This is a genomic window from Herbiconiux gentiana, from assembly GCF_024978135.1.
Taxonomy (GTDB): domain Bacteria; phylum Actinomycetota; class Actinomycetes; order Actinomycetales; family Microbacteriaceae; genus Herbiconiux; species Herbiconiux gentiana.
This window is the reverse complement of sequence record NZ_JANTEZ010000003.1, coordinates 397263-453363: the sequence shown is the minus strand read 5'-3', so window position 1 is coordinate 453363 and position 56101 is coordinate 397263. Positions and strand designations below refer to the sequence as shown.

General features: G+C 66.7%; 54 protein-coding genes and 2 tRNA genes (2 of these 56 only partly in view). 32 read left to right on the top strand and 24 right to left on the bottom strand.

The window, feature by feature from the left end:
• The 4 genes in view from NVV95_RS09250 to NVV95_RS09235 are tightly spaced (at most 27 nt apart) and all read left to right on the top strand, a layout consistent with a single transcriptional unit that may run on beyond the window.
• Positions 1-80 carry the end of a nitrobindin family protein gene (locus NVV95_RS09250; protein WP_259486248.1) on the top strand. 559 nt of this gene lie to the left of the window's left edge, so the window shows 80 of its 639 coding nt (coding positions 560-639); the start codon falls outside the window, past its left edge; the stop codon is at positions 78-80.
• Position 81: 1 nt separating this feature from the next.
• A complete protein-coding gene (gene ygfZ, locus NVV95_RS09245; RefSeq protein ID WP_259486247.1) occupies positions 82-1251 on the top strand; it encodes a CAF17-like 4Fe-4S cluster assembly/insertion protein YgfZ in 1170 nt (389 codons plus the stop codon).
• Positions 1251-2372, top strand: a complete 1122-nt coding sequence (locus NVV95_RS09240) for an FUSC family protein (protein ID WP_259486246.1) — start codon at positions 1251-1253, stop codon at positions 2370-2372. Before ygfZ ends, NVV95_RS09240 begins: the two co-directional genes overlap by 1 nt.
• A 27-nt stretch (positions 2373-2399) precedes the next feature.
• Positions 2400-2828 carry a hypothetical protein gene (locus tag NVV95_RS09235; RefSeq protein ID WP_259486245.1) on the top strand — a complete coding sequence of 143 codons (429 nt, stop codon included), beginning with the start codon at positions 2400-2402 and terminating at the stop codon, positions 2826-2828.
• Between the two features lie 5 nt (positions 2829-2833).
• Here the strand turns inward: NVV95_RS09235 and NVV95_RS09230 are convergent, their stop codons facing one another.
• On the bottom strand, positions 2834-3646 hold the full coding sequence (locus tag NVV95_RS09230; protein ID WP_259486244.1) for a class I SAM-dependent methyltransferase: 813 nt from the start codon (positions 3644-3646) through the stop codon (positions 2834-2836).
• A gap of 77 nt (positions 3647-3723) precedes the next feature.
• On the opposite strand from NVV95_RS09230, the gene NVV95_RS09225 reads away from it, so the two are divergent.
• Positions 3724-4476 carry a phosphoglyceromutase gene (locus tag NVV95_RS09225; protein WP_259486243.1) on the top strand — a complete coding sequence of 251 codons (753 nt, stop codon included), beginning with the start codon at positions 3724-3726 and terminating at the stop codon, positions 4474-4476.
• A gap of 78 nt (positions 4477-4554) precedes the next feature.
• On the opposite strand, the gene phoU is transcribed toward NVV95_RS09225, so the two are convergent.
• Positions 4555-5211, bottom strand: a complete 657-nt coding sequence (phoU, locus tag NVV95_RS09220; RefSeq protein WP_259486242.1) for a phosphate signaling complex protein PhoU — start codon at positions 5209-5211, stop codon at positions 4555-4557.
• A gap of 207 nt (positions 5212-5418) precedes the next feature.
• On the opposite strand from phoU, the gene NVV95_RS09215 reads away from it, so the two are divergent.
• Complete coding sequence (locus NVV95_RS09215; RefSeq protein WP_259486473.1) at positions 5419-6573, top strand: sensor histidine kinase; 1155 nt, start codon at positions 5419-5421, stop codon at positions 6571-6573.
• On the top strand, positions 6570-7250 hold the full coding sequence (locus NVV95_RS09210; protein WP_173183516.1) for a winged helix-turn-helix domain-containing protein: 681 nt from the start codon (positions 6570-6572) through the stop codon (positions 7248-7250). The genes NVV95_RS09215 and NVV95_RS09210 overlap by 4 nt, the downstream gene beginning before the upstream one ends.
• 11 nt (positions 7251-7261) lie before the next feature.
• Here NVV95_RS09210 and NVV95_RS09205 read toward each other — a convergent pair whose 3' ends face one another.
• Entirely contained in the window at positions 7262-7855 is a 594-nt protein-coding gene (locus NVV95_RS09205; RefSeq protein WP_259486241.1) for a hypothetical protein, read from the bottom strand.
• A 126-nt stretch (positions 7856-7981) separates the two neighbouring features.
• On the opposite strand from NVV95_RS09205, the gene NVV95_RS09200 reads away from it, so the two are divergent.
• From NVV95_RS09200 to rlmB, 4 genes are read left to right on the top strand one after another with little or no spacing between them, the layout of a single operon-like run.
• Positions 7982-8464, top strand: coding sequence for a CarD family transcriptional regulator (locus NVV95_RS09200; RefSeq protein ID WP_066040922.1), 483 nt, complete (start codon positions 7982-7984; stop codon positions 8462-8464).
• Between the two features lie 2 nt (positions 8465-8466).
• Positions 8467-9642, top strand: coding sequence for a 2-C-methyl-D-erythritol 4-phosphate cytidylyltransferase (gene ispD, locus NVV95_RS09195; protein ID WP_259486240.1), 1176 nt, complete (start codon positions 8467-8469; stop codon positions 9640-9642).
• A gap of 26 nt (positions 9643-9668) precedes the next feature.
• Positions 9669-11087, top strand: a complete 1419-nt coding sequence (gene cysS, locus NVV95_RS09190) for a cysteine--tRNA ligase (RefSeq protein ID WP_259486239.1) — start codon at positions 9669-9671, stop codon at positions 11085-11087.
• A complete protein-coding gene (rlmB, locus tag NVV95_RS09185; protein ID WP_259486238.1) occupies positions 11080-12111 on the top strand; it encodes a 23S rRNA (guanosine(2251)-2'-O)-methyltransferase RlmB in 1032 nt (343 codons plus the stop codon). The genes cysS and rlmB overlap by 8 nt, the downstream gene beginning before the upstream one ends.
• A 9-nt stretch (positions 12112-12120) precedes the next feature.
• Here rlmB and NVV95_RS09180 read toward each other — a convergent pair whose 3' ends face one another.
• Both NVV95_RS09180 and NVV95_RS09175 read right to left on the bottom strand, forming a co-directional pair.
• Positions 12121-13410 (bottom strand): DUF4032 domain-containing protein, encoded by a 1290-nt coding sequence (locus NVV95_RS09180; protein WP_259486237.1) that lies wholly within the window; start codon positions 13408-13410, stop codon positions 12121-12123.
• Positions 13411-13491: 81 nt separating this feature from the next.
• Positions 13492-14589 carry an ABC transporter ATP-binding protein gene (locus NVV95_RS09175; RefSeq protein WP_259486236.1) on the bottom strand — a complete coding sequence of 366 codons (1098 nt, stop codon included), beginning with the start codon at positions 14587-14589 and terminating at the stop codon, positions 13492-13494.
• Positions 14590-14805: 216 nt separating this feature from the next.
• Here NVV95_RS09175 and NVV95_RS09170 point away from each other — a divergent pair, with 216 nt between their 5' ends.
• Complete coding sequence (locus tag NVV95_RS09170; RefSeq protein ID WP_259486235.1) at positions 14806-15711, top strand: DsbA family protein; 906 nt, start codon at positions 14806-14808, stop codon at positions 15709-15711.
• Positions 15712-15750: 39 nt separating this feature from the next.
• Positions 15751-15826, top strand: a tRNA-Thr gene (locus NVV95_RS09165).
• Between the two features lie 68 nt (positions 15827-15894).
• On the opposite strand, the gene NVV95_RS09160 is transcribed toward NVV95_RS09165, so the two are convergent.
• Entirely contained in the window at positions 15895-16068 is a 174-nt protein-coding gene (locus NVV95_RS09160; RefSeq protein WP_259486234.1) for a hypothetical protein, read from the bottom strand.
• A 158-nt stretch (positions 16069-16226) separates the two neighbouring features.
• On the opposite strand from NVV95_RS09160, the gene NVV95_RS09155 reads away from it, so the two are divergent.
• The gene (locus NVV95_RS09155) at positions 16227-16442 is read left to right on the top strand and encodes a multidrug transporter (protein ID WP_259486233.1); all 216 of its coding nucleotides are present in this window, start codon (positions 16227-16229) and stop codon (positions 16440-16442) included.
• Positions 16443-16488: 46 nt separating this feature from the next.
• Here NVV95_RS09155 and NVV95_RS09150 read toward each other — a convergent pair whose 3' ends face one another.
• The 3 genes from NVV95_RS09150 to msrB all read right to left on the bottom strand — a co-directional run bounded on the left by NVV95_RS09150 (position 16489) and on the right by msrB (position 18761).
• Positions 16489-17691, bottom strand: coding sequence for an MFS transporter (locus NVV95_RS09150; protein WP_259486472.1), 1203 nt, complete (start codon positions 17689-17691; stop codon positions 16489-16491).
• A 114-nt stretch (positions 17692-17805) separates the two neighbouring features.
• The gene (locus NVV95_RS09145; protein WP_375163796.1) at positions 17806-18357 is read right to left on the bottom strand and encodes a nitroreductase family protein; all 552 of its coding nucleotides are present in this window, start codon (positions 18355-18357) and stop codon (positions 17806-17808) included.
• Between the two features lie 2 nt (positions 18358-18359).
• Positions 18360-18761: a peptide-methionine (R)-S-oxide reductase MsrB gene (msrB, locus tag NVV95_RS09140; RefSeq protein WP_259486232.1), complete on the bottom strand. Its 402-nt coding sequence runs from the start codon at positions 18759-18761 to the stop codon at positions 18360-18362.
• A 137-nt stretch (positions 18762-18898) separates the two neighbouring features.
• Between msrB and NVV95_RS09135 the strand changes: the two genes are divergently transcribed.
• From NVV95_RS09135 to groL, 4 genes are all read left to right on the top strand, one after another.
• A complete protein-coding gene (locus NVV95_RS09135) occupies positions 18899-19150 on the top strand; it encodes a DUF3263 domain-containing protein (RefSeq protein ID WP_173183527.1) in 252 nt (83 codons plus the stop codon).
• 14 nt (positions 19151-19164) lie between these two features.
• Complete coding sequence (locus tag NVV95_RS09130) at positions 19165-19773, top strand: LytR C-terminal domain-containing protein (protein ID WP_259486231.1); 609 nt, start codon at positions 19165-19167, stop codon at positions 19771-19773.
• Positions 19774-19967: 194 nt separating this feature from the next.
• Entirely contained in the window at positions 19968-20171 is a 204-nt protein-coding gene (locus tag NVV95_RS09125) for a cold-shock protein (protein ID WP_259486230.1), read from the top strand.
• A gap of 178 nt (positions 20172-20349) precedes the next feature.
• Positions 20350-21969, top strand: coding sequence for a chaperonin GroEL (gene groL, locus NVV95_RS09120; protein ID WP_259486229.1), 1620 nt, complete (start codon positions 20350-20352; stop codon positions 21967-21969).
• A gap of 187 nt (positions 21970-22156) precedes the next feature.
• On the opposite strand, the gene NVV95_RS09115 is transcribed toward groL, so the two are convergent.
• The 5 genes from NVV95_RS09115 to NVV95_RS09095 form a co-directional block, all read right to left on the bottom strand.
• On the bottom strand, positions 22157-24292 hold the full coding sequence (locus tag NVV95_RS09115) for a HAMP domain-containing sensor histidine kinase (protein ID WP_259486228.1): 2136 nt from the start codon (positions 24290-24292) through the stop codon (positions 22157-22159).
• 14 nt (positions 24293-24306) lie between these two features.
• Positions 24307-24996, bottom strand: coding sequence for a response regulator transcription factor (locus tag NVV95_RS09110; RefSeq protein ID WP_066040896.1), 690 nt, complete (start codon positions 24994-24996; stop codon positions 24307-24309).
• A 92-nt stretch (positions 24997-25088) separates the two neighbouring features.
• Positions 25089-26729, bottom strand: coding sequence for a DNA repair helicase XPB (locus NVV95_RS09105; RefSeq protein WP_259486227.1), 1641 nt, complete (start codon positions 26727-26729; stop codon positions 25089-25091).
• A gap of 48 nt (positions 26730-26777) precedes the next feature.
• Positions 26778-28673, bottom strand: a complete 1896-nt coding sequence (locus tag NVV95_RS18385; protein WP_269909041.1) for a helicase-associated domain-containing protein — start codon at positions 28671-28673, stop codon at positions 26778-26780.
• Complete coding sequence (locus NVV95_RS09095; RefSeq protein ID WP_259486226.1) at positions 28670-28933, bottom strand: hypothetical protein; 264 nt, start codon at positions 28931-28933, stop codon at positions 28670-28672. The genes NVV95_RS18385 and NVV95_RS09095 overlap by 4 nt, the downstream gene beginning before the upstream one ends.
• 78 nt (positions 28934-29011) lie before the next feature.
• Between NVV95_RS09095 and NVV95_RS09090 the strand changes: the two genes are divergently transcribed.
• Both NVV95_RS09090 and NVV95_RS09085 read left to right on the top strand, forming a co-directional pair.
• Positions 29012-29392, top strand: a complete 381-nt coding sequence (locus tag NVV95_RS09090) for a cold-shock protein (RefSeq protein ID WP_259486225.1) — start codon at positions 29012-29014, stop codon at positions 29390-29392.
• Entirely contained in the window at positions 29392-30246 is an 855-nt protein-coding gene (locus NVV95_RS09085) for a DUF3027 domain-containing protein (protein WP_259486224.1), read from the top strand. Before NVV95_RS09090 ends, NVV95_RS09085 begins: the two co-directional genes overlap by 1 nt.
• A gap of 85 nt (positions 30247-30331) precedes the next feature.
• Here NVV95_RS09085 and serC read toward each other — a convergent pair whose 3' ends face one another.
• Positions 30332-31450, bottom strand: coding sequence for a phosphoserine transaminase (gene serC / locus NVV95_RS09080; protein ID WP_259486223.1), 1119 nt, complete (start codon positions 31448-31450; stop codon positions 30332-30334).
• A gap of 96 nt (positions 31451-31546) precedes the next feature.
• Between serC and NVV95_RS09075 the strand changes: the two genes are divergently transcribed.
• The 3 genes from NVV95_RS09075 (at position 31547) to NVV95_RS09065 (ending at position 34322) form a co-directional block, all read left to right on the top strand.
• Positions 31547-32239: an iron-dependent transcriptional repressor DtxR gene (locus NVV95_RS09075; RefSeq protein WP_259486222.1), complete on the top strand. Its 693-nt coding sequence runs from the start codon at positions 31547-31549 to the stop codon at positions 32237-32239.
• A gap of 224 nt (positions 32240-32463) precedes the next feature.
• A complete protein-coding gene (locus NVV95_RS09070) occupies positions 32464-33462 on the top strand; it encodes a C40 family peptidase (RefSeq protein ID WP_259486221.1) in 999 nt (332 codons plus the stop codon).
• 362 nt (positions 33463-33824) lie between these two features.
• Positions 33825-34322, top strand: a complete 498-nt coding sequence (locus NVV95_RS09065) for an HNH endonuclease (RefSeq protein WP_259486220.1) — start codon at positions 33825-33827, stop codon at positions 34320-34322.
• Positions 34323-34461: 139 nt separating this feature from the next.
• On the opposite strand, the gene NVV95_RS09060 is transcribed toward NVV95_RS09065, so the two are convergent.
• Positions 34462-35439 (bottom strand): zinc-binding dehydrogenase, encoded by a 978-nt coding sequence (locus tag NVV95_RS09060; RefSeq protein WP_259486219.1) that lies wholly within the window; start codon positions 35437-35439, stop codon positions 34462-34464.
• A gap of 102 nt (positions 35440-35541) precedes the next feature.
• A complete protein-coding gene (locus tag NVV95_RS09055; RefSeq protein WP_259486218.1) occupies positions 35542-36132 on the bottom strand; it encodes a TetR/AcrR family transcriptional regulator in 591 nt (196 codons plus the stop codon).
• 76 nt (positions 36133-36208) lie between these two features.
• Between NVV95_RS09055 and NVV95_RS09050 the strand changes: the two genes are divergently transcribed.
• Positions 36209-36280, top strand: a tRNA-Arg gene (locus NVV95_RS09050).
• A 501-nt stretch (positions 36281-36781) separates the two neighbouring features.
• On the opposite strand, the gene NVV95_RS09045 is transcribed toward NVV95_RS09050, so the two are convergent.
• The 3 genes from NVV95_RS09045 to NVV95_RS09035 all read right to left on the bottom strand — a co-directional run bounded on the left by NVV95_RS09045 (position 36782) and on the right by NVV95_RS09035 (position 40757).
• A complete protein-coding gene (locus NVV95_RS09045; protein ID WP_259486217.1) occupies positions 36782-38047 on the bottom strand; it encodes a hypothetical protein in 1266 nt (421 codons plus the stop codon).
• Positions 38044-38760, bottom strand: a complete 717-nt coding sequence (locus tag NVV95_RS09040; protein ID WP_259486216.1) for a hypothetical protein — start codon at positions 38758-38760, stop codon at positions 38044-38046. Before NVV95_RS09040 ends, NVV95_RS09045 begins: the two co-directional genes overlap by 4 nt.
• Before the next feature lie 848 nt (positions 38761-39608).
• Entirely contained in the window at positions 39609-40757 is a 1149-nt protein-coding gene (locus tag NVV95_RS09035) for a site-specific integrase (RefSeq protein WP_259486215.1), read from the bottom strand.
• 847 nt (positions 40758-41604) lie between these two features.
• Between NVV95_RS09035 and drt3a the strand changes: the two genes are divergently transcribed.
• Together drt3a and drt3b are read left to right on the top strand one after the other, a co-directional pair.
• Complete coding sequence (gene drt3a, locus NVV95_RS09030) at positions 41605-42948, top strand: antiviral reverse transcriptase Drt3a (RefSeq protein WP_259486214.1); 1344 nt, start codon at positions 41605-41607, stop codon at positions 42946-42948.
• Between the two features lie 40 nt (positions 42949-42988).
• On the top strand, positions 42989-44986 hold the full coding sequence (gene drt3b, locus NVV95_RS09025; protein ID WP_259486213.1) for an antiviral reverse transcriptase Drt3b: 1998 nt from the start codon (positions 42989-42991) through the stop codon (positions 44984-44986).
• 369 nt (positions 44987-45355) lie between these two features.
• Here drt3b and NVV95_RS09020 read toward each other — a convergent pair whose 3' ends face one another.
• Positions 45356-46345, bottom strand: a complete 990-nt coding sequence (locus NVV95_RS09020; RefSeq protein WP_259486212.1) for a GTP pyrophosphokinase — start codon at positions 46343-46345, stop codon at positions 45356-45358.
• Entirely contained in the window at positions 46342-47349 is a 1008-nt protein-coding gene (locus NVV95_RS09015; RefSeq protein ID WP_259486211.1) for a nucleoid-associated protein, read from the bottom strand. Before NVV95_RS09015 ends, NVV95_RS09020 begins: the two co-directional genes overlap by 4 nt.
• A 752-nt stretch (positions 47350-48101) precedes the next feature.
• Between NVV95_RS09015 and NVV95_RS09010 the strand changes: the two genes are divergently transcribed.
• The 3 genes from NVV95_RS09010 to NVV95_RS09000 all read left to right on the top strand — a co-directional run bounded on the left by NVV95_RS09010 (position 48102) and on the right by NVV95_RS09000 (position 51508).
• Positions 48102-48602: a hypothetical protein gene (locus tag NVV95_RS09010; RefSeq protein WP_259486210.1), complete on the top strand. Its 501-nt coding sequence runs from the start codon at positions 48102-48104 to the stop codon at positions 48600-48602.
• 140 nt (positions 48603-48742) lie between these two features.
• The gene (locus NVV95_RS09005) at positions 48743-49723 is read left to right on the top strand and encodes a hypothetical protein (RefSeq protein ID WP_259486209.1); all 981 of its coding nucleotides are present in this window, start codon (positions 48743-48745) and stop codon (positions 49721-49723) included.
• An 81-nt stretch (positions 49724-49804) separates the two neighbouring features.
• Positions 49805-51508 carry a hypothetical protein gene (locus NVV95_RS09000; RefSeq protein ID WP_259486208.1) on the top strand — a complete coding sequence of 568 codons (1704 nt, stop codon included), beginning with the start codon at positions 49805-49807 and terminating at the stop codon, positions 51506-51508.
• 91 nt (positions 51509-51599) lie between these two features.
• Here NVV95_RS09000 and NVV95_RS08995 read toward each other — a convergent pair whose 3' ends face one another.
• The gene (locus tag NVV95_RS08995) at positions 51600-52571 is read right to left on the bottom strand and encodes an MBL fold metallo-hydrolase (RefSeq protein WP_259486207.1); all 972 of its coding nucleotides are present in this window, start codon (positions 52569-52571) and stop codon (positions 51600-51602) included.
• Complete coding sequence (locus NVV95_RS08990) at positions 52568-54244, bottom strand: FAD-binding dehydrogenase (RefSeq protein WP_259486206.1); 1677 nt, start codon at positions 54242-54244, stop codon at positions 52568-52570. The genes NVV95_RS08995 and NVV95_RS08990 overlap by 4 nt, the downstream gene beginning before the upstream one ends.
• 94 nt (positions 54245-54338) lie before the next feature.
• Here NVV95_RS08990 and NVV95_RS08985 point away from each other — a divergent pair, with 94 nt between their 5' ends.
• The 3 genes in view from NVV95_RS08985 to NVV95_RS08975 are tightly spaced (each overlapping or abutting the next) and all read left to right on the top strand, a layout consistent with a single transcriptional unit that may run on beyond the window.
• On the top strand, positions 54339-55178 hold the full coding sequence (locus tag NVV95_RS08985) for an SGNH/GDSL hydrolase family protein (protein WP_259486205.1): 840 nt from the start codon (positions 54339-54341) through the stop codon (positions 55176-55178).
• Entirely contained in the window at positions 55178-55834 is a 657-nt protein-coding gene (locus NVV95_RS08980; RefSeq protein ID WP_259486204.1) for a TetR/AcrR family transcriptional regulator, read from the top strand. The genes NVV95_RS08985 and NVV95_RS08980 overlap by 1 nt, the downstream gene beginning before the upstream one ends.
• On the top strand, positions 55831-56101 hold the 5' end (the start) of the coding sequence (locus NVV95_RS08975) for an ATP-binding cassette domain-containing protein (RefSeq protein ID WP_259486203.1). The gene runs 554 nt beyond the window's last position; 271 of the gene's 825 nt are visible here — the first part of the coding sequence; it begins with the start codon at positions 55831-55833; its stop codon lies off the right edge, out of view. The genes NVV95_RS08980 and NVV95_RS08975 overlap by 4 nt, the downstream gene beginning before the upstream one ends.

Here is a 56101-nt window from a genome sequence, read left to right as displayed (position 1 = left end):
TGCTCTGGGCGTGGGACATCGCGGCCCTCGGCCAAGACCTCCGCACCCACGCCTCGGCCCGGCTCGCGAAGGTCGACTGAGGTGGCGGGGCGCTCCGCCTTCCTCGACCTCCCCGGCGCCGTCGCCGGCACCGACCCCGATCCCGGGGTGCCGGCCCACTACGGCAACCCCGTCTCCGAGCAGCGGATGCTCGCCGCAGGCCGCGCGATCGTCGACCTCTCCTCGCGAGGTGTCATCTCGGTCGAGGGTCCCGACCGGTTGAGCTGGCTCGACTCCGTCACCAGCCAGAGCCTCAAGGGCCTCTCGCCCGCCTCCTCCGCCGAGACCCTGCTGCTCTCGGCCAACGGCCGCATCGAGCACGCCATCCGGCTGTTCGACGACGGCGTGACGGCGTGGCTGCTCGTCGACGCGGCCGAGACCGCGCCGCTCGAGGCGTGGCTTCAGCGCATGCGGTTCATGCTGCGGGTCGAGATCGCCGACCGCAGCGAGGAGTTCGCGACCGTCGGGCGCCTTGCTGCCCGGGCGGGCGATCCGGTGCCGCCGGCGCTCGCCGCCGTGGCCGCTGCGCCGTCGGGCGTCGTGCTCGACTGGGCCGACCCGTGGCCCGAGATCGTGGCCGGGGGAGTGCAGTACGCCTCGGTCGACGAGCACCCGGGGGCCACCTGGTTCTGGCACGAGACGCTCGTGCCGCGGGTGTCGCTGCCGGCGCTGGCCGACGCGGTGCGTCGCGGCGAGGTCGGCGCGGCGGGCGTGCTCGCGGCCGAGGCGCTGCGCATCGTCGCCTGGCGCCCGCGCCTGTCGACCGAGGTCGACGACCGCAGCATCCCGCACGAGCTCGACTGGATGCGCTCGGCCGTCCACCTCGCGAAGGGCTGCTACCGCGGTCAGGAGACGGTGGCGAAGGTGCACAACCTCGGCCACCCGCCCCGGCGCCTCGTGCAGCTGCAGCTCGACGGGTCCGACGCGGTGCTGCCGGCCGCGGGCGATCCGGTGCTGCTCGCGGCCGACGCCGCGCTGCCGGCCGACGCCGCCCCCGAACCGCTCGGGCTGGTCACCTCGGTGGGCAACCACCACGAGTGGGGCCCCGTCGCGCTCGCCGTGCTCCGTCGTCAGGCGCCCGAGGGGGAGCCCCTCGTCGTGCGCACCGAGGCCGGTGACGTGGCCGCCTCGGCCGACACGATCGTGGGGCCCGACGCCGGTGCCGCGGTCGGCCGGGTGCGGCTGCCGCGTCTGGGCGCCCGAACGCGGTAGTGACCGCGCCCGTCGCCCCGGCCGCCGACGACGGCCCGCTGCCGCTGCGCGCCCGCTGGGCCGCCCTGACCCGGGCCTCCACCGAGCGCACCGTGGCGAGCGGCCCCGCCCTGCTCCAGCTCGCCGTCGCGGTCACGATCGCCTACGCGCTGGCGCACTTCCTGCTCGAGCACCCCTACCCGATCGCCGCGGTGACCGTGACGCTGTCGAGCCTCGGGCTGGTGCTGGATGCGCGTCCCCGCCGGGTAGCCGAGACCGCCGTCGCGATGACCATCGGCATCGCGCTCAGCGAGGTGATCCTGCTGCTCGCCGGCCAGGGCCTCTGGCAGTTCGCGGTGACGGTGCTCGTGGCGCTCACCGTCACCCGCTTCCTGTCCCCGGTACCCGGGCTGCCGATCCTCGCCGCCGTGCAGGCCTCGCTGGTCTCGCTCATGCCGCTTCCGGCCGGTGGCCCGTTCACCCGCACGGCCGACGCCGTCCTGGGCGGCCTCGTCGCCCTGGCCTGCACGGCACTCATCCCGCGCGATCCGCGCCGGGCCGCCCGGCGCGAGGGCCAGAAGTTCTTCGCCGCCTTCACCGCCATCCTGTCGTCGCTCGTCACGGTGCTCCGCATCGGCGACCAGCACACCGCCGAGCTCGTGCTCAGCCGGGCCCGCGGCACCCAGGTGCTCGTGGAGCAGTGGCGCGGTTCGCTCGACTCCGCCGCCGCCATCGCCCGCATCTCACCGTTCCTCCGGCGGCACCGGGCCGAGCTGGCCGAGCAGCAGACAATGCAGCTGCACCTCGACCACGCGGCGCGCAACCTGCGCGTGATCAGCCGGCGGCTGAGCGTGATCGGCGACGGCCGCCAGCGCCCCGAGCTGGCCGAGCTGCTGGCGGGCATCCTGAGCGCCACCGCTCTTCTGGGCCAGAGCATCGACCGGCCCGAGCTGCGGCCGGTGGTGCGGCAGAGCCTCGTGCTCGTCGCCATCCGCCTCGACCCGCGAGAGCTGACGCCCGGTCAGCCGTTCGCCGAGGCGGCGCTCGTGCTGTCCATCCGGCCGCTGGTGCTCGATCTGCTGGCGGCGAGCGGCATGCCCCTCGAGGAGGCCAGGCGCACGCTGCCCGACATCACCACGTGAGGCCTGCGGATTCGATACCGTAGGGGCATGCAGATGCGAAAGCTCGTTCCCGCCGTTCTCGCCGCCACCGCCTTCGCGTTCGTGCTCACCGGGTGCACCGAGACCGGCCCCACCCAGAACTTCTCCGGCCTCCCCGACGAGGAGGAGATCGTGAACGAGTCGGAGGGCGGCGCCGACCAGGGCCTGCAGGCCTTCTGGCTGCAGGAGGGCTCGCAGATCGCGGTCGCCATCTCGGGCAGCTCCACGTGCCCGGTGGTCGGGTCGAAGATCGATGTCATCGAGCCCGAGAACGAGGGCAACGTGGTCGAGATCACCACCCGGCCCATCTCGAGCGGCCCCTGCACCATGGACTTCGTGCCGCACACCTCGGTGTTCTGGACGCCCGACACCGTCACCACGGCCGAGCCGCTGGTCGTGCGCGTGGGCGACCAGGAGGTCGAGCTCCCGATCAAGTAACGGACTCAGCGCAGCGGTGCGACGTCGGCCCAGTCGACCGTGAGCTCGCCCAGCCGTCGTCGCCGGGCCGGCGTGCGCACCGACCAGCCGGCGTCGGCCATCGCCCCGACGGTGGCGACCCAGCGCTGCACCGGTCCGTAGCTGCCGATCCCGGCGTTGTGCTGCCAGAACCGGTCGAGGTCGGCCAGGAAGCGGTGCACGTTCTCGCCCGGCACGTTGCGGTGGATCAGTGCCTTGGGCAGTCGCTCCGCGACGATCGACGGATGCTCGAGCCCGGCCAGCCGCAACGACACCGTGAAGCTCTCCGGCCCCTCGGGCGCGAGCGTCACCCAGCTCGCCACCCGGCCCACCTCGTTGCAGGTGCCCTCGACGAGGCGCCCATCGGGCTGCAGCCGGCCGAGCATCCGCTGCCAGGCATCGGGCACGGCGCTCTCATCGTACTGGCGCAGCACGTTGAACGCGCGGATCACCGCGGCGTCGCGACCGGACGGCAGCGGCACCTCGAAGCCCCCGACGGCGAACGACACGCGGGCGTCGCGGTCGAACGGGGTGCGGCCGTCGCGCACGTCCTTCAACTGGGCGGTCGCCGTCGCCACCCGCTCGGGAGCGATCTCGAAGCCGATCACCTCGACCTCGGGCCGCACACCGGCGAGCCGCGCCTGCAGCTCGAACGCCGTCACCCCGCTCGCCCCGTAGCCGAGGTCGACCACGAGCGGATCGGCGCTCCGGCGCAGCACCGGCAGCGTGCCGATGAAGCGGTCGACGCGACGCAGGCGGTTGGTGCCCGTCGTCCCGCGGGTGACGGCACCGATCGGCATGGGTCCATCCAAGCACGAGCGGATGCCCGTCCGGACCCCCTGGATGGGCGAGCGGGCCCCCTGGATAGGATGGAGCCATGCCAACAGAGCCCTACACCCTCATCCTGCTGCGCCACGGCAACAGCGACTGGAACCAGAAGAACCTGTTCACCGGCTGGGTCGACGTGAAGCTCAGCGAGCAGGGCGTCGCCGAGGCCAAGCGCGCCGGCGAGCTGCTCGCCGAGTCGGGGCTGCTGCCCGACGTGCTGTACACCTCGCGCCTGACCCGTGCGATCCAGACCGCCGACCTCGCGCTCGAGGTCGCCGACCGCCTCTGGGTCGACGTCAAGCGCTCGTGGCGCCTGAACGAGCGCCACTACGGCGCGCTGCAGGGCAAGGACAAGGCGCAGACGCTCGCCGAGTACGGCCCCGAGCAGTTCCAGACCTGGCGCCGCTCCTTCGACGTGCCGCCGCCGCCCATCGCCGACGACGACCAGTACTCGCAGGTCGGTGACCCGCGCTACGCCGACCTCGGTGACGCCGTGCCCCGCACCGAGTGCCTGAAAGATGTCATCGACCGCATGCTGCCCTACTGGGAGAGCGACATCCAGGGCGACCTCGCCCTCGGCAAGACGGTGCTCGTCACCGCGCACGGCAACTCGCTGCGCGCCCTGGTGAAGCACCTCGACGGCATCAGCGACGACGACATCGCCGAGCTGAACATCCCCACGGGCATCCCGCTCGTCTACCGCCTCGACGAGTCGTTCGTGCCCGTCGCCCCGGCCGAGTACCTCGACCCGGAGGCCGCCGCCGCGGGCGCCGCGGCCGTCGCCGCCCAGGGCAAGAAGTAGCCCCGCCCGGTTCGCCTGAACACGAAGAAGCCCCGGCCCGCTGACGCGGCCGGGGCTTCTTCGTGAACGGGAGGTGAATCAGGCGTTGTTGGAGCCGACCCACTCGCCCGTGGCGAGGTACTGCACCTTCTTGGCGATCGAGACCGCGTGGTCGGCGAAGCGCTCGTGGTACCGGCTGGCAAGGGTGACGTCGACGGTGTCGACCGCCTCGCCCTTCCAGTGCGCGCCGAGCACGGCGTCGAACACGCTCACGTGCAGCTCGTCGATCGCGTCGTCGTCGTTGCGCATCTCGTCGGCGAGGGCGATGTCCTCGGTCTTCAGCAGCACGGTGAGCTTCTTCGCGATCTCGACGTCGAGCCGGCCCATCTCGGCGAAGGTCTGGCGCAGGCTCTTCTTCACGACCTTGTCGGGGTAGCGGTAGCGCGCCAGCTGGGCGATGTGCTCGGCGATGTCGCCCATGCGCTCGAGCGAGGCGCTCACGCGCAGCGCGGTGACGACGATGCGCAGGTCGCGGGCAACCGGCTGCTGCAGGGCGAGGATGTTGATGGCCAGCTCGTCGAGGCTCGAGGCCAGCGCGTCGATCTTGGGGTCTTCGGCGATGACCTTCTCGGCCAGGGTGACGTTCGACTCGTTGAACGCGGCGGTGGCGTTCGTGATGGCGACCGTGACGAGCTCGGAGATCTCGACGAGACGATCCTGAACCTCGCGCAGCTCTTGCTGGAATACCTCACGCATGCGTGTGGTCCTTTCTTGGGTACGGCGGACACGTCGGACAGGGACCACGCGTGCGCGCGGCGCACCGCCGCGATCGGCAGGCGACGGCTCCATCCTCGCGGGGCCAGGTTAACGTCAGGTGCCGGTCAGTTGAACAGTCGCCGAAGCGACGCCCCTCTGGCCCTCGAGCCCAGTCTGGCCCCGATCGGACTCACTAGTGTAGTGAGCATGGAAACAGGCTGGTTGGTGCTGTTGTCCGTGGCACTCGGCCTGGTCGTCGGAGCAGGTTTCATGGCCCTCCTGCACGTCGCCGAGCGGCGCGGGAGCAATGCCGTCGCCGCGACCTCGAGCGCCGTCCCCGACGGGGTCGACCAGGTCATCGACGCGATCGAGTCGGCGGGCCTCGTGCTCGACCCCTCGAACAACGTGGTGAAAGCCTCGGCGGCCGCCTACACCTACGGTCTCGTGTCGAACCAGGTGCTCGTGCATCCGGAGATCGACGAACTCGTCGCCCGGGTGCGGCGCACGGGGGAGCCCGTCGACCAGGAGGTCACGCTCGCCCGCGGGCCGTTCGGCGAGGCGCTGATCCACCTCGACGTGCGGGTCGCCCGGCTCGGCAGCCGCTACGTGATGGTGCTCGCCGACGACCGCACCGACTCCTACCGGCTCGAGGAGACCCGCCGCGACTTCATCGCGAACATCAGCCACGAGCTGAAGACGCCGATCGGCGCCATCTCCCTGCTCGCCGAGGCGCTCGAGCCGGCCTCCGACGACCCCGAGCAGGTGCGCCGCTTCGCCCGGCGCATGGGTACCGAGGCCACGCGCCTCTCCCAGATCACCCGCGAGATCATCGAGCTCTCCCGGCTCCAGGCGACGGATGTGCTCAGCACCGCGAAGCGCCTCGACCTCGACGGCATCATCTCGACCGCGGTCGACCAGAACCACGTCGCTGCCGACGCCCGCGGCATGACCCTCGCGGTCGGCGGCAAGAAGCACGTGGCGGTCGACGGCGACGAGACACTGCTCACGCTGGCGATCAACAACCTCATCGCCAACGCCATCCAGTACTCGCCCGACGGCTCGCGCATCGGCATCGGCGTGCGGCTGGAGGAGGGGGTCGTCGAGCTCTCGATCACCGACCAGGGCATCGGCATCCCCGAGGACGACCTGCCCCGCGTCTTCGAGCGGTTCTTCCGGGTCGACCAGGCGCGCTCGCGCAACACGGGCGGCACCGGTCTCGGCCTCAGCATCGTCAAGCACGTGGTGCAGAACCACGGCGGCGACATCCGGGCCTGGTCGCAGATGGGCCAGGGCTCGACGTTCACCATCCGGCTGCCGGAGGCCTCGAACTCCGCAGCCGCCTTGCAAGGAGAGAAGCGATGACCCACATCCTGCTGGTCGAAGACGAAGCCGCGCTGAGCGAGCCGCTCAGCTACCTGCTGCGTCGCGAGGGCTACGGGGTGACCGTCGCCCCCGACGGCCCGAGCGCGCTCAGCGAGTTCGACCGCGGTGGGGTCGACATCATCCTGCTCGACCTGATGATCCCGGGCATCCCGGGCACCGAGGTGTGCCGGGAGATCCGCACCCGCTCGTCGGTGCCGATCATCATGCTGACCGCGAAGGACTCGGAGATCGACATCGTCGTGGGCCTCGAGCTCGGCGCCGACGACTACGTCACCAAGCCGTACTCGACGCGGGAGCTGCTGGCGCGCATCCGGGCCGTCATGCGGCGCCAGCTTGAGGTGCTCGACGCGGCGGAGCCGATGCTGAAGGCCGGCCCCGTGTCGATGGACGTCGAGCGCCACACCGTCGCGGTGGACGGCACCGAGGTGTCCATGCCGCTGAAGGAATTCGAGTTGCTCGAGCTGCTCCTCCGGAACGCCGGGCGCGTGCTCACCCGCGGGCAGCTGATCGACCGGGTCTGGGGCTCGGACTACTTCGGCGACACCAAGACGCTCGACGTGCACATCAAGCGCATCCGCTCGAAGATCGAGAAGACGCCGTCGGAGCCGACGCTGCTGGTGACGGTGCGCGGACTGGGCTACCGGTTCGAGGCCTGAGGCCCCGGGGGCTACTGGCCCTCGGTGCCCTCGGTGCCGGTCCCGGTGCCGGTGGCGTCGGGGGTCGGCACCACGGTGGGCGTCGGGAGGGCCACGGTGGGCGTCGGCGTCGGGGTCGCAGTGGGGGCGAGGCCGTCGTACTCGGGCAGCGAGGTGTTGAGCACCGGCACCATCAGCTGCACGCCCTCGGCGTCGCCGTACTGGAAGTAGACCGGGAACAGGCTGCCGGGCACGGAGACGTCGTCGAGCAGGATCTGCTCGGAGTCGGCGCCGCCGAAGCTCGTGATTGTTCCGATGTTGTCGGCGTCGCCCTCGAGCTCGACCTGCTGGGTGACGCGCTCACCGGTCGACCCGTTCTCGTACTGCACCGTGACGGACTGGGGCTGGTCGGTGTTGTTGACGAACGAGACCAGCAGGCTCGCGAGCTCGCCGGTCTCGCTGATCAGCGTGGCGTTGCGCACGTCGACATCGCCGATGGTGGTGTTGACGCCGTCGGTGACCTGCTTGATCTCACCGGTGACCTGGGGCGTGATGAAGGCGCACCCGGCCGTGCCGGTGACGACGAGTGCGGCCGTCAGAACGGATGCCGCGAACCGAGCTCTCACAAGACCCTCCAGAGGCGTAGACGCTTTGACTTCACCCTACAACGCGGCGACGGCGGGGGGTTGGTTAGGGCACCCTTAGTACATGCCCGCTGTGGTATCCTAGAGGTCACGGAAGGACATCCATACATGCTTTTTGAGGTCGGCGAGACTGTCGTTTACCCCCACCACGGAGCCGCAACGATCTCCGAGGTGAAGACCCGGGTCATCAAGGGCGAAGAGAAGATCTACCTGAAGCTCCGTGTCACGCAGGGCGATCTCACGATCGAGGTGCCCGCCGACAACGTCGACCTGGTCGGCGTTCGCGACGTCATCGGTCGCGAGGGTCTCGACAAGGTGTTCGAGGTGCTGCGCGCGCCGTTCACCGAAGAGCCCACCAACTGGTCGCGCCGGTACAAGGCCAACCTCGAGAAGCTCGCCTCCGGCGACGTGATCAAGGTCAGCGAGGTCGTGCGCGACCTGTGGCGCCGCGATCAGGATCGCGGCCTCTCGGCCGGCGAGAAGCGCATGCTCGCGAAGGCCCGTCAAATCCTCATCTCCGAGCTCGCGCTCGCCGAGAAGACCGACGAGGAGAAGGCGTCGCTCGTCCTCGACGAGGTCCTGGCCTCCTAGAGGTGCCGGGTCACTCCTCGGTCGCGGTCATCGTCGTCGCGGCCGGTTCCGGCACGCGCCTCGGTCTGAACCGGCCCAAGGCATTCGTCGAGATCGGCGGGCGCACCATCCTGTCGTGGTGCATCGAGCCCCTCCGGGCGCTGGCCGATCTCTCGCTGGCCGTGTTCGTGGTGCCCGAGGCGCTGGTGGAGCAGGCGACCGAGTCCCTCGAGCCGCTCGACCACCTGCCGGCGGTCGTGGTCGCGGGCGGCGCCACCCGGCAGCAGTCGGTGGCCGCCGGTCTCGCCGCGGTTCCCGAGGGCACCGACATCGTGCTCGTGCACGACGCGGCCCGCGCCTTCACCCCGGTCGAGGTGTTCGACCGGGTCATCGAGGCCGTGCGCGCCACCGGCCACGGGGTCATCCCCGGCTTGCCCGTCACCGACACCATCAAGGGTGTGGCCACCGACGGCACCGTGCGCGACACGGTCGACCGCTCCACCCTCACCGCGGTGCAGACCCCGCAGGGGTTCCCCTTCGATCAGTTGACCGAGGCCTACCGTCTGGCCGGCGGCGACTTCACCGACGACGCCGCCGTGCTGCGCGAGGCGGGGCATCCGGTGTCGGTGGTCGCCGGCGACAGCCGCTCGTTCAAAATCACCACCGTCGACGACCTCGACCGTGCTGACGACCTGCTGCGCCGCAGCCGCCCCACCATGCGCACGGGCGTGGGTGTCGACGCCCACGCCTTCTCGACCGACGAGGGCGAGGAGCTCTGGCTCGCCGGCCTGTTCTGGCCGGGGGAGCGCGGCCTGTCCGGTCACAGCGACGGCGACGTGGTCGCGCACGCCATCTGCGACGCCCTGCTCGGCGCGAGCGGGCTGGGCGACCTCGGCAGCCGCTTCGGCACCGCCGACCCCGAGCTCGCCGGAGCGCACGGCGAGGTCTTCCTGCGCCGCACCCGCGAGATCCTCGCGGCGCACGGGTACGGCGTCGGCAACGTCTCGGTGCAGCTGATCGGCAACCGCCCCCGGTTCTCGCCCCGCAAGGCCGAGGCCGACGCGCTGCTGACGGCGGTGCTCGGCGCCCCGGTCAGCGTCTCGGCGACCACCACCGACGGGCTGGGCGCCGTGGGGAGGGGCGAGGGGCTGACGGCCGTCGCGACGGCCCTCGTGCTGGGCGTCACACGCAGCTACTGAGCGGGGCGGCCCTCTAAACTGTGGGGGTGACCATCCGACTCTACGACTCGAAGGCCCACGCGCTCACCGACTTCTCGCCCATCGTTCCGGGCCGGGTCGGCATCTACGTGTGCGGTCCGACCGTGCAGTCGTCCCCGCACATCGGGCACCTGCGCTCGGCCCTGGTCTATGACCAGCTGCGGCGCTGGCTCGATCACAGCGGTTACGTGGTCACCTTCGTGCGCAACGTCACCGACATCGACGACAAGATCCTGATGAACGCCGCGGGCACGACCGAGGAGTGGTGGGCGCTGGCCTACCGCGTCGAGCTCGAGTTCACCGCGGCCTACTCGGCGATCGGCGTGCTGCCGCCCACCTACGAGCCGCGGGCCACCGCCTCCATCACCGAGATGCAGGCGATCATCTCGCGCCTGATCGCGAACGGTCATGCCTACGCCACCGACGACGACACGGGAGACGTCTACTTCGACACCGCGTCGTGGCCGTCGTACGGCGAGCTCACCCGGCAGAAGCTCGACGACATGGCCCCGGCGGGTGACTCCGACTCGCGCGGCAAGCGCGACGTGCGCGACTTCGCCCTCTGGAAGGGGCACAAGCAGGGTGAGCCGCAGTCGGCCTCCTGGCCGAGCCCCTGGGGCGCCGGCCGTCCGGGCTGGCACATCGAGTGCTCGGCGATGTCCACGAAGTATCTCGGTGCGCAGTTCGACATCCACGGCGGCGGCCTCGACCTGCGTTTTCCGCACCACGAGAACGAGCTCGCCCAGTCGCACGCCGCCGGCGACCCGTTCGCCAATCTCTGGATCCACAACGGCCTGGTGTCGGTGACGGGACAGAAGATGTCGAAGTCGCTCGGCAACTCGATCTTCGCGGCCGAGCTCATCGCCTCCGCCCGCCCGGTGGTGCTGCGCTACTATCTCGGCGCCGCCCACTACCGCTCCACCCTCGAGTACCACGAGGGTGCGCTGGAGGAGGCCGAGGCCGCGGTGTCGCGCATCGAGGGCTTCCTCGAGCGAGCCGAGCGCCGCCTCGAGGGCACTCGCTTCCAGGGCACCGCCGTGCTGGTCGTCCCCGACGAGTTCCGCGAGGCGATGGACGACGACCTCAGTGTGCCGCAGGCCCTGGCCGTCATCCACGAGACGGTGCGCCGCGGCAACGCCGCGCTCGACGACGAGGACTTCGCCGAGGCGGCCACGCTGCTCGGCCAGGTGCTCGCCATGACCGAGGTGCTCGGCATCAACCCCCTGGCCCCCGAGTGGGCCTCCCGAACCGACAGCGGGGCCGAGCGCGCGCTCGGCACGCTCGTGGAACGACTCGTCTCCGACCGGGAGACGGCACGCAAGAGCCGCGATTTCACCACCGCGGACCGCATCCGGGACGAACTCGGACAAGCGGGGATCTCGATAGAAGACACGCCCACGGGCGCGCACTGGAGTCTCGATGGCTAAATCAGGATCGGCACGCCCCTCGAGGGCCGGAGCCGTACGCAAGAGCAGCAAGGGCCGCGCCGTCGGCTCGGGCGGGCAGGGGCGCCAGGCGCTCGAGGGCAAGAAGCCCACGCCCAAGGCGGAGGACCGCCCGTACCACCCCGCCGGCAAGGCCAAGGCCGCCCGCGACCGTTTCGCCGCGGCCGGCGGCAAGGGTCGCCCCGGTGCGCGCTCGTCGAGCGAGCGGGGCCAGGATGCTCCGCGCACCGCGCCGGCCCGCCGCGTGAAGAAGGCCGACGACAGCGAGATGGTCACCGGCCGTAACTCGGTGGTCGAGGCGCTGCGCGCGCACATCCCCGCGACCGCCCTCTACGTGGCCTTCCGCGTCGAGGTCGACGAGCGCGTCAAGGAGGCGCTGTCGCTGGCGAACAAGCGCGGCATCCCCGTGATGGAGGTCATGCGCCCCGAGCTCGACCGGCTGTCCGGTCACGACGCGGTGCACCAGGGGCTCGCCCTCAAGGTGCCGCCGTACGAGTACGCGCACCCCGAGACCCTGCTCGACCAGGTCACGCGTCAGGGCAAGACGCCGCTGTTCGTGGCACTGGACGGCATCACCGATCCGCGCAACCTCGGGGCGATCATCCGCTCGACCGCCGCGTTCGGCGGCCAGGGCGTGATCGTGCCCCAGCGCCGCTCGGTGGGCGTCACGGCCTCGGCCTGGAAGACCTCGGCCGGCGCCGCCGCCCGCACCCCCGTGGCGATGGCGTCGAACCTCACCCAGACCCTCAAGGCGTTCAAGGCCGCCGGCGTGTTCGTGGTGGGCCTCGACGGCGGCGGCGACGTCGACCTGCCGGGCCTCGACTTCGCCTCGGGCCCGATCGTGATCGTCGTGGGCAACGAGGGCAAGGGGCTGTCGCGCCTGGTCACCGAGACCTGCGACGCCATCGTCTCGATCCCGATCTCCTCGGGCACCGAGTCGCTGAACGCGGGCATCGCGGCCTCGGTCACCCTCTACGAGATCGCGAGGCAGCGGGCGCTGAAGTAGCGCGGCTCGCTAGACCTTCAGGCGCCAGTCCTCGTCGTCGGAGGCGGCGTCCTGCACCTCGATGGCCATCGTGATCGCCCCGGTCGGGGGCTCGATCACGGTGGCCTCGTCGCGTCGGTGGCGCAGGATGTCCTCGACGTAGGAGGACAGGGCCTCGGCCAGCGGCACGTCGCGGTTCTGCGCCTGGCTCATGTACCAGCGGTGCTCGAGCAGCTGATGGAAGATCTCCGCCGGCTCCAGCTTGCCCTTGAGGTCGCGGGGGATGGCGCGGATGACCGGCTCGAACACCTTCGCCAGCCACTCGTGCGCGAGCATCTCCTCGTCGAACGCCTTGCGGCCGTACTTCGCCGTGTAGGAGTCGAGGTCGTTCAGCAGCCGCCTGGCCTGGTTCTCCTGGGCGTCGAGCCCGGTCAGGCGCAGCAGACGGCGCTGATGGTGCCCCGCATCCACCACCTTGGGCTGGATGCGCACCGTGGTGCCGCCCTCGGTGGTCTTGATCGCCAGCTCCTCGATGTCGAAGCCGAGGTCGTTCAGGCGGTCGACGCGCTCGTTGATGCGCCAGCGCTCGGAACTCGAGAACGACTCGGAACCCGTGAGCTCCTTCCAGAGCGAGCGGTAGGCGGCGACGATGCCGTTCGAGACCGTGATCGGGTCGAGCTCCTCGTCGATGCGGCCGCCGGCCTCGAGGTCCATCAGCTCGCCGGCGATGTTCACCCGGGCGATCTCGAGGTCGTTCTCGCGCTGGCCGTTCGAGAGCCCGTCGTAGAGCTGACCGGTCTCGGCGTCGACGAGGTAGGCGGCGAAGGCGCCGGCGTCGCGCCGGAACAAAGTGTTCGAGAGCGAGACGTCGCCCCAGAAGAAGCCGATCACGTGCAGGCGCACGAGCAGCACGGCGAGGGCGTCGACGAGGCGGGTGGCCGTGTCGGGGCGCAGCTGCTGCGAGAACAGGGCCCGGTAGGGCAGCGAGAACTTCAGGTGCCGGGTGACGAGGGCCGAGTTCAGCACGTCGCCGTCGTCGGTGCGTCGGTTGGTGACGACGGCAAGCGGGTCGACGCAGGGCACGTCGAGGCGCTGCAGGGTGCGCAGCATCTCGTACTCCCGCTTGGCCATCTCGTCGGTGGTCTCCTTGATGGCGATCACGTGGCCCGAGAGGTGCGCGAAGCGCACGAGGTGGCGGGAGATGCCCTTGGGCAGCGCGGCGATGTACTCGTCGGCCCAGTCGTCGAGCGGCAGCTGCCACGGCAGGTCGAGCAGCGCCGGGTCGGCGGTGGCCGAGGTGATGTTCAGGGAGGTCGTCATGGGGTCATCCGTCTCGTCGTGGGGAAACGACGCTGCCGTGGCCCCTGGGAGCCACGGCAGCGTCGTTCAGATGGGGGCAGGTCAGACGACGGCCTTGTTGCCCATGCGCTCGCCCGTCTCGAGGTCGAACAGGTGCACGTGGTTCGGAGCGGCGGTGAGGTACACCTTGTCGCCCACGAAGGGGTGCGAACGGCCGTCGACGCGGGTGACGATGTCGGTGCGCTTGCCCTCGATCTCGGAGTGGCCGTAGAGGTAGCCGTCGGCGCCGAGCTCCTCGATCAGGTCGACCGTGACCTCGAGGCCCTCGCCCGGGGTCGAGGAGAGCACGATGTCCTCGGGACGCACGCCGATGGTGGCGCTCGTGCCCGTGGTGCTCGCCAGGGTCTCGCGGTCGACCGGCACGACCGAAGTGCCGAACTTCACACCGTTCTCGGCCAGGTCGGCGTGGAACAGGTTCATGGCCGGCGAGCCGATGAAGCCGGCGACGAACACGTTGTTCGGCTTCTCGTACAGGTCGCGCGGGGTTCCGACCTGCTGGAGCAGGCCGTCCTTCAGCACGGCGATGCGATCGCCCATGGTGAGCGCCTCGGTCTGGTCGTGGGTGACGTAGACCGTGGTGACGCCGAGGCGACGCTGCAGCGACGCGATCTGGGTGCGGGTCTGCACGCGCAGCTTCGCGTCGAGGTTCGACAGCGGCTCGTCCATCAGGAACACCTGGGGCTGACGCACGATGGCGCGGCCCATGGCGACGCGCTGACGCTGACCACCCGAGAGGGCCTTGGGCTTGCGGCTCAGGTAGGGCTCCAGGTCGAGCAGCTTGGCGGCCTCGAGCACGCGGGCGGCCCGCTCGTCTTTTCCGACGCCGGCGATCTTGAGCGCGAAGCCCATGTTCTCGGCGACGGTCATGTGCGGGTAGAGCGCGTAGTTCTGGAAGACCATCGCGATGTCGCGGTCTTTCGGCGGGATGTCGGTGACGTCGCGGTCACCGATCAGGATGCGGCCCTCGTTGACCTCTTCGAGGCCGGCGAGCATGCGCAGCGACGTGGACTTGCCGCAGCCGGAGGGGCCGACGAGCACGAGGAACTCGCCGTCGGCGACCTGGAGGTCGAGCTTGTCGACCGAGGCGCGGGTGGCGCCGGGGTAGACGCGGGACGCCTTGTCGAAAGTGACAGATGCCATGTTCATTTCTCCTTCACCGGCAGGTACGTGCCGGACGATCCGTTGTGATGGATGGAACCGGGCCTTCGACGGTGAAGGTCCACCGGTCATTCTCGCACAGCTGTGGCGTTCAGCGACCCTGTGGCGAGTTCCCAGACTGGGTTCCTACTATCCTTGAGTGGTCGCCGGCCGTCCTGCCAGGCCGCACTCGCACACCATCACACGGAGTCAACACGCATGACCATCGACGGATCCGGAGATCGTCAGTCCAAGAACCAGCGACGTGAGGCCGCCCGGGAGAAGGCGAAGCAGCTCCGCGAGGAGCAGCGCAAGAAAGAGGTGCGCAACCGCGCCATCCTGATCTCCTCGCTCAGCGTGGTCGTCATCGCCATCATCGTCGGTGTCGCCCTGGTGATCGTGTCGACCATCCGCCCCGCCGGCCCCGGCCCGCAGAACATGGCGAGCGACGGCATCCAGATCACCACCGGCTTCGTCGCCGAGACCACCCCGGCCCTCGCCGCGGGCGAAGACCCCGTGCCCACCGTGAACGACCCGGCCTCCGGCACCGTCGACATCCGCGTCTACCTCGACTACATGTGCCCCTACTGCGGCCAGTTCGAAGCCACGAACAACACCCAGATGGGGGAGTGGATCCAGTCGGGCGCCGCCACCGTCGAGATCCACCCGCTGTCGATCCTCGACCGCTCCTCGCTCGGCACCAAGTACTCCACCCGCGCGGCCAACGCCGCCGCCTGCGTGGCGAACTACTCGCCCGACCAGTACTGGGACTACAACTCGCTGCTGTTCCAGAACCAGCCGGCCGAGAACACCGAGGGCCTCGACAACCAGAAGCTGAAAGACCTGGCCGGCGAGGCGAAGGTGAGCGCCCAGGGCGACATCGAGTCGTGCATCGACGACACCACCTTCCGCGGCTGGGTGGCCGACGCCACCTCCCGTGCGCTCGAGGGCCCGCTGCCCGACACCGACGAGGCGAAGGTCACCGGCACCCCGACGGTGCTCGTGAACGGCGAGAAGTACACCGGCTCGCTCACCGACCCCGACGCGTTCAGCGCCTTCGTGGTGCAGGTCTCGGGCGAGGCGTACTCCACCGCGACGCCGACCCCCGCGCCCACCGCGGGCTGATACCCGGCGCCTCGCTACACTGTGAGGTGTTCCACCCCAGCCGGCCTGGCGCAATTGGTAGCGCACCGCTCTTGTAAAGCGGGGGTTACGGGTTCGAGTCCCGTGGCCGGCCCCACGACATCCGCTCGTCCCAGCGGGTCGCTCGGCGAGTCGCTCGGCGGTTCGTGTCGCTGAGGTGACGGTTCAGCTGAGGAGGCGGTCGCCGTACATCGCCATGACGGCGAGGCCGACGGCGACGATTCCCATCACCACCACGAGCACGACCTTGCCGACGCGCAGCGCCTGATCGCGCTGCGGGTTCACGTAGTAGCGGCTGGAGTCGCGTCGCCTCCGGCGACGTCTCGTCGTCGAAGGCATGACGACAGGTTACGTCGCCTCAGCGACAGCCTGATTGCGGGCATGTGAACGGATGCTGTGAGATCTGGTACCGCGTTCGGGGGTCACGAGGGGCGTCGACGAGCGGATGCGCGGGCCGCCCCCGTGCGCGCATCCGCCCCCCGGGGTTGACTTGGCCCATGCGCGAACCCACCGACGCCGAGAAGCGTCACGACCAGCTCACCAGTGCCCCCGACGCGACGGAGGCCGACGCGGCCCCCCGGATCGACGTCTCGACGACGGCCGACGGCACCACCCGCATCGACGTGCGCGACGACGCCGAGGTGCGGCCGGGCGGCGACCCGGCCATCATCGACCCCGAGCACGCCGACCCCGAAGGCGCCGAGTCGGAGTAGGCCCACCAGCAGGCCGACCCCCAGCGGGCCGAGTCGGAGCAGCGCCTCAGCCCGCGCGGCGGACCCGGTCGACTGCGAACGACACCATCAGCGCCGCGAAGCCGAGCGCCGCCAGCCCCACCCCCACGTACGAGGGGGAGAGGTAGCCGAAGCCGGCCGCGATCGCCAGGCCGCCGAGGAACGCGCCCAGCGTGTTGCCGATGTTCAGCGCCGAATGGTTGAGCGCGGCGGCGATGGTCTGCGCGTTGTGCGACACGTCCATCAGGCGGGTCTGGATGGCAGGGGAGCACGACCCGGCGAAGGCGCCGACGAAGAAGATCGACACCAGCAGGCCGACCACGGTGTGCGCTGTCAGGGCGAAAGCGAGCACCGACAGGCCGGTGCCGAGGATCCCGATGACGAGCGAGCGCTTGACCGAGCGGTCGGTCAGCCAGCCGGCCAGCGCGTTGCCGATCGTCATGCCCACGCCGAACGCCACCAGCACCCAGGGCACGAAGCCGTCGCCCTGCCGGGTGACGTCGGTGACCACGGGGGCGACGTAGGTGTAGACCGCGAACACGCCGCCAAAGCCGATCGAGCCGACGGCGAGCGTCAGCCAGACCTGCAGGCGGGTGAAGGCCTTCAGCTCGTTGCGCATCGTGGCCGTGGGGTCGCCCGGGCGGAACGGCACCGTGACCGCGATCGCGACGAGAGTCACCGCGAAGATGACGCCCACCAGGAGGTAGGCGCTGCGCCAGCCGAAGTTCTGGCCGAGGAAGGTGCCGAACGGCACACCCACGACGTTCGCGAGGGTGAGACCGCCGAGCACGAAGGCGACACCCCTGGCGCGCTTGTCGGGCCCCATCAGCGAGGCGGCGACGAGCGAGGCGATGCCGAAGTAGGCGCCGTGCGGCAGGGCGCTGACGAAGCGGGCGGCGAGCACCAGCCCGAACGAGGGCAGGATCGCCGACAGCAGGTTGCCCACGACGAAGACGGTCACGAGCACGAGCAGCAGGCGCTTCCGCGGCCAGCGTGCGGCGGCCGCGGCGATGGTGGGGGCTCCGACCACGACCCCCAGCGCGTAGGCCGAGACGAGCAGGCCGGCGTTGGCGTTGGCGCCCGCCGCGTCGACGGCGTACTGCCCGGGCAGCAGGTCGGCCGCGATGTTCGGCAGCAGCCCCATCGTCACGAACTCGGTGACGCCGATGCCGAAGCCGCCGAGCGCGAGGGCGAGGATGGCGAGCCACCGCCGCGCCGCGGGCACGTCGATGAGCGCCGGCCCGGCGGGGAGGTCTTGAGCGGCGGAGCCACCTGCAAGATGAAGGGAGTCGTCGTTGACCGGAGCACGATCCAGATCGGTCACAGTGCTACCAGCCTACGGCCGTCAGAGCGTCGAGAGATGCTCCGAGACGCGGATGCGCCCCCTGCCCCGGGGCTTCCGCCCACGCGGCGGCACGCCACCCACATAGAGCCAGCCGAGCAGCTCCTCGTTCTTGCCCAGCTTGTGGGCCTTCTTGACGGCCTTGGACCGGGTGTGCTCGCCGGTGCGCCAGAACACGCCCCAGCCCTCGTCATCGAGCACGAGCGAGAGGTTGTGCGCCACGCCGGCGGCGACCGCCTCCTGCTCCCACTTCGGCACCTTGTGCTTCGGGGCGTACGACACGACGATCGCCAGCACGAGCGGCGCGCGGTGGGCCTTGGCCACGAACTTCGCGACGTCCTTCTCCTTGGCGCCGTCGGCGTCGGCGAGACCGCGGCCGAGACGGGTGATGCCGTCGGCGCGCAGTTCGATCACCCGCCACGGGCGCAGCCCGCTGTGGTCGGCGAGCTGGCCGGCCGCCTCGACGGCCGCCGCCACCTGCGCGGGGCTGGGTGCCGCATCCGTCACCTTCGACGACGAGCGCCGGGCGAGCATCGCCTCTCTGACGCCGGGCACGGCTACTCGGCCTCGTCGAAGGTGAGCGAGACGGAGTTCATGCAGTAGCGGTCGCCGGTCGGCGTCTGCGGGGCGTCGTCGAAGAGGTGGCCGAGGTGCGAGCCGCAGCGCGCGCAGCGCACCTCGGTGCGCACCATGCCGAGCGAGCGGTCCTCGATCAGCTCGACCGCGTCGGAGCCGGCCGGGTCGTAGAAGCTCGGCCAGCCGCAGTGCGAGTCGAATTTGGTCTCGCTGCGGAACAGCTCGGCCGAGCAGGCCTTGCAGCGGTAGACGCCCTCGCGGTGCTCGTCGAGCAGCTCGCCCGTCCAGGGGCGCTCGGTGGCGGCCTGCCGCAGCACGGCGAACTCGTCGGCCGAGAGCTCCTCGCGCCACTCGTCGTCGGACTTGGAAACCTGGTAGCTCATGATGCTCCTGTGTGACGGGATCGGGTGATCGGGGGCCGCGAACGATCATCGCAGGAATAGCTGCGTGCCGCGCGGCTATCGGCGGGCGTTGAGGTACCCGCCAATAGGATGTCCGGATCGGGACAGGAAGGCAGGGCATGGAGCTCAGCGAGCGCGACATCCGCATCCTCGTCTTCGAACGCAGCTGGTGGCGCCACGCCGGTGCCAAGGAGCAGGCCATCCGCAAGACCTTCGGCCTCTCCTCCGCCCGCTACTATCAACTTCTCGGTGCGCTGATCGACTCCCCGGCCGCTCTCGCGCACGACCCGATGCTCATCAAGAGGCTTCAGCGGGTTCGGGAGGCGCGTCTCGCTGCGCGTTCGGCCCGGCTGCTGTCGCGCGACGACTAGGACATAGCCGCCCCATGCCACGTTTCCCCGAGGACAGCTTCGACCGCCTGCCCGCCCCGACCGGGCGCGTGGGCGCGCACCGCGGCCCCGCGCCGCGCGGGCGGGGCTGGCGGGTGCTCGCCTGGGCGGCCCTCGCGACGGTGCTGCTCGTGGGGGCCGGCATCGGCTACCTCGCGATCATCGACAACAACAACCAGTTCACGGATGCCCTGGGTGGCGCCGGATCGTCGGCCGCCGCCACGACAGACCCGACGCCGACCCCCACCGTCGCCCCCGTCACCGATGGCACGAAGTCGGTCACGATCCTGAACGGCACCGAGATCGCAGGGCTCGCCACCCGCGTCGGCGACGCGGCGGTGGCCGGAGGCTGGAACGTCGGCTCGCGCGCGAACGCCAGCACCACCGACTTCGCCACCACCACCGTCTACTACGCCGACGCGGCGAACGAGGCGGCCGCGCTCGGTCTCGCGCAGCTGCTCGGCGGGGTGCCGATCGAGCTGAACACCTCCTTCCCGGGTGCCGACCTCACCGTCGTGCTCGGCACCGACTACGCCGGCCCGGGTCTCACCGACCCCGAGGCGCCGGTGGAGGAGGCGCCCGCCGAGGAAGCGCCCGCCGGGTAGCGCTCCGGGGGCGGTTCGCCGGGCATCCTGAGCCGGTGTGTTTCACGCAGGTTTCAGCCGTGTTGAGTTGCTGTCACGATGTGTCGAATTCACCCGCATCGGCTCTCAGGGCCCGGAACCCAGTGATTAGTATCTGGAAATGGGCGTGGCAACAGTGTCACTTCTGCACAGAAACACAGCACTTGGGAGTAACGATGGCGAACGGGACCGTGAAGTGGTTCAACGCTGAAAAAGGCTACGGCTTCATCACCGTCGACGGGGGCGGGCAGGACGTCTTCGTCCACTACTCCGCGATCGACATGAGCGGCTACAAGGTGCTCGAGGAGGGCCAGCAGGTCGTCTTCGAGGTCGGTACCGGCTCGAAGGGCCCTCAGGCGGAGTCCGTCCGCCTGGCCTGACAGCCTCGACGTCGCGAGACGCCCCGCCCATCGGGCCGGGGCGTTTCGTCGTGCTCGGCGTCGTCACGGATTCACTTGCACTCGCGCACCCCGAGTGCCAATATTGGTTTAGCACTCATGAAGTTCGAGTGCTAACCGCTGAATCTTTGATGACGTCCAGGGAGGACGAGAAACACACATGGCAAAGATCATTGCTTTCGATGAAGAGGCCCGCCGCGGCCTCGAGCGCGGCCTGAACACGCTCGCCGACGCCGTCAAGGTCACGCTCGGCCCGCGCGGTCGCAACGTCGTCCTCGAGAAGAAGTGGGGCGCCCCCACGATCACCAACGACGGCGTGTCCATCGCCAAGGAGATCGAGCTCGACGACCCCTACGAGAAGATCGGTGCCGAGCTCGTCAAGGAGGTCGCCAAGAAGACCGACGACGTCGCGGGTGACGGAACCACCACCGCGACCGTGCTCGCGCAGGCGCTCGTCAAGGAGGGCCTCCGCAACGTGGCCGCCGGCGCCGACCCCATCAGCCTCAAGAAGGGCATCGAGAAGGCCGTCGCCGCCGTCTCCGCCGAGCTGATCAAGAACGCCAAGGAGATCGAGACCAAGGAAGAGATCGCCGCGACCGCGTCCATCTCGGCCGCTGACCCCGAGATCGGCGCGATCATCGCCGAGGCCATCGACAAGGTCGGCAAGGAGGGTGTCGTCACCGTCGAGGAGTCGAACACCTTCGGCACCGAGCTCGAGCTCACCGAGGGCATGCGCTTCGACAAGGGCTACCTGTCGGCGTACTTCGTCACCGACCCCGAGCGCCAGGAAGCGGTCTTCGAAGACCCCTACATCCTGATCGTGAACAGCAAGGTCTCGAACATCAAAGACCTGCTGCCCATCGTCGACAAGGTCATCCAGACCGGCAAGCAGCTCCTCATCATCGCGGAAGACGTCGACGGCGAGGCCCTGGCCACGCTCGTCGTGAACAAGATCCGCGGCATCTTCAAGTCGGTCGCCGTCAAGGCTCCCGGCTTCGGCGACCGTCGCAAGGCGCAGCTGCAGGACATCGCGATCCTCACCGGCGGCCAGGTCATCTCCGAGGAGGTCGGCCTCAAGCTCGAGAACGTCTCCCTCGACCTGCTCGGCCAGGCCCGCAAGGTCGTCATCACGAAGGACGAGACCACCATCGTCGAGGGTGCCGGCGACGCCGACGCCATCGCCGGTCGTGTGGCCCAGATCCGTGCCGAGATCGAGAACACCGACAGCGACTACGACCGCGAGAAGCTCCAGGAGCGCCTCGCCAAGCTCGCCGGCGGTGTCGCGGTCATCAAGGCCGGTGCCGCCACCGAGGTCGAGCTGAAGGAGCGCAAGCACCGCATCGAAGACGCCGTGCGCAACGCCAAGGCCGCTGTCGAGGAGGGCATCGTCGCCGGTGGTGGCGTCGCCCTCATCCAGGCCGGCAAGACCGCGTTCGAGAGCCTCGAGCTCGTCGGTGACGAGGCCACCGGTGCGAACATCGTCAAGGTCGCCATCGAGGCGCCCCTGAAGCAGATCGCCTTCAACGCCGGCATGGAGCCGGGTGTCGTCGCCGCCAAGGTGCGCGACCTCGACTACGGCTGGGGCCTGAACGCCGCCACCGGTGAGTACGTCGACCTGCTGGCCGCCGGCATCATCGACCCGGCCAAGGTCACCCGCTCGGCGCTGCAGAACGCCGCGTCGATCGCCGGCCTCTTCCTCACCACCGAGGTCGTCGTCGCCGACAAGCCCGAGAAGAACCCGGCCCCGGCCGGCGACCCCACGGGCGGCATGGACTTCTAAGTCCGACAGCACCACCGCACCACCGCACCACCGCACAGGGCGGCTCCTTCGGGAGCCGCCCTTCTGCGTCCCCGGCCGCCCGCGGCGTCGCCCCGGGGCGAGCTGCGCTGACGACGCTGCGTGCGCGAAGCCGCGTCGGCTGCGGGCGGCGCGTAAGTGGCCCGTCAGCGGCGCGGGGCGCCGCGCGTCAGCGGGTGGGGGTGGGGGTGCTCGCGGTGGGGGTGGGGGCGGGCGGGGTGGGCGCGTCCATGAGGGGGAGGGTGACGCGGAAGGTGGCGCCGCCGCCCGGGGTCTCCAGGGCCTGCACGGTGCCGTGGTGCGCCGCGATGATCGACGAGACGATCGCGAGGCCGAGGCCCGAGCCGCCCGTCTCGCGGGTGCGCGAGGAGTCGGCGCGCCAGAAGCGCTGGAAGATCTTCTCGCGGATCTGCGGCGGAATGCCGTCGCCGTGGTCCACGATGTCGACCATCGCGACCCCGGCTGCCTCGTCGACCTGCACGACGAGCTCGATCGGGCTGTCGGCGTCGGTGAAGCGCAGCGCGTTGCCGATCAGGTTCGTCAGCACCTGCCGGATCTTGTTCTCCTCGGCCAGCACGATCGGCGGCACCGCCGGCGCCAGCTCGATCTCTCCCGTCGCGAACTCGTCGCCACCGTCGAGGGTCGGGTCTCCGGATGCTCCGCCCACCGACTTCGGCCGACGCCGCAGCCGCGCCATGGCCGCGTTCGCCGACGACCGCACCGACGCCGAGGCGCCCTTGCGCGCCGGCGTGCCGAGCGGCCCGGTCGCGGTGCCCGGAGCGCCCGACGTCCCGTCCGGCGCGGCAGCGGCCGACCGAGCGGCGGACTGCCCCGACGCGAACGCGGATCCCCCACGGGGAAGCCCCCACGCCCGCCCCGGTTTGCCGGCGGCCGGCGCGGAAGCGACCGGCGGCCCGGCAGGCACCTCGGGGTCGGGGGTGGGATCGTCGACCGCATCCGCCGGCTCCGGGACGTGCGCGGCGTCGACCTCCGCGACCGCAGGCGCGTCTACGCGCGGGGTCAGTGGCTCGACCGGCCCGGTCGTGTAGAACGAGCCCGTCGACGGGTCGCGCGGCTCGGCCGACACGTAAAGGGACGGCTTGGCCCCCGCATCCGTGCTCGTAACCGCCTCGTCGGCAGGATCGACGACGTCGGCGAATCCGTCCACGTCCTCCTCGCCCGCCGACACCTCGAGCACCGGGCTGAACGGCACCGCCGGGGGGCCGGAGGGCGTGCGCACCGTGACCACGCGGCCCGGGCTCGCGGCACGAGCATCCGACGCCGCATCGATCGAGAGCGGCAGCAGGTCGACGGGTTCGAGCTGCAGCGGGCGGGTCTCGTCGAGGCGGGCCAGCTCGAGCAGGTCCTCCACGAGGGTGCCCATGCGGATCGCCTCCTTCTCGATGCGGTCCATGGCCTGGGCGACGTCGTCGGGGGTCTGCAGCGCGCCCATGCGGTACAGCTCGGCGTAGCCGCGCACCGAGACGAGCGGCGTGCGCAGCTCGTGCGAGGCGTCGCCGACGAAGCGGCGCATCTGATCGATGGTGCGCGCGCGGTCGGCGAAGGCGCTGTCGATGCGCGAGAGCATCGTGTTCAGGGAGCGGTTGAGGCGACCGACCTCGGTCTCGGGCATCGCATCCGACATGCGGCGGCTGAAGTCGCCCCCGTCGGCGATCGCCGCGGCCGTGCGCTCGACCTCGCGCAGCGGCCCGAACGTCGACGTCACGAGCAGTCGGGTGAGCATGGCACCCAGGATGACCACGCCGATGCCGAAGGCGAGGAAGATCGAGAGGTAGGTCGCCGTCGTCTTCTCGGTCTCGACCAGCGACTTCGCGATCACGACCGTGCCGTAGCCGTCGCCGCCGAACAGCTCGACCATCGTCGTGACGGCGTGCCACTCGGCCGTGTGGTCGACCGAGTCGACCGTGAAGACCTTGCCGCCCAGCTGGTTCGCCGTGTCGAGGTCGACGAGGGCGGCCGGCATGGTGCCGGAGTCGCGGTCGGCCCAATTGCTCACGATCAGGTTGCCCGAGGAGTCGAGCAGGCCGACGAAGTAGTCGTCAGGCGCCGAGGTGATGTCCTGGATGTTGAACGAGGCGCTCGACGCGTTCGGCCCGAGGAACGGGGACGGATCGGCGCTCGCCTGGTCGAGCTGCGAGTCGACCTGCTGCAGCAGATAGGTGCGCAGCACCACCATGGTGCCGACGCCCGAGACCACCAGCCCGAAGGTCAGCATCAGGACCGTCACACCGGTGATCTTGGTGCGCAGGGAGATGGAGTTCCACTGCCTCAGGATGGCGTGCATGTCTGAGGGTCAGGCTACGCCTTGCTCACCTTCAGCATGTACCCGAAGCCGCGCTTGGTCTGGATGAGCGACTCCTCGGTGTGGGCGTCGAGCTTGCGGCGGAGGTAGGAGATGTAGCTCTCCACGATGCCGGCGTCGCCGTTGAAGTCGTACTCCCAGACGTGGTCGAGGATCTGCGCCTTCGACAGCACTCGGTTCGGGTTCAGCATCAGGTAGCGCAGCAGCTTGAACTCGGTGGGGGAGAGCTCGATGGCGGTGTCGCCGACGAAGACCTCGTGCGTGTCCTGGTCCATGGTGAGCTCGCCGGCGCGGATGATCGCGTCTTCGTCGGCCTGCATGGTGCGGCGGAGAATGGCCTTGATGCGCGCCACGATCTCGTCGAGCGAGAACGGCTTGGTGACGTAGTCGTCGCCGCCGACCGTGAGACCGGTGATCTTGTCTTCCGTGTCATCTTTCGCCGTGAGGAAGAGGATGGGCGCCGTGTAGCCGGCGGCCCGGAGTCGCTTGGTGACGCCGAAGCCGTTCATGTCGGGCAGCATGACGTCGAGGATGATCAGGTCGGGCTCCTCCTCGAGCACCGCCGAGATCGTCTGCGCGCCGTTCGAGACCGCACGCACGGCGAAGCCGGCGAAGCGGAGGCTCGTGGTGAGCAGGTCGCGGATGTTGGGTTCGTCGTCGACGATCAGGATGCGAGGACCGGTCATGCCCCTAGTATCTGCGGGTTCGCTGGGCGCAACCTGGGAGCTGGCGGCACGCCCCCGACGAGGCACAGAGAGAGGCGACACAGGCCCCCGGACTAGGCGGCAGCCGCCTCCGCGTCGAGGATCGTGTAGGCGTAGCCCTGCTCGGCGAGGAACCTCTGCCGGTTCTGCGCGAACTCCTGATCCACCGTGTCGCGGGCGACGAGCGTGTAGAAGCTCGCCGTGAGCCCCGACTCCTTCGGCCGCAGCAGCCGGCCGAGGCGCTGGGCCTCCTCCTGGCGCGAGCCGAACGACCCCGACACCTGGATCGCGACGCTGGCCTCCGGCAGGTCGATCGAGAAGTTCGCGACCTTCGACACCACGAGGATCTTCTCCTCGCCCTCGCGGAACGCCTGGAACAGCCGCTCCCGCTCGGGCACCGGCGTCGCCCCGGTGATCGACGGGGCGCCGAGGGCCGACGAGAGCTGCTCGAGCTGGTCGAGGTACTGCCCGATCACGAGGATGCGCTCTCCGCGGTGCTGCTCGATCAGCCGCTTCGTAGCGTCGAGCTTGGCGGGCGCGGTGGCGGCGAGCCGATAGCGCTCGTCGTCCGAGGCGGCGGCGTAGATCATCCGCTCGTCGAAGGGCAGGTCGACCCGTACCTCGAAGCACTCGGCGGGGGAGATGTAGCCCTGGGCCTCGATCTCCTTCCACGGCGCGTCGAAGCGCTTGGGGCCGATCAGGCTGAAGACGTCGCTCTCGCGCCCGTCCTCCCGCACGAGGGTGGCGGTGAGGCCGAGGCGGCGGCGGGCCTGCAGGTCGGCGGTGAGCTTGAACACCGGGGCGGGCAGCAGGTGCACCTCGTCGTAGACCACGAGGCCCCAGTCGAGCGCGTCGAGCAGCTCGAGGTGGGCGTACTTGCCCGAGCGCTTCGCCGTGAGGATCTGGTAGGTCGCGATCGTGACCGGCTTGATCTCCTTGAGCTGACCCGAGTACTCGCCGATCTCCTCCTCGGTGAGGCTCGTGCGCTTCAGAAGTTCGGCGCGCCACTGCCTGGCCGACACCGTGTTCGTCACCAGGATGAGCGTGTTCGTCTTCACGGCGGCCATCGCCCCGGCACCGACGAGGGTCTTGCCCGCGCCGCAGGGCAGCACCACGACGCCCGAGCCGTGCTCGGCGAAGTTGGACACCGCCTGCTGCTGGTAGTCGCGCAGGTGCCAGCTGGTCTCGTCGAGGTCGATCTCGTGCGGGGTGCCCGGGGTGAAGCCGGCCAGGTCGTCGGCGGGCCAGCCGAGCTTGATCAGCTCCTGCTTGAGCTGGCCGCGCGCCCAGGCCTCGATGCTCCACGAGCCGTCGTCGTTCTTCTCGGTGAGCAGGGGCGCGACCTTCTTGCCCCGGGTGATCTCGGTGAGCACCGCCGGGTCGGTCGAGCGCAGGGTGAGGACGCCGTCGGCCCGACGCTCGATCACGAGCTTGCCGTAGCGGCCGATCGTCTCGACGATCTCCATCGTCACCGACTGCGGCACGGCGAACTTCGAGTTGCCCTCGAGGGTGGCGAGGATCTCGTCGGCGCTGTGGCCGGCAGCCCGGGCGTTCCAGAGGCCGAGCCGGGTGATGCGGTAGGTGTGGATGTGCTCGGGCGCGCGCTCGAGCTCGGCGAAGACCGCGAGCTCGTGGCGGGCGGCCTCGGCCTGCGGATGCGCGACCTCGAGCAGCACGGTGCGGTCGCTTTGGACGATGAGAGGGCCGTCGGGCATAGTCGACAAGTCTACGTCGGCGTGGCGTGAGGCGGTCGCCCGGGGCTGTCAGAGCGCCGTGAGCTCGACGATGTTCGCCACGGGCACCGTGCGTTCGACGCCGGCCCGCTCGTCGGCCACGCGGAGTCGTCCGTTCGCGAGGCTCAGCGGGGTGACGTCGAGGCGCGTCGTGGTGCCGTCGGGCATCCGCACGCCGATCGTGACGCGGCTGCGGGCGCGCACGGCGCGGTCGAGCTGGCGGGCCGTCCAGGCGTCGCCGTCGTCGGGGGTGCGGCGGGCGGCGTCGCGCAGGCGCAGCATCAGGTCGGTGACGGCGACGCTCGCCGCGGGTGGGGTGCCGGTGCCCGGCGCGGAGCGGGCCGGGAGCACGCGGGCGCGGCGCATCAGGCGCACGCCGCCGTCGGCGTCCTCGGCGACGACGGGGTAGCGGGCATCCAGCAGCAGCCAGTAGGCGGATGCGGGGGTCGCCCGGGTGGCCAGCGCGCCCTCGCCGTCGCGGCGGAGGCCGAGCGCCGAGAGGGCCTGGTCGGCGGCCAGCGCGGTCAGCAGGGCCGAGTCGGTGCTGCGCACGAGGGTGCGGGGCGCCTCGTCGCCGCCGGTGCCGCGGTGCAGCTCGCTCGGCGCGCGGGTGACGACGCGCACCAGGCCGTGCCGGCGGGCGCCCTCGGTGAGCAGGTAGTCGACGGCCTGCGGGAGGCCCGTCAGGGAGAGCGCGCCGAGGAAGTCGCGGAGCGTCTGCTCGGTCTCGCCCGAGGACAGAGCGCGATCGATGCTCGGCTGCGAGATGCGGTACGACGAGGCGACTCCGCGGTTCTCGAGGTCGGCCGCGAGGCGGAGGCGGGCGTCGAGCGCGGGGGACAGGGGGCCGGGGGCGATGACCGAGAGGTCGTGCTGGAGGTAGACGCGGTCGACCTCGGGGGGCAGCTCGGCGTCGAGGGGGGTGTCGGCGTCGAGGAGGGCGCCGTCGGCGGTGGCGTCGGCTGCCGAGGGCGTCGGCCCGTCGGATGCCGACGGGGTCGGCCCGTCGACGAGGGCTCGGTCGAAGAGAGCTCGGCCGAAGAGGGTGAGGCGGCCCGACGCCCAGACGCCCAGGAGCTCGCCGCGCTCGGCGGCGTCGAGCAGCGCGGAGTGCATCGGCTCGTCGGCGGCGGGGTAGGCCGCAAGGAGGTCGGCGGCACTGGTGCTGCGTGCCGTGCGGAGGTGTTCGGGCAGCGGCGCGGGCAGGCCGTCGAGCCAGCGCCGGGCGAGGGCGAGCCAGCGCTCACCGGGGCTGAGCGCGCTCCAGGCGTCGGCGGACTCGGTCGAGAGCAGCTCCTCGCCGTCGACGGCCGCGAGCCCGGCGCTCACCGCCAGCTCGGAGAGCGGGCCCACCGCCTCGGGCTGGAGCGAGAGCAGCGGCGCGAGGCGCTTCTCCTCGGCGACCGAGACCCCGCCCTTCGCTCGCACCCGGGCGGGCGCGACCCGCAGCTGCTGCACGAGTTCGGCGACGGCGGTGATCGCGGTGAAGGCGCGCTCGCGGGCGGCCGCGGCGACCGGTTCGGGCACGGGGGCGGGCACCCTGGCTAGGGCGTCGGCCTCGGGCGCGGGCCGAGCATCCTGAACCCGCTGTGCGGCGGGCAGCGGATGCTCGCCCAGCACCGCCCCGGCCGTCTCGGCGACCGCGGCGGGAACGCTCGGGCCGTCGTCGCCCTCCGCTAGGACGAGGGCCAGGGCGACGGCACGCTCGAGGTCGTCGGGAGCGCTGCCGGCGGCCAGGCGCTCCAGCTCGGCGCGGGGGAGAGTGCGCAGGGCGACCCGGATCGACGCGGGCTCGAGGAGGGCGTCGGCCAGGTCGAAGAAGTCGTGGAGCTCACGGGAGGGCGGCTGCCGGGTGAGCAGCAGCCGGGTGAGCGCGTCGTCGTCGAGGCGGGTTAGCCGACGGGCGAGGGGGAGCGGATCGCTCACTTGCTCCCGCGGGCATCCTGCCGGCGACGGCGGATGCTGATGACGAGCAGCACGAAGATGAGCACGAAGCCGATGGGCAGACCGAAGTAGGGCACGAAGAACACGACCTGCCAGATCTGCAGGTCGTAGTTCAGCGTCTGCGTGGCCAGGCCGATCAGCAGCGCGACGAAGGCGAGCACCGACAGACCGATCACGGCGGCGATCATGAAGGTCAGCGACCGCTGCACTCGGCTCGGCGGGGTGTTCTCGACATCGCTCACAGTCCGAGGATACCGGCACGGGTAGTCTTGTAGTCGGCCACGAGTGGTATTCGGGCCGATTACACGAGGAGATGCACGATGCCCACCGGCAAGGTCAAGTTCTACGACGACGAGAAGGGCTTCGGCTTCATCAGCTCCGATGACGGCCAAGAGGTGTTCCTGCACGCGTCCGCTCTGCCTGCGGGGGTCGCCGTCAAGGCGGGCACGAAGCTGGAGTTCGGCATCGCCGACGGCAAGCGCGGCGCCCAGGCGCTCTCGGTGCGGGTGCTCGAGGCGCCCCCGAGCCTCGTGAAGATGTCGCGCAAGCCCGCCGACGACATGGCGGTCATCATCGAAGACCTCGTGAAGGTGCTCGACTCGATCGGCGGCAACCTGAAGCGCGGCCGGTACCCCGACAACGCCCACAGCCGCAAGATCGCGGCGCTGCTGCGCAAGGTCGCCGACGAGCTGGACGCGTGATGACGGATGCCCGTGCCGCCGCCCCGGGCGACGGCGATGCCTCTGGTGAGCTGTCCGAGGCCGCGGTAAAGCCGGAGGTCTCGTCGGAGACCGCGGTCGAGGTCGAAGCGGATGCTCCTGCCGAGGTCTCGCCGGAGTCCGTCGCCGAGGCGCCCGAGCTCGTCGTCGACGAGATGCTGCTGAAGGCCGTCGAGCTCGCGCGGAGCGCGCTGCGGGAGATCACGCCCGGCGCGACCGTCGGTGAGGTCATCGGCCACCGCGCCGAAGAGGATCACGTGCTGAGCCTCTACTTCGCGACGCGCCTGCCCGGCTACCCCGGGTGGCACTGGACGGTCACGCTCGGCCGCGTCGACGAGGACTCCGCGCCATCGGTGCTCGAGGTGGAGCTGCTGCCCGGCGACGGTGCGCTCGTGGCTCCCGACTGGCTGCCCTGGTCGGAGCGCCTCGCGGAGTACCAGCTCGCGCAGGAGCTCGCTGCGGCGCAGTCCGACGACGACGAGCCCGACGACGAGCCCGACGACGAGCGCGACGATGATGACGACGAATCGGACGACGACGACGAGTCCGACGACGATGACGACTCGGACGACGATGACGACGACGACTCGGACGATGACGACGAATCGGACGATGAGGACCTGGACGACGCGGATGACGTGCTCGACCTCGACGACGGCATCGACATCGATGACCACGTGATGGACGACGACGAGCTCACCGCCGCCGAGGACACGGCGTCCGACGACGACTCCGGAGACGATTCGGACGGCGACGATTCGGACGGCGACGACGAGGACGACTCGGACGACGACGACGAGGACGACCCCCACGCGGAGGGCCCCGGTCGCTGGTGACCACCCGCCGGCGACCACGCGCCGGTGATGGATAGGGCCACGCGGCGGGACCGGCGGCACGCTTGGGCGCCGCCGGGACGGCGGGTTACGCCGCCAGGGCCTCCACGACGTAGTCGATCGCCGAGATGAGCTGCTTCACGTCGGAGGGCTCGATCGCGACGAACGTCGCCACGCGCAGCTGGTTGCGGCCGAGCTTGCGGTAGGGCTCCGTGTCGACGATGCCGTTCTGGCGCAGCACCTTGGCCACGGCCGCCGCGTCGACCGAATCGTCGAAGTCGATCGTGACGACCACCTGCGAACGGTGCGACGGATCGGAGACGAACGGGCGCGCGAACGACGTGCCCTCGGCCCACTCGTAGAGCGCACCCGACGACTCCGCCGTGCGGGCCGACGCCCAGGAGAGGCCGCCGTTGCCATTGATCCACGACACCTGGTCGTCGAGCATCACGAGCGTGGCGATCGCCGGGGTGTTCAGGGTCTGGTTCAGCCGCGAGTTGTCGACGGCGTTCTTCAGGCTCAGGAACTCGGGGATGTACCGGCCCGAGGCCGCGACCGTCTCGACGCGCTCGAGCGCCGCCGGAGACATCAGCGCGAACCAGAGGCCGCCGTCGCTGGCGAAGTTCTTCTGCGGGGCGAAGTAGTAGACGTCGGCCTCGGCCGCGTCGAAATCGATGCCGCCCGCGGCGCTGGTGGCGTCGACCACGGTGAGCGCGCCGGCGTCGCCGTGCACCCGGCGAACCGGGGCCATCACGCCGGTCGAGGTCTCGTTGTGCGGCCACGCGTACACGTCGACGCCCTCGAGCACCTCGATCTCGCCGCGCGAGCCCGCCTCCGACTTCACCACGTGCGGCGCCTCGAGCCACGGGGCCCCGGCGGCGGCGGCGAACTTCGAGCCGAACTCACCGAACGACAGGTTCTCGGCCCGGTTCCGGATGAGGCCGAACGCCGCCGCATCCCAGAACGCCGTCGACCCGCCGTTGCCCAGCACGACCTCGTAGCCCTCGGGCAGCGAGAACAGCGACGACAGGCCCTCGCGCACCGACCAAACCAGGTTCTTCACCGGGGCCTGCCGGTGGCTCGTGCCGAGCAGCGAGGCGCCGCGGGTGAGCAGGTCTTCGAGCTGACCGGGGCGCACCTTCGAGGGGCCGCAGCCGAAGCGCCCGTCTACGGGCAGTCGGTCGGAGGGGATCTGGATCTCGGCCATGGGCACCATAGTATCGACGCCAGCACCCGCCTCGTTGTCGCGGCGAAACACTAGGCTGGGTAAGGTACGCCTCACCTGGCCACAAGGAGTATTCACTTGGCAGATCTGATCGACACCACCGAGATGTATCTCCGCACCATCCTCGAACTCGAGGAGGAGAACATCAACCCGCTGCGCGCCCGCATCTCGGAGCGCCTCGGGCACTCGGGCCCCACCGTGTCCCAGACCGTCGGCCGCATGGAGCGTGACGGCCTGGTCGTCGTCTCGCTCGACCGCCACCTCGAGCTCACCGAGGTCGGCCGCAAGAAGGCCATCTCCGTCATGCGCAAGCACCGGCTCGCCGAGCGCCTGCTGAGCGACGTCATCGGCCTCGAGTGGGAGCTCGTGCACGACGAGGCGTGCCGCTGGGAGCACGTGATGAGCGAGCAGGTCGAGCGGCGCATCCTCGAGATGCTCGATCACCCCACCGAGTCGCCCTACGGCAACCCCATCCCCGGGCTCGACGCGTTCGGCGACGAGGAGTCGATCCCCTTCACCCGCGGCGTCGTGAACATCGTGACCCTCGTGCACGGAGCGGTCGGTCCGCAGACGAAGACCATCCGCCGTCTCGGCGAGCCGGCGCAGGTCGACCCCGAACTGCTGCTGCAGCTCAAGCAGGCCGGAGTCGTGCCGGGCAACACGGGCGCGTTCACCGCGGTGGGTTCCTACGTTCTTGTAGAGGTCGAAGGTTTCGACGAAGGCATCGAACTGCCCAATGAGGTCGCGAGCCATATATTCGTTGGCATCTAGCCGGGTGCCGTGCACGGGGCGTTACCGAAATGTTAAAAACACCCCGTTTCAAGGTGACAAAGCCCGGCCCCTCCCGTATTCTCTAACGAGTCCACCGGCCCCCGAATGGCGGCGGACACGGGCCAAGACACCTCGATTCCCGTCTCTTGGCCGCTGACTGCACACGGACTCGGTGTGGACGGGAGCAGCTGCCCTTGCTGCGAGAGGTGCCGGAGGAAACAATCTTGGCCCCACTTGGTGATTCGCTCGACAACGAGCAGAACCCCGACAACGACCGACCCGAACAGCCGATGACCCGGCGTCGCCTGCGTGAACTCGAGTCCCAGAACTCGGTTGCGGCGAACTCGGTCGCGGCGAACGTGGCCCCGGCTGCTCCGTCGAAAGACATGGTGCTCGCCGTGCCAACGCCGAGCGCCGAGGCGAAGGCCACCGCGACCGCGCTCGAGGTGAAGAAGCCGGCTCCCGTCGCGACGCAGCGGCCGAGCATCCGCACGCCGCGGTTCACGAAGCCCTCGAAGAAGAGCGCCGGGCGCGCGGTCGTCATGACCTTCGCGGCCGCCCTCGTGGCCACCATGGCCCTGCCCGCCTACGCCTTCGGCGGCGGCGGCAACTTCGAGTCGGGTGTCGCGACCGACGGCGAGCTCGCGGGCAACCAGACCCTGGTCGTCCCCGACGCCTCGGCCGCCCTGGCCGTGAGCCGCGACAACTACACCGCTCCCACCCCCGAGGAGCTGCAGGCCAGCCGTGAGCGCGCCGCCGCCGCGGTCGCCGCCACCCAGGCCGCCGCCGCTCGCGAGGCTGCCGCCGCCTCGGCTGCGACCGCCGCCGCCGCGAAGGGCGCCTCGAGCGACGGGGCCTTCACGGTCAACCCGCCGTCAGGTGCCTACAGCGGTGCCGCCGTCGTCGAGTACGCCGAGCAGTTCGTCGGCAAGGTGCCCTACGGCAGCGGTGCGAGCCCCGACACGAGCTTCGGCTGCGACGGGCTCACCCAGTACGTCTTCGGCCAGTTCGGCATCTACCTGCCGCGCCTCGTCAGCAACCAGGCCGCGATGGGCATCCCCATCTCGCCCGCCGACGCCCAGGCCGGCGACCTGATCATCTGGCCGATCGGCCACGTGGGCATCTACGACGGCGCCGGCGGATCGATCGACTCGCCCGACTGGGGCCGCTACGTCGAGCACCGGCCGCTCTGGGGCAGCTACTACTTCGTGCGGATCGTCTGATCCCCTCGACGAGCTGCCGGGCATCCGCTCGAGGAGTGTAAACACTTCGTTACCAGCACCTGAATCGGCGCGCTACCTGTAGGTGGCGCGCCGATTCTGTCGTATCCTGGCGCTCTGATCGTCTCGAGAACCCGGAGAGCCTGATGACGCAGGGCAGGAGCATCCCCACCACGGATCGCCTCGTGCTGCGCGTGCGTCGGCACACGAGTGGGCTGAGTCAGAGCCAGATACCCGGTTCTGCAGGTAGGGCGCTGTCATCATGACGGCGCCTTTTTTCATGCCCGCCCGTCTCCCCGTCCGCTTGACGACCGGATGCACGTCGAACACCTGGAAGCCGTCCAGGTCTCTTCGAAAGGGAGAGCATGCGAACACTGGTACTCAACGCAGGATATGAGCCGCTCGGCGTCGTGTCGTTCAAGCGGGCCCTCGTGCTCGTGCTGAACGACAAGGCCCGGGTGCTGGCACGGGATGCCGAGCATCCGGTGCACGGCATCGCCACCGACTTCGACCGCCCGGCCGTGATCCTGCTCACCCGCTACGTGCGGGTTCCCACGAATCGGATGATGCCCGTCTCGCGCCGGGGCGTGCTGCGGCGCGACGCGCAGCGCTGCGGGTACTGCGGAGGGTCGGCGAGCACCATCGACCATGTGCAGCCGCGGTCGCGGGGCGGGAAGGACACCTGGGAGAACCTCGTGGCCTGCTGCCTGCGGTGCAACAACGTGAAGGGCGACCGCACGCCCGCCGAGATGGGGTGGTCGCTGCGGTTCGCGCCGCGCATGCCGCATCAGGCCGGGTGGACGGTGAAGGGCGCGGAGCGGGTGGAGCCGGCGTGGGATCCGTTCCTGGCGGTGGCGGCCTGAGCGGTGGCCGCCTGAACGTTCGGGTCGCTCAGGCGGCGGACGCGCATGTGCGGGGCCCGGCCGGGCGGAGGTGGGGCGTGCGGCGGTGGCCGCCTGAGCGTTCGGGTCGCTCAGGCGGCGGACGCGCATCCGCTCGCTGCTAGAAGCTGAGCAGGATCTTGCCGCGGCGACCGGGCACGGCGCTCGCGGCGGCGGCCTCGCGGCCCTGCTCGATGGGGTAGACGGCCTCGACGGGCAGCTCGACCTCGCCGCTCGTGACGCGCTGGATCAGCTCGCCGAACAGGGCGCCGCGCTTGGCCGGCTCCATGTCGCGGCTGACGCGGCTGCCCCAGAAGCCCTTGACGGTGGCCTGCTTGAAGATGAGGTCGCCCGAGGCGATCTCGAGCTGCCCCGACGCCATCGCGCCGAACGAGACGAGCGTGCCGTTCTCGGCGAGCAGCGACAGCAGCTCGCCCGCAGCGGCGCCCCCGACCGAGTCGACCGCCGCGACCGGCTCGGCACCGTCGAGCAGCTCGGCCACCCGGTCGCGCCAGCCGTCGTGCTCGGTCGACACGATGTTCCGGATGCCCACCTGCGCGAGCTCGTCCACTCCGGCGTCGCGGCGAACGAGGCCCAGCACCTTCACGCCCCGGGCAGCGGCGAACTGGGTCAGCAGCTTGCCGACCGCGCCGTTGGCGGTGTTCTGCACGATCCAGTCGCCCTCCTTCACGTCGAGGAAGTCGAGCAGGCTGAGCGCGCTGAACGGCATCGACACGAGCTGGGCGGCGGTCTCGTCGCTGATCGAGTCGGGCACGGGGATGAGGCCGGCCGCCTTGGCGACGAAGTACTCGCTCCACACGCCGAAGGTGCCGCCGGTCGCGACGCGCTGGCCGACCGTGAGGCCCTCGACGCCCTCGCCGAGCGCGTCGACGACGCCCACGGCCTCGGTGCCGGACTGCGCGGGCAGCTCGGGCTTGAAGCCGTAGGTGCCGCGGATGGTCCAGAGGTCGTGGTTGTGGATGGGGGAGAGCACGGTGCGGACGCGCACCTCTCCGGCCGCGGGCTCGGGGGTGGGGAGCTCGGTGACGTCGAGGACGTCGGCGGCGTCGCCGAAGGTGGCGTGGGTGAGGGTGCGCATGGGGTCTCCTGGGGGTCGTGTTCTCTGAGGATGTGGGTCGGGGTGGTTGGTCGGGTCGGCGGCCGGCACCGGTGGGTGAAAGTGCGGCCGGCGGTCGGTGGGTCAGGGGTGGTCGAGCAGCCGGTCGGTGCCGGCGAGGGCGGCGACGAAGGGCGAGCCGTCGCGGGCGAGGCGGTCGAGCAGGGCGGCTCCGAGCCAGAGCTGGTAGATCGCCTCGGCGAGCTCCCGGGGCGGCGCCTCGGTGGCGATCGACCCGTCGGCCTGGCCCTCGGTGACGACGTCGGCGAGCAGCTCCAGCAGGGCGTCGACGCCGTCGGCGAGCGCGACGCGCATCCGCTCGGAGAAGCCCGAGACCTCGGCCGACAGCTGCACGACGAGGCATCGGCCGGCGGACGCGCTGCCGACCCGGGCGGCCCAGGCGTCGCCGAGCATCCGGATGCGCTCACGGCCCGTTCCCGCTCGGGCTAGCAGTGCGCCCACGGCGGCGAGGTAGTTCTCGACATAGCGGTCGAGCACGGCGACGCCGAAGCCCTCCTTCGACGAAAAGTAGTGGTAGAACGAGCCCTTCGGGACGCCGCAGGTGGTGAGGATCTCCTGCAGGCCGACGCCGGTGAAGCCCTTCGCGAGCATCAGCTCTTCGCCGGTGGCGAGGATGGAGCCGCGGGTCTGCTCGGCTTTGGCGGTCAGAGTCATGTCTTCACTCTACTCCTGAATAGACCGGTCGTCTAGCGGCGGTGCGCCTCGCGAGGCGGCTAAACTGAGCGGGTCAGCCTCTGTAGCTCAATGGAAGAGCAGTTCCGTCCTAAGGAAAGGGTTGGGGGTTCGAGTCCCTCCAGGGGCACCCGTCTGTTGGGTGCTTAGACTCCCGTGATTCCGCGGATCTGGGGCCATTCGCTCTTGCGTAGAAAACGCGTTTGCCCACACTTTGCCCACATTCTGCGTGGCGGTAAGGAATTAGGCGCCTCACGACGCGGAGTAGGCGCCTCGCAGGGCGAATTCGAGCGATTTGTGCACTGGCGCATCGCGAAAGGACAATGCAATCTGCTCTCCGCGTTTGATCGGGTCGGGCGTGCGGGCCTGCAGAACCAACGGCGGAGCCATAGCGGCTTTGCGTCGTCCAGTCGCGCTGGGAAGCATCCAGATCCTCGCTGAAAAAATCGGCGTAGATGTCGAGCTTCAACTCCGCTGGTGCTTGTCCGGGCGCCCGATACACGACTCGCACATTGGCTCCTAAGCTGACCGCTAGGAGCTCGGCAACTTGACGAGGTTCAGGCGGAGCGAACCGCAGGACATCGATCAGCGATTCAAGCCGGGCTTTCGTGGTCCGAGGGGACGGCGGTAACTAAGCGTCGGGATGCGGCACCCGCACATGCGACTCCGTGTTCGTCGCTAGCCGGTTGCACGGGTTAAGCGTATGGAGAGGGATCACCCGTCGGGTGTCTCCCTTCCGCTTCTTCGTGACAATGTCTCCCTGTGCGTCTCGATCTGCTTGGAATTCCAGTCTGTTATTGATCTTTGTGTATGTCTTGAAGACGGCGCCTCCGTGTCGGTCGAGATCCTTCGTCCACCACAGATCGGTTTCGCTTGATCTCACATAAACGAACGCACCATCGTGCAGGCAGTCGACAGGAGTTATTGGCATGGTGAGGAAACCGTGTGGCGGCTCGAGCACGGGTTGGAGCGCGGCCGAGACTCCCGCGATCTTGGTGAAGCGTTCCCGTAGCGATTCCAGCGGAGAATTCTCGGACACGTCGCTGATGCGGCCCGCGACGGCGCCAGCGGGCGTCTTGCGGAAAGTTGCTTGGACTGCGTCCATGCCGGCCCCTGAACCAAGGGTAATCAGATGCCCATGAGGCTCCTTCGTAAGGGAGTTTAGGACGTTCTGATGCGTGGAAGCGTCACGCACGAACCCTTCTACTCTCAGTCCGCAGACGGCCGCTGTCGCACGCAACGAGTTGATGGTCGTGCGGGGATCACCTCCGGCGAAGTTTTGGTCGATGACCACGGCGACACGCGGTTTGACTGGCCTATCGAGGTAGCCCGCTCTTGCATAGATGGGCTCCAGGAAGGACACGAACTCGCGGGTCGTGTTCGCCCAGCGAGTGCGCAGCCACGCCATGCGTGCTCCGGGACCGTGGTCGTCGGGTGCGAGAGTCAGCAGTCCGATACCCCCGAGTCGCTCCTGGGTGAGCGCCTGGGAGTCGTCCCACTCCCTCGATGGCCGGATCACCGCGATCAGCGCGAGTTGCCGGAGCTTGCTGATGTCAGTGGCACCGACATCAAGGCCTTGTCGCGCGAGCTCATCCGACGTCAGCTGAGGCATCTGTATGACTGCCCCCGGCGCACCTAGGAGAATCCCCCAGCACCCTTGAGAGTTCTTCTCGTCGAAGGCCTGGACCGGCTGGCAGACGGCTTCACTGAGAGCGCTCAAGGCCGGGCCGTAGGTGGGCAGCTTTACCTTCCCGGTCGGGGTCGAGTACTCCCGCTTCTTCGTAATACCCAGACCAAGCTCGTGGGAGTTTCGCTTCCCGAGGCGACTGACGGCCTCATCGAGGGAGGCTGCTTTCTCGACGAGCCGACGCAGATGGTGGTCGGCTCCGCTGGTCACCTTCGGAGCGCGTACTCAAGCGGGATCCTCAGCTTCAGGAGCTCGCTTAGTGGCAAGTCGGCGAGGATGGCGAGGACGCGGTCACGCGCGGCCGAATCCTCGTTGGTAGCGGTCTGGTTCCGGGACGGCGGCTCGTGGATTGTGGCGGGCTGGAGAACGCTTTGCGGCAAACCATTCTCCTCGGCCCACTGCGACGCTCGGTTCAGGATCATTCGGCGCAGGTGGCGCTTCCATGCACGGCCGACGGACGTTCGCTCGCGAAGTACTTTGGCGAAGGCCCGCGTAGGTTGATCTTCGCGTAGGGCGGCCTCGAGTTCGTCCTTCACAGCCGCGTTTGTTTCCGAGGCAGCAAGCTCCCGCATCCATACGAGCTGATCATCACGGCTAGCGGATGGAATATGGACAGCTCCGTCGCCAGCGCTCTCGCCGGGCTTGAGCGCGGCGACTTCGTTCGTCATCGGCCGGAACACGTAGTTGGACTCGTTACTCCAGTCGACGAACGCATCCCACAAATCTTTGCGTAGCGTGGTCGCGGTCACGAGGGCGGGTCTTTTGTCCGTTCCGGAGCCTGACGTCTCCGCGATTACGACGTCGCTTCCCCGCGGCGCGGGGCTGAAGGTCACTACGCCCCGATCCGCCGCATCGCTTAGGTACGCGCGAAACGACGAGAAGCCGACGCTATCGAAGGTGAAGGTCGGCTCGATCTGCCGCATGAGCCCGTATACGCCGGCGGCGAATGGTCGTGAGTTCCGCGCGAGGAGCGTGCGGACCGCCTGCAAGAGGAGATCGTCTGAGGGACGAGAATGGCCCTGCTGGGGAGAGGTTATCCCCTCAGCAGGGCCCGAAATCGGTGCCGCGGAAGCATCGGTCCCAACCTTGTCAGAACTGCCGGTCCAAGTGGGACGAGCGCTCGTCGTGGACGAACCGCTATCGGCGTTCTTTTCCAAGTTGTCAAACATATCTAGATGCTCCTCGCGCATATAATTGCGTTCGACACTGTTGCCGAACTACGCGAAAAACGCCAACTCTTGCAGGTCGCCATCCCTTGCGGGCACCCAACGGTCTAGGCCATACTCCCCAGCTTGTTGACATCATGGGGAGCGTGCTTCGTGCAACCAACTCTGCGGCCTTGGAGGTCCCACGGACATCTAAGGCTTCGATTTCTCTCCCGTCATCATAGCCTGGTGACAGCACCTTCGGCAAAAGCTGCCGTTACGCCGCGCTAAGACGGATGAGCCCGACGAAGGAGTTCGGCGCGACCGGGCCGTTACTTCGTGCGTTTGCCGAGACGCCCGCGCCGCGAAGTGATGTCATGTCGGTGGCCAGCCGAAGCAGTACTCGCCGAATTGCCAGCTCCATGCATCGCTCCTAGTTCTATCTTTCCTATCGTCCTTGCCCGGGACGAGTGCGTAACCAAGGTAGCTGCCTCACGTCGCGCCCGCCCCTATGTGCCTGGCGCCAAGATGCGTCGTCGCTGAAGGTGAATTTGGATCGTACGATCCCGAGCCGCCTGCGCCTTAAGCATCTGCTGAGAACGCGAACCGGCATCTCGCGGCAACAATCAAGAGCACTTTGACCCCGATGACATTTGTTGCGCCAGATTGATCGCCCAGCTCTTGCCGATACTCGCCTCACGTGCTGCCTCCTGCATCTTGGCGGCCACCATCTCGAGGTCGTCGTCGAAGAGGTCGCCGTAGGTGTCGAGGGTCATTGCGGCCGAGGCATGACCGAGCATCCGCTGCACCGCTTTCACGTTTGCGCCGCTGCTGATCGCGAGTGACGCGGCCGTGTGCCGAAGGTCGTGCGGGGTGAGGAAAGGGAAGTCGGGGTTGGCCTGCTGCGCTCGGCGGACGGTGTTCACGAACCATCCGTCGACGGAGTCCGGTGACTTCATGTGGAAGGTGCCGCCGCCGAACACGAGCTGCGTGGGGCCCTTGTCGGCGCACTGTTCGGCGAGGCCCGCGCTGAGCAGCTCGGGGTACGGCACGGATCGGCGCTCATGCCCCTTGGTCGTGCCGAGGTGGATGATGGCGCCAACCTTCACAGCGTTCTCTTCGACGTTCAGTCGGCGCCGGAGGAAGTTGATGTGCCGCACGCGCAGCGCGGTAGCCTCTCCCCACCGGATGCCCGTGTAGGCGAGGCAGAGCACGAGCGTCGGATGCGCGGACAGGCCGGCGAGAGTGTGCACCTGGTCGTGGCTGAGGTAGACGCGATTCAGCTTCCCGGTCTTGCGGGGCAGCTTCACCCCGCGCGCCGGGTTCCGAGGAAGGCGACGGTCGGTGACGGCCATGTCGAGGATGCCCGCGAGCACACCGTGCGCCCGGATCACCACAGAGGGCGATCGGCGACCCGCCAGTTCGCTCACCCATACCTGCACCTCTGAGGGAACGATGGTCGAGATTTCGCGGTCGCCCCATCTCTCTGCAACGTGCACGCCCCATGCGCCCTCCAGCGGTTTTGACGATGAGGGCTTGAGCACCAACTTCGAGCGCAGCCACAGAGGAGCGAGGTCGCCGACCGAGACGCGAGCCAGAGCCGGATCAATGTAGTCACCGGCCGCCTTAGACACGGTCACCGAGGCGAGGAACAGCTCGGCCTCGCGTTTGGTCTTGAATCCCCGCTTGTCCGTCTGGGTGTGATCCGGCTTTCGGTACCGCACGCGGTATCGCTTGCCTTGCGAGGTGCTGTACGGGGTCACGCTGCCTGCCATCTCTGACCACCTCAACCTTCTCCGCTATCCATGTCGCCAAGCTCTCTTGCCGTCGTGGTTCGATGCTCATCCGTTCGATCAATTCTGTAATGGACGGGAGACATCGGAGTGGCGCCCGTAGGGGGCATGTTTCTCGCCCCCTGCAGAGCCTCAAACGTAGTTTGCGTGCGCGACATCGGATCGAGTTTGCGCGTTCGGCTCCATGCACGTGGGGTATTCCACTACCTATTCCTCGAGCGGGAATAGGTAGTGGAATAGTTTGTCCCTCTTCTCGCCTGCGCCACTGCCACCCCCGCGTAGGGCGCGCTTCCCAACCTCCCCCAAACATCGTTGCTGTCTGACGGAGGTTGAGAAGTAAAGGGGTGGCAGTGGCGCAGACGAGAAGAGCAACAAGAAGTTGAGAAGAGGAACAAGAAGAACTGTAGAAGCAACGAGGAGAACACTAGGAGCAGGGCGAAGGATCTAACCGGAGAACGAGGACGGAGAAGAGGCGGCGGAGCGAGCCTTGGGTTGTCTCGAGACGTAGGGGGGATCTACAAGAGGCAACTGACGAGGCGAGATGAGGACAGGTTTGACAAGCTGTCGGCAGCGCTCGAATCTGAGGCCGTTGCGACGGTCACTGGAAATCATCCCGTCGTCGACAGGAGATTTCAGTTGCTGGTGTTCTGACGACTTATTCGCATCTGCGAACTTGCGAAGTGCATAGAGCGGGTGACTGACTCGCTATCTCGGGCGCCCAGCTGAGGCGATGATCGTCTCAGAGACGAGTCGGTGAGAGACCCAGTCAAAGTTTGACGCCACGCCTGAGGCGGCGTCAGTCGATATGCTCGCGGAGGGAGGGCCGGGGATGGATCAAAGTTTTTCACCAAAGAACTTGCGCAAGATTTGGGACTTGGAAGCGCGGCGAGGGCGTGATCGGCTTCAGCTCTATCCCGAGGTGCGTCGCGCCTACGAACTGGCCCGCGACGCTCTTCATCTCGCTCGTTCGGCGAGAAATGGGTCGGTTGCATACATTGGTCCTCCGGAGTCGGCTCCAGATGCGGTTGCTCGTGCGGCCCGCCAGGACGCCGAGGAATTGCTCGATGCGTCTCTGGCTGCCACCAGCGAAGCGCTCGTCGGAAGCGTCGAGTCTGACGCGTTTGCCTGGGGTTTGGCGCCAGGGCACGTTGTCGGGAGCAAACGTCAGACATACTCGATCGCTAAGACGCCGGAGGCGTTTTTCGCTGATAAGCACCTTCAGAGCATCGTCACTTCATACTTGCCAACCCGCCCGCGAGGGCGCCAATCGATCGTCGCGGGGCTCATACGTACGATCGACAATGACGTTCCCAAAATCGTCGTCCGAGTGGACGTGAAGGAATTCTACGAGAGCATTGATCACCGTCGGCTTCGATCCCACCTGGACATAACAGGGCTTAGTCCATCGTGCCGACGCCTAATCGACGGGTTGCTCACCGAAATGGAAGTGCTCACTGGGAAGCCGAAAGGTCTGCCCGCAGGGGTGGGACTTAGCGCCAAACTAGCCGAGCTGTATATCGCTCAGACCGATCGCGCCTTGCGCGACTCCCAGGGGACACTGTACTTCGCGCGCTATGTCGATGACATCGTACTCGTGCGTGGCGAGGAAGCTGTGAGCGCGGTCGCACCGAGTTCGGTAGTTGCGGAAATCGAAGCGGAGCTTCAGAGAATCGACCTTTCGCTCAACTCAGGTAAAACTCTGTCTCCAGAGCTCGAAAAGAACTCAACCCAGAAGATCGAGTTCCTGGGATATGAGATCGAGTATCGAGGCGGTGCTGGCCTGTTGGTGAGGTTGACGGATGCTCGCTATAAAACGATTCGCGACCGTATCGACAGGACTTTTTCTGCATGGGATCGCGCAGACTCAGCCAACCACGGCAGGCGGAGCTTGCTTCTCGACCGACTCCGCTTTTTGACGGCGAACACTCGCCTTTCGTACAACAAGCGCAATGCGCTGGTCGGGATCTATTTCTCTAACCCACACCTAACTGATGTGCAGTCTCTGGCTGGGTTGGATAGCTACCTTCGCCAGCGAGCCTCGCAGTCCGCATTACCTCCAGGACTTGACAAGAAAATCGAGGCGCTGTCGTTCGAGAAAGGGTTCAGGCGGCGAACTGTCCATCGTTGGTCCATGCCTCGCATGAAACGACTGAAAGGGGCGTGGCTTGCCTAAGCATCGACGGTCTCTGCGCAAGCACCCCGCACGAGTGGTCTTGAGCGATGTTCTGCCCTACGAACTACCGCCGTCATTTAGCAATCGGGGCTTTTATGACTTTCTCCGCGCCGCCGACGTGCGCCTCGGAGCGGACACAGTTCACGCGAAGCAACTTGACGATACGTCAGAGGTGATTCTTGGAGTGATACTCGGACGGCGGGCTTCGTTCCCCGCGGGGAGCGCGTCGGGAGGCTCTGTGGCTCTAGCGCTTTCACGGAAAGGTGGAGCGATCGCAACCTTTCCCTTTCAGTACACCGTCCGTCACCGAAAGAACGACTACCGAACCCTGACAGTACCTCACCCAATGGCGCAGCTGGAAGTGGTCGATTTCTACGCGAGGTTCGAGGACCTCATCCTCTACCACACGTCGAAGAGCCGCTTCACTTTGAGGCGGCCCGCCCGAGTCGCGCCCTACGTCGTTGTGCGTGACTCTTTGTTCGCACTTCAGCGGCGAACACACGACAGTATTGAACACGATGACCACGAATATGAGTGGCTTCGCTCCTACTTCACGTACCAGCGCTATTCGAACGTCTACAAGTTCTATGACTCTTCTGAATACCGATCATGTGAGCGCCGGTTCGGGTATCTAGTCAAGGTCGATGTGGCGAAATGTTTCGACAGTATCTACACCCACTCGATCGCGTGGGCGGCGCACGGGCACGATGTCGTGAAGGCTAACTTGATGGGAAAGCAACTCGATCGGACATTTGGGGGCGCGTTCGATAAGCTCATGCAGCGCCTCAACCATAGCGAGACAAGCGGCATCACAATCGGTTCCGAAGTGTCACGACTCTTTGCAGAGGTCATTCTTCAGGCAGTGGATCTCGAACTTGCAGATCAACTCGATCGTGTCGGAATGAAGTTCGGGGAAGACTACGAGGTCCTTCGCTACGTGGACGACTACTTCATATTCCTGGCAGATGAAAGCAGGCGTCATTTCGTCGTTGACGCGCTGGCGAGGAGCTTGCGCAAGTACAAGCTTCATTTGAATGCAGCGAAGGAAGAAGGCGAGTTCACTCCCTGGCTTTCGCCGCTGACGATCGCAAAGAAGCGGGTGCGCGAACTTCTGCGGCAAGCGACCAAGCGACGCGATCGAGAAGTCAACGACGGCGTCGTAAGCAGCCCCTATGTCGATGCAGGTGAACTCATCGTGGGGTACAAGGCAATCTTGTTGGACACTGGCGTCAGTCACTTTGAGCTAGCGAATTATGCTCTGGCCCGCGTCGAGCGTGCATTCGAGAAGATCCTACGCAGGTCTAAACAAGATCTTGAGGGTGTTGAACTCACCGTCCAACAACGGGCACGGCACGACAATACGCTCACCACAGCCCTCCTCGCGTTGTTGGACTTCGTCTTCTTTGTCTACTCGGGCTCTCCGCGTATGAGTCCCGCAGTGAAGGTCGCTCGAGTGTGTAGTTCGCTTCTGCGGTTCGCACGCTCGGATGGAATCCCGGCTCACGAGCGCGAGCGTGTGGAGATGCGAGTTCGCGACGAGCTCATGCAGCAACTGAGGCGGTCCAGAGGAGCTATGGCCCCAGACGCAGTGACCGCTACACTCCTCGATTGCGTCTCGGATTTAGGTGCGAGTTACGCGATTCGCGAAGACGAGTTGGCGGATCTCTGCGGGTTCTCAAGGTCCGACGGAATGCTCCGCGAGCCATCTTCTATGAACGTGCTTCTCCTGGTCAGTCTTCTCCTGCACATGAAGCGATCGACCGCCTACCCCTCACTCCGTGCTGCTTGCGAAGCTTGGATTATCCGGATGCAGGAGCGGCCGTTGATCGATGGGGAACTAGCGCTACTGAATCTAAACGTGCTCACCTGCCCGTTTGTCGCGCGATCTATCAGGAAGACAATTAGCGCACGTTACGCTGTGACGACCGAGGCATCAGTGGATCGTATGGTCGCGAGAAGCCGGCGATGGAACGTTGACTGGGAGACGTTCGACTTATACGCGGCGCTCGAGCGGAAGCGAATGCTAGAGGTATATTGACAGGGCGCCCAGGCTCGCCCGACTTGTTCGAGCACACACACCAGCGCAGAGCGTGACGCCTGGAGAATCGCCGGCGTCGGTGGGGCTACCCTCGGGCGGCTCCACCGACGCGAACGCGGACAGAACCCTTCAGTGTCACTTCGTAGTCGGGCTCGCGATGGGGGATGGCGCTGGCTTGCCGAAGTCTGCCGATCCGCTCCAGGGTGGAGTCGATACGGCTCACCCCCGGTGAGTTTCTGCGATCAATGCAAACGAGCTACTAAGCTCAGCGAATACTCTGCAGGGTCGTTGAGTGGCCTTGACCTTGCCACGCAAACGTTACCTGGCGCTTAGCCGCGGATCCGCTACTCGCTAGATGGCTCGCCAGAATCAACCAGGGAGGACTACCCCATAGGCCGCACATGTCTTCGTGACGACATCGGCCAAGTCTGTGTTTGATACCGCATGGACAAGCATGTGCTCGTTGCGTGTGCCGCGCTCCAGCACCGCCAGTACTTCTGGCTGCGTGAATAGCCAGTCGCGTGAATCTACGTAGCCCAGCTTGCCGGGCTGGTGGTTTGCGATTTGCTTCGACAAGTCTGGCGACTCATCTATGAACGAAGCGATTATTTCGCTGAACCGCGCGCGCTCTTCCGCTGTATAGGCATTCCAAAGGATGTTCATGATGTCAAGGTCATCGGGGACACCGCCAGGCTCACCAAGAAGTGTCTCGTACTTGTCATCCAAGTACTCGATTGCTCGCGCCACCTCGTATGCAGGCAAGGACTCCCTCTTCTTGAACATCCGTTGAATGTCATCGTCGAAGATCTCGGTCAGGACCGTCAATCGCCAAACAACGCGCTGCAACTTGTTAGGGAGATCGATCAGGCCCTTATACGTGAGCTTATGAGAGACAACTGACCACGCGTCCTGGGCACGGGTTCGCACCTGAACCTCGCAAAGTATGGGAAGGCGCTCCGAGTCCAGCTGCGTGCCGTCGTGGACAGTTACATGGACCCCGGTATAGGCCAGTCCTTGTTTCTTCGCTCTTTTATCCTCGCGCCTACACTCTGCCCAACCGTACTGCTCTAGGGCTGCGGCTGCGGCCTTTCGGTCGCGTTTCGTGGAGCAGATGACTCGCACGCCGACCTTGTCGGTGATCTGCTCCCAGCTCCGCAGACTTCCGTTGCCATCCTTAGCAAGCTTGCGAATGAGGCTGCGCTTAGCCTTGACCCGACCACTCACGTAGTGCTCACCGGCTACCGGCTTGACAATGGCCTTCACTGCGGTTTCGTACGCGACAAGCGCTGCGTCCAACGCCGGCTTGGAAGCCGTGTAGATGTCTGCGGTCGAGAGGCTCGCCCCCGACACGGTTGTCACGGCGCCTTCCCGAGCTTGTAGCCCGAAGCTGGTGCGTGAACGACGATCTCTTCGTCCTTCACTTCAAGTACGCCGGATTCGATGGCCGAGGCCGAAGCCGAGATTGTCACCCCGTTGTCGGTCGAGAGCTTTAGGCCGCCAATGAGATGGTGGACGAGTGTGGTGTCCTTCCGAAACTCCAAGTTCGCGACCTGTATCGGCAGAGCTGCAGCCGCCGTGTGGCGGTCCTCTGGGTCGATGAATTCCCGGATGAAGGCGTTCGGGTTGAGCCGTGGATTGGGACTCTGAAGGACGGCGGCCAGGGCGCTGAGGTAGCGGCCCTTCTTCTCTGGCGAGTAGTCGGAGGTGTTGATATGGGTTGTCATCCCTTTGGTGAACTCTAGGACCAGCTTCTCGGCTTGGTGCACCAGGTTGAAGCCAAGGTACTGAAGGAAGTACTCGGCATAGCCAACCCCATTCTGGCGGTCCACCATGAGGCCGACTAGCTGGTCCGCGTGATCCAACCACACGAGAGCAATCTTGTAGACCTGTGCCTTCTGGCCAAGTATGAGCTCGTCCAGGTGCTCAGCCACGAACGCCACGTCACCATTCGCATCGCGCACCTGCTGCAAGCGCATGCCCTCGCTATGCTCTGCCTTCATCAGCACCACGCGGTCAATCCCGTCCGAGACTGCCCGAGAACACAAGAAGATTCCCGCGGATGCACCTCCAGGCTGCATCGCATGAAGGTGTCTTGCCATGGCCGCGGAGTTCGTAATTAGCAGATCCGGATTCTCCAGCACTCCACGCAGGAGGCCGGGGATTGGGTCAGTCGCCGGATCCAAATGCACGATCTCTCGCCCCGACGCGAAGGAGGGCTGCAGCATCTCCTCACGGATGAATCGATCAGTTGCGGCGTTGAGATCGGTTGGACTGACGGAAAGGACCACATCCTCTCCGTCATCTTTCCGCTTGCCGCGCGGGACTTCGTGAATCATCGTCTCTGCGAGTGTCAGCATCGGCACTATCGGCATTGTTCAGTTCCCCCCAAACATGTTGGCCACATGTTACCGACACAATCTCGCCGGAATCGCAACGCGATCCGGGAGCGGCGGCGAACGAACGTAGTCAGGTAGCACTCCTTCGCGCGAAAACACGAGGGACGGGCGGGGACCGGCCCGACCTGCGCGGCACCCTGATCGTCGAGCATTCCTGGCCCGAGCCCGGGCACCAAGCACGTCAGCAACGGCCGACCCCGCGGCCCACGCAAAACCCTCTGACTGTCGGGCATGTCCTGATACATCAACCGTCAGAGATGTCCTGATGCAGAAACGTCAGAGATGTCCTGATACATCACAGTCCGGCAGCGATAGCACAGTCAATCCGTGCCCACATTTTGCCCACAATTGGTCTCAGAACCTTCTGATTCAGGGGCATCGACGTGATCCAAGAACCGCGGAAATTCGCGGAAGTTGCGCGGTCGCGGGGAAGTCGCGGAGCCGTCTAACGAGTTCGAGTCCCTCCAGGGGCACTACGATGAATTTTACTCATTTCCCTGACCCCGATAGCCAGGGGGGAAATAGACCGACCGGTACTCCGATCGGTCTATTTTGTTACACCTGGGTTTTGCGATCCACCCCTGTCAAAGGGATAGAGTCCCGTTTGGGTTTACGCACCGGTACGTCATTTTGACTCGAATGCTTCTCGAGGTGGATGTACCGGTGATGTTGTATGAAGCGCAACGAACCCATGACGATCGTGCTTGCACACCGGCTTGATGACGCTCACAATGAGCCGCCCTATGTCACGAGTAAATGATCTCAACCATCTCGGCCGCAGCGATCTTTTGAGAATCTGCTGGTTCGTAATTCCGCAGTTCTTCGCTTTGCTTCCGCCGGCTGCGCAGTGGGAGGTACATCGTCTGTACGATCCGAGTCTCAACCTCGACGACGAATTAGTGTTGGCTCGAATTAAGGCCGCGCATGCTTCTGACCCGTCGCTCGCCCAGAGAGTAGGGAAGCACTACAAAGTGATCTTCACTCGGTACAAGCTCTACGCCGACCAGGTGAGCAAAGCGAATTTTGCAGCGATCCGACTTTTGCTCCGACGAGACATTCTCTTCCTGGCCTGCAAACCGGAGTTCGTAGAAGGTGTAGGTCGAAAACCGCAATATGTCGGCATCTACGCGATTGTTAAGCCAGAGATCGAGATGGAGAAGTTGAGTCGGGCTTTGCTGATGCTGGTCCAGCGGTCGAACGGCCCGGCGTCCGCTATCTAAGTGAGCCGCATCAATTGCAAATTAGTTCGTAGTAGTTCATAATCCGAACAGTATTAGACGGAAACTCAATTTATGACTGACCATTTGAACTCCCATCAAGGCGTCTGGACGACTACAGCCGCTCAGGAGACATCGAGGGCATGGCTGTGAACTACCGGCTTCCACATCTTGCGACACTGCAAGACATCGAGGCTTGGGGTGGTCGCGTCGCGTCGCGTAGTCAGCTGCCGAACCTTATACGGCGCCTAGTTCTCGAAGAGGTCCCGCTCGTTACTCATCTCGATATGCCGGGTGACGAAGATGTCGACCTCCCGGGCTACGACGGCCAGGTCGCTTCGCCACGGAAGAGCCTGCTGGTGCCGGAAGGTGACAGTATTTGGGAATTCGGCACGAGCGGGGACCCAGGCGGAAAGGCCAACAAGGATTACAAGAAGCGGACGAAGGACCCTCTGGGCGCAGACATATCGGTCACTACCTTCGTCTTCGTAACCCCTCAGCGCTGGCCGGGTGCGGCCGCATGGGCAAGCAAAAAGCGCGCAGAAGGCAAGTGGAAAGATGTCGTAGTCGTCACCTCGTCAGCGATACTCACTTCACTCGAAGCGGCTCCAAACACACATATTTGGTTTTCCGAGCTCGTCGGAATTCCGTCAAACGCAGTGATGACGCTTTCTCGATGGTGGGAAAAGTTTGCTGCCCCCACGAAAGGTCTACTCACCACTGAACTGCTCCTTCTCGGCCGGCAAGAAGCTGCGGCGCGCTTGACCAAGCGAATACAGCAGCATGAACGAGGACACACTTGGGTTCAGGCCCCCAGCACCGACGATGTGCTGGCCTTTGTATTCGCCGCAATCTGGTCAGCAGAACCAGAGCTCCGCCAGTCTTTGATCGAAAAGTCACTAGTTGTGTTTGAACCTGGTGCCTTGATGTTTCTCGATAGAACCGAGGGTCTGCTGATCCTCGTTCCATTCGACGAATCACTCGTCCGTCAGGCCGACCTCACTACAAATCACCACGTCATCCTTCGAAGTTCTGACAGTGGCAGTTCGTGGATGAGCCTTCCGAGCGTTCCTATAGTCGACTCGGCCAAGCTCTTGGAGGCCGCAGGAGTTGAGCATGATTAGCGTCAGCGACTCGCTCGCGCACTCAACAAGAGCGTCGAACAGTTCAAGTACAGGCTCAATGGGGAGCCCTCGTCTGCAGTAGTGACCGAACAAGAAGCTCAGCTCGCGTCGCCGCTTCTGCGTCGAGTGTGGATGCTTGGAGCGTGGGATTCGGGCGTCGGAGGGGATGCGGACGCTTTCAAAACGCTAGTCGGAAAGACGCCTGCTGAAGCCGCAGACGACTTGATTGGCCTTTCAACGGGCATCGCCCCTGTCTTTGCCCATGTCGGTTCAGCCTGGAGGCTCATTGACACGGCAGCTACCTTTGGGTCGCTAGCGAAAGATGTCACTCAATCAGATTTGCAGGGACTTGAGCTCGTCATGCAACAAGTATTGGGGGCGGTTGACCCGCGACTTGACCTCCCGCGTCAAGACCGGTGGAGAGCAAACCTGGATGGCAAAGCTCGCGCTCATTCATCTGATCTTCGGAAGGGGTTAGCTCGCACGCTCGCGGTATTTGGAGCGTCTGAACGCGACGATGAAACAAGTTCAACGGTCTCACTGTCGGGTTGGTCCGAACTCATCGTTCGAGCTTTGTTGCAAAGAGCGAATGAGGACCCAACTGGAAAGCTTTGGGAGTCTCTTTTCGATGTACTCTCCATTCTTGCTGAAGCTGCCCCGGATGTCTTCATCGATGCGCTATCTGTGGCGATTGGGAGCGAAGGCGTCCTCACGGACAAACTATTCACAGACGATGACACTGGAATTTTCTCGCAAACCAGCCCGCACACGTATGTGCTTTGGGCGTTGGAACGGATTGCCTGGTCGCCAGAGCATTTCGGTGCTGTTATGCGGCAGATGAAGCGACTAGCAACGCTAGATCCAGGAGGAAAAACTGCGAACCGACCGCTCGCTAGCCTTGCCGGTGTGCTGAGTTCCTGGCATCCCCAGACTGGAGCTACCCTCAAATCCCGGATAACAGTTCTACGAGCAATTGCTGGCAAAGGATCCGATCTCGACTGGAAAATCCTGCTAGCGCTTACGCCTGACAGTCACGCTTGGGCGATCGACTCTGGAGGACCGGAATTCCGCGATTGGAAATCCAATGCAGAAGCCCGCAAGGTGACTATGCAGGACCTGTTCGAGTTTGTGACTGAAGTCGTGAATCTCAGTATTCAGGCAGCAGAACAGCTTCCTGTCAGATATGCCGATCTCATCGAGAAGCTTGATGACATGCCGGCTGAGCACCGTGACAAAATTCTCGACTCTCTAAGGGGGATTCGAGATGAAGCGGTGACTGAAGAGATGCGAGACATAGTGTGGAATCGCCTAGGGGAGCTGATTCGGCGCCACAGAGAATTTGCTGACGCCGATTGGTCATTGCCCGCTCGGGACCTTGACGGGCTTGAAGAGCTCCGCAATCACTTCGTTCCGTCGAGTCCAGTGCCTAAGGTGGCGTGGCTTTTCTCGGCGATGCCGGAGCTCGGCAACGTGAAGTACACGGACGACCATGAGGCATATCAAACCGAACTCGCACGACTGCGACTGGACGCCATCACTCAGGTCATTGAGGTGGAGGGTAAGTCTGGGCTAACAGAACTTGCTGGACTTGCCGACGCACCACATACCGTTGGCTACTCCGCTGCAAGTTCGGGACTGTTAGATGATGAGCTGGAGCACTTTGCAGCGTTAATGGTCGATGAATCAGCGAAGGTCGTGAGCTTCTCCTCAGCGTTCGTTGGCGTTCTATTGTCTGTGGAGTTGATCGCTAAGTGGCGGTGTTCCGTGATCGCTCCGTGGCGTTAATTGCCGATGACGAGGATGCTGGCTGCGGCTTAGATGACGTCGTCGGTGACGGTTTGCTTGGAGAAGCTATTCGTGGGCGTGCTGGCCGCCTTCAGGCGGTGAACGGGTCGACGTGTTCGCCGACGCGGGGCATAGCGAACGCGATGCCGTCGAGCCGGGCGCGTCGTTCCAACCACCGAAGTGATTGGGGGACGTTGTCGATGGGTTCGGGGAGTGGTCTGAGGGACCGGTTGAGTGATCGGGTGAAGTTGTCCCAGTGCACGGGGACGACACGTGTGGCCCCGACCGCGCGGACGACTTCTTGCCAATACTGTTCCCGGAACTCATCGGTCTGCTTGCCTAGTGTGCCGATGCCGAGGTAGACGGTGTCCGCGCGTCGACCTGCAAGTGCGCCGGGGAGGAAGTTGGCACTGGCGTGCATGAGGATGGTCTTCCCGCCGTGCTCGATGAAGAGGGAGTAGCACTCTCCGGTGCGGAAGTCCTCGTTTTTCAGGGGTCGGGTGGGTGGGGTGTCGATCGTACCGGGGACGCGGTCGTTCGGGCTGTGGATGGCATGGATCGGGGTGAGTGTGAAGCTCCCTAATCGGATCGGCTGACCGTTTTCGGCTTGTATGAATCTTTCTTGTGCGAAGCCGGTGGTGCGTGAGAGTTCGCGGGTGGAGTCGGATCCGATGAGCCATGCGCCGGTCATGGACGCGATGGTTGAGGAGTCGAGGGCGTGGTCGATGTGGGAGTGGTTGACGAACACGGCGTCGAGCAGGGTGATGTTCGCTCGTCGGAAGGTGGCCTTGATGCGCCGCTTGTTCGGTTTCACCGTTCCCGCGAACAAGCGCAGGATGCTGGGCCTTGAGAAGAAGCCGTCGGTGAGGATGGCGGTGACGCCGTCGTCGAACAACACTGACGTGACTCCGAGAAAAGTCGCACGGACCTCTCCTTTCGTTGCGGCTGCTGGGTGTTCGCGGAGGGCGTCCCAGTGGGCGAAGTCCGGGGTGAGGATCGTTTCGCGGATGATGTTGCGGAGTCCGGCGACGACCCCTTGGGTGGCTGAATCGTGGCCTGTCACAGGGACCTCGCTAGGGAGCGTCCGACGGTTCTGCCGGTGAAGATGCAGCCGCCGAGGAATGTGCCCTCGAGCGCGTTGTAGCCGTGGGCGCCGCCGCCTCCGAAGCCGGCGGCTTCGCCGGCGGCGAAGAGACCGCTGATGGGGTTGCCATCCGAGCCCAATGCGCGCCCGTCGAGGTCGGTCTGGATTCCACCCAGGGTCTTTCGGGTGACGATCCAGAGTCGCACAGCGATCAGCGGTCCATGGTGCGGGTCAAGGATCTGGTGTGGTTTCGCCGCGCGGAAGAGCTTGTCGCCGAGGTATCGGCGGCTGTTCCGGATGCCCATTGTCTGGGCGTCTTTGGAGTACTGGTTGACGAGCTCGTTGTCGCGGGCTCTGACCACCTTTTCGATCTCGACCGCGTTCAGGAGGTTGTCGTCGGTCAAGGCGTTCATTCCCTGCACCAGCTCGGGCAGGGTGTCGGCGACGACGAAGTCTGCTCCGTGTTCTTTGAACGCCTCTACGGGGCCGGGTGCTGAACGGCCGAGTCTGCTGCGGAGCATCAGTGCGAGGTCTCGGTTGGTGATGTCGGGGTTCTGCTCGGACCCGGAGAGAGCGAACTCTTTCTTGATGATGGTTTGGTCGAGGATGAACCAGGAGTAGTCGAACTCGGCGATATCCGGTGTCGTGCGGAGGATTTTCAGGGTTCCGAGGGTGTCGTAGCCGGGCAGGCCTGGTGCCGGGAGCTGCCGGCCGCGCGCATCGAGCCAGATCGAGGACGGGCCGGGGAGGATCCGAATCGCATGGTTGGGCCAGATCGGGTTCCAGTTCTGCAGACCTTCGGTGTAGTGCCACATCCGGTCCCTGTTCACCAGCCGGACGCCCTGCTCGGTGGCGATGTCCAGCATCCTGCCGTCGACGCTTTCCGGAACCCCGGTGATCATCTTGCGGGGTGGCTTCCCCAAGCGTTCTGGCCACCATTTGCGGACCTGTTCGTGGTTGCCTCCGATCCCGCCGCTGGCGATCACGACGGCCTGCGCACTGAACTCGAACTCCTCTACGACATCCCGGTTAGAGGGGGCGCCGCGGCGTGCTGTATCCGGGGCGAGGACAGAGCCTCGCACACCGACGACGCGGCCCCCGTCGAAGATCAGACCGTCGACGCGGTGACGGAACCGGAAAGTGACCTTTCCTGCGTCGGATGCTGCGCGCGCCTTGTCGGCGAAGGGCTCGGAGATCCCGGTCCCGGTTCCCCAGGGGACGTGGAACCGGGGGACGGAGTTTCCGTGCCCTCGAGCGGTCAGAGCTCCGCGTTCGGCCCATCCGACGACGGGTGTGAACTTCACGCCCTGTTCCTGCAGCCAGGGGCGTTTGTCGCTGGCGGCGAACTCGACGTAGGCGCGGCCCCACTTCTGGGCCCACTCGTCTTCGGGGTGGTCGCCCTCGAGTCGGTCCCAGCCGGCGGAACCTTGCCAGTCCTGCCACGCCAACTCGAACGAGTCGTGCACCCCGAGTCGACGCTGCATCGGGGTGTCGACCATGAAGATTCCACCGAACGACCAGAACGCTTGCCCGCCGAGATTCGCCGCGTTCTCCTGATCGACGATCAGGACTCGTTTTCCGGCCTTCACAATCTCGTTGCTTGCGACGAGGCCGGCGAGACCTCCGCCGATGATGATGACGTCCGCGTCCATCCGATTCTCCTCCGACTCGACTTCCTGACTTGACCGACGTCATGCCATGGATTCATACTGTACTCAATTCTTTCTGTATTGAAAGGTTTAGTTGATGAATAGTGGCAGTGAGCCGTTTCCGTCGCCGATGAGGTTTGTTGCGCTCGGTGACAGCTTCTCCGAAGGGGTCGGAGATGACTCAGGTCGATCGTTCGCGGGTTGGACCGGGCGGCTGGCGACGGGCCTTGCCGAGACATTGACGAGTGAGATGCAATACGCGAACTTGGCGATCCGCGGACGGCTCTTCGAGGACGTGGTCGAGGAGCAACTCCCGGCCGCGTTGGGATTGAACCCGGTACCGACGCTGATCACTTTCTGCGCGGGAGGAAACAACCTACTTCGCCCTCGATTTCGACCCGAGATCATGATCGCGAAGCTGGAGGCCGCCGCTGATCTGATTGCGGCCTCAGGTGCTGAGCTTGTGCTCGTGAGTCCGGCAGATCCGAGCGCCCGTCTGCCGATGGGAAGGCTCATTCATCACCGCGGCGACATCTGGGCCACAGCACTCGCGGAATTCGCGCGCCGAAGAGCACTTCTATTCGTGGATGTCTCACACGATTCGCGCTTGCGACACGAAAGGTTCTGGGCTCCCGATCGCCTCCACATGAACGCGAACGGTCATCAATGGGTAGCGGATCTCGTCCTCCATGCGCTAATGAACAGGCCCCGTCCCGCCGCCGATCGAGTGGTTCAGCCGACGGCTCGTTCGGTTTCCACGGAGCTTGCCTACTTCCGTTCTTTCGTCGCTCCCTGGATGATGCGGCGTCTCACGGGCCGGTCGTCGGGTGACGGCCGGCTGCCCTCCCACCCGGTGTGGGTGCGGGTGTCTCCCGGGTCCCGTGACGATCTGCCGTCAAGTGGCTCGTACAGTGAACGAGACGAAAGGAGTCTGTGATGTCGACTGTCCAAGTTGTGCCGACGCGAGTGCCGCGTCGTCGTTCTGAGACTCGAAAGCGCCTACTTGAGGCCACTCAGGCCATCTTGCTCGACGGCGGCGCGGCGGCGGTGACGGTGGACTCCGTCACCACTCGTGCCGGGTATACGCGCGGAGCGTTCTACTCCAATTTCACTTCCATCGATGATCTCGTCTTCGGCCTCTATGGCGAACACATGGCTGAGGTGCTCGACCGGCTCAGCACCGCGACCGAGCGCGTCGCGAGAGACATCCCGGGCACGCTGAAGGACGCGGTCGAAGGCGTTGTGGCTGTGATGCCCTTTGACGTGGAGTGGCTGCGGATCCGGATTAACTTCGCCTCACAAGCACGACATGATGCCATTCTCGCGGAGCAGTTCGTCGAGCAGGAACAAGCCTTCCGGGGCGCCTTACAACCGGTGCTCGTGCGCTCTTTGGCGCAGGTCGGACTGGAACCCACGGTCGACGCGGACGAGTTCACCCGAGCAGTCATTGCCGCCCACAATGGGGCGTTGGCCAACAGCGTCACCGACCCTGATCCGCTTCGACTGCGGGTGCTCGTCTGCACCGCGGTCATCCTGTCTCTCACCCGGGACATGAGCGGCTTGAATCTTCGAACGACCCAGGAACACCCGTGACACACCCAGACGCCGCCGATCAATCCGCCGCTCGAATCTCAAACGAACCCCTGGAAAATGTCGACGAGGAGGATCTGGGCGAGCCGGTCATTGACGCGGTATGCCTGGCGGTGGAGGGCCAGTCGAGCGGGCTGCCGGCGCCGATATCGATCCGCGCCTTCCGGGGCGACCTGGTGGTGGTTCGCGGCGCCGCTGGCAGCGGTAAGACCGCGCTGCTGCTGACTCTGGGCGGGCGGATGAACTACCGCGCAGGCCGATTGCAGGTGC

What these genes read in the sequence shown, in the direction of transcription:
- NVV95_RS09235 (WP_259486245.1), top strand. Translation starts at nt 2,400, where the DNA reads ATGCAGATGCGAAAGCTCGTTCCCGCCGTTCTCGCCGCCACCGCCTTC.
- NVV95_RS09230 (WP_259486244.1), bottom strand. Translation starts at nt 3,646, where the DNA reads ATGCCGATCGGTGCCGTCACCCGCGGGACGACGGGCACCAACCGCCTG.
- NVV95_RS09225 (WP_259486243.1), top strand. Translation starts at nt 3,724, where the DNA reads ATGCCAACAGAGCCCTACACCCTCATCCTGCTGCGCCACGGCAACAGC.
- phoU (WP_259486242.1), bottom strand. Translation starts at nt 5,211, where the DNA reads ATGCGTGAGGTATTCCAGCAAGAGCTGCGCGAGGTTCAGGATCGTCTC.
- NVV95_RS09215 (WP_259486473.1), top strand. Translation starts at nt 5,419, where the DNA reads ATGGAAACAGGCTGGTTGGTGCTGTTGTCCGTGGCACTCGGCCTGGTC.
- NVV95_RS09210 (WP_173183516.1), top strand. Translation starts at nt 6,570, where the DNA reads ATGACCCACATCCTGCTGGTCGAAGACGAAGCCGCGCTGAGCGAGCCG.
- NVV95_RS09200 (WP_066040922.1), top strand. Translation starts at nt 7,982, where the DNA reads ATGCTTTTTGAGGTCGGCGAGACTGTCGTTTACCCCCACCACGGAGCC.
- rlmB (WP_259486238.1), top strand. Translation starts at nt 11,080, where the DNA reads ATGGCTAAATCAGGATCGGCACGCCCCTCGAGGGCCGGAGCCGTACGC.
- NVV95_RS09180 (WP_259486237.1), bottom strand. Translation starts at nt 13,410, where the DNA reads ATGACGACCTCCCTGAACATCACCTCGGCCACCGCCGACCCGGCGCTG.
- NVV95_RS09175 (WP_259486236.1), bottom strand. Translation starts at nt 14,589, where the DNA reads ATGGCATCTGTCACTTTCGACAAGGCGTCCCGCGTCTACCCCGGCGCC.
- NVV95_RS09170 (WP_259486235.1), top strand. Translation starts at nt 14,806, where the DNA reads ATGACCATCGACGGATCCGGAGATCGTCAGTCCAAGAACCAGCGACGT.
- NVV95_RS09160 (WP_259486234.1), bottom strand. Translation starts at nt 16,068, where the DNA reads ATGCCTTCGACGACGAGACGTCGCCGGAGGCGACGCGACTCCAGCCGC.
- NVV95_RS09155 (WP_259486233.1), top strand. Translation starts at nt 16,227, where the DNA reads ATGCGCGAACCCACCGACGCCGAGAAGCGTCACGACCAGCTCACCAGT.
- msrB (WP_259486232.1), bottom strand. Translation starts at nt 18,761, where the DNA reads ATGAGCTACCAGGTTTCCAAGTCCGACGACGAGTGGCGCGAGGAGCTC.
- NVV95_RS09135 (WP_173183527.1), top strand. Translation starts at nt 18,899, where the DNA reads ATGGAGCTCAGCGAGCGCGACATCCGCATCCTCGTCTTCGAACGCAGC.
- NVV95_RS09130 (WP_259486231.1), top strand. Translation starts at nt 19,165, where the DNA reads ATGCCACGTTTCCCCGAGGACAGCTTCGACCGCCTGCCCGCCCCGACC.
- NVV95_RS09125 (WP_259486230.1), top strand. Translation starts at nt 19,968, where the DNA reads ATGGCGAACGGGACCGTGAAGTGGTTCAACGCTGAAAAAGGCTACGGC.
- groL (WP_259486229.1), top strand. Translation starts at nt 20,350, where the DNA reads ATGGCAAAGATCATTGCTTTCGATGAAGAGGCCCGCCGCGGCCTCGAG.
- NVV95_RS09115 (WP_259486228.1), bottom strand. Translation starts at nt 24,292, where the DNA reads ATGCACGCCATCCTGAGGCAGTGGAACTCCATCTCCCTGCGCACCAAG.
- NVV95_RS09110 (WP_066040896.1), bottom strand. Translation starts at nt 24,996, where the DNA reads ATGACCGGTCCTCGCATCCTGATCGTCGACGACGAACCCAACATCCGC.
- NVV95_RS09105 (WP_259486227.1), bottom strand. Translation starts at nt 26,729, where the DNA reads ATGCCCGACGGCCCTCTCATCGTCCAAAGCGACCGCACCGTGCTGCTC.
- NVV95_RS09090 (WP_259486225.1), top strand. Translation starts at nt 29,012, where the DNA reads ATGCCCACCGGCAAGGTCAAGTTCTACGACGACGAGAAGGGCTTCGGC.
- NVV95_RS09085 (WP_259486224.1), top strand. Translation starts at nt 29,392, where the DNA reads ATGACGGATGCCCGTGCCGCCGCCCCGGGCGACGGCGATGCCTCTGGT.
- serC (WP_259486223.1), bottom strand. Translation starts at nt 31,450, where the DNA reads ATGGCCGAGATCCAGATCCCCTCCGACCGACTGCCCGTAGACGGGCGC.
- NVV95_RS09065 (WP_259486220.1), top strand. Translation starts at nt 33,825, where the DNA reads ATGCGAACACTGGTACTCAACGCAGGATATGAGCCGCTCGGCGTCGTG.
- NVV95_RS09060 (WP_259486219.1), bottom strand. Translation starts at nt 35,439, where the DNA reads ATGCGCACCCTCACCCACGCCACCTTCGGCGACGCCGCCGACGTCCTC.
- NVV95_RS09055 (WP_259486218.1), bottom strand. Translation starts at nt 36,132, where the DNA reads ATGACTCTGACCGCCAAAGCCGAGCAGACCCGCGGCTCCATCCTCGCC.
- NVV95_RS09040 (WP_259486216.1), bottom strand. Translation starts at nt 38,760, where the DNA reads ATGCGGCAGATCGAGCCGACCTTCACCTTCGATAGCGTCGGCTTCTCG.
- NVV95_RS09035 (WP_259486215.1), bottom strand. Translation starts at nt 40,757, where the DNA reads ATGGCAGGCAGCGTGACCCCGTACAGCACCTCGCAAGGCAAGCGATAC.
- drt3a (WP_259486214.1), top strand. Translation starts at nt 41,605, where the DNA reads ATGGATCAAAGTTTTTCACCAAAGAACTTGCGCAAGATTTGGGACTTG.
- NVV95_RS09010 (WP_259486210.1), top strand. Translation starts at nt 48,102, where the DNA reads ATGACGCTCACAATGAGCCGCCCTATGTCACGAGTAAATGATCTCAAC.
- NVV95_RS09005 (WP_259486209.1), top strand. Translation starts at nt 48,743, where the DNA reads ATGGCTGTGAACTACCGGCTTCCACATCTTGCGACACTGCAAGACATC.
- NVV95_RS08990 (WP_259486206.1), bottom strand. Translation starts at nt 54,244, where the DNA reads ATGGACGCGGACGTCATCATCATCGGCGGAGGTCTCGCCGGCCTCGTC.
- NVV95_RS08985 (WP_259486205.1), top strand. Translation starts at nt 54,339, where the DNA reads ATGAATAGTGGCAGTGAGCCGTTTCCGTCGCCGATGAGGTTTGTTGCG.
- NVV95_RS08980 (WP_259486204.1), top strand. Translation starts at nt 55,178, where the DNA reads ATGTCGACTGTCCAAGTTGTGCCGACGCGAGTGCCGCGTCGTCGTTCT.